Here is a 54,986-nt window from a genome sequence, read left to right on the forward strand (position 1 = left end):
CGACACGGTCACCATCGATCCGCGCGTCGTGCTGCTGGTCGAAGAGTGCTTCCGGCACGCGAAGGTCATCGGTGCCTGGGGCGCCGGTACGGCCGTGCTCGACGCCGCCGGCTACGTCGGCGGACCGGGCATCGTCCGGGGTGAGAGCGGCGCCGAGGTGCTCGGCCAGGTCCAGGAGGACATGGCTATGCACCGGGTGTGGGAGCGGTTCGCCGTCTCCGTCTGACCTGTCTGAACCGACGTCGGCCCCCGGCCGTGACGCTGAGCCGTGCTGCTCAGCAACTCACGGACGGGGGCCGACGTGTCGGTGCCGGAGGGTGCGGCTCGGTGGCGAAGACATCCCCAGCGCGGTCGACACGCGACACTCGGCGTGTCGGTAGTCGCATCGAACACGTGTTCGGACTAGAGTCGTCCCCAGGTCGACGAGCAGGCCCGGATTCCACAGCACACGTGCGAGACGCACGAAGTGTCGGTGCCGGCCCCTAACGTCGTAGATGACCGGCGGATACGAGAGACAAGGGACCACGCTGATGGCTGCTGACCCGGGCAAGGGAGCACCGAAGGACCGCGACAAGGCACTCGACACGGCAATGGCCCAGATCGAGCGTTCGCACGGCAAGGGATCGGTGATGCGCCTCGGCGAGCGTGGCAAGATCCCGATCGAGGTCATCCCCACCGGGGCGACCTCGTTGGACATCGCCCTCGGCATCGGCGGGCTCCCGCGCGGCCGGATCGTCGAGATCTACGGCCCAGAGTCCTCCGGCAAGACGACCGTCGCCCTCCACGCGGTGGCCAACGCACAACGCGCCGGTGGCATCGCGGCGTTCATCGACGCGGAGCACGCGCTCGATCCCGACTACGCCAAGGCCCTCGGTGTCGACACCGACGCCCTCCTCGTGTCCCAGCCGGACTCCGGAGAGCAGGCGCTCGAGATCGCCGACATGCTGATCCGTTCCGGTGCGCTCGACATCATCGTCATCGACTCCGTCGCCGCTCTGGTGCCACGCGCCGAGATCGAGGGCGAGATGGGTGACAGCCACGTCGGTCTGCAGGCTCGACTGATGAGCCAGGCGCTGCGCAAGCTGACCGGCGCGCTCCATGGTGCCGGCACGACCGCGATCTTCATCAACCAGCTCCGCGAGAAGATCGGCGTCATGTTCGGCTCGCCCGAGACCACGACGGGCGGCAAGGCGCTCAAGTTCTACGCCTCGGTCCGTCTCGACGTGCGACGGATCGAGACGCTCAAGGACGGCACCGACATGGTCGGCAACCGCACCCGCTGCAAGGTCGTCAAGAACAAGATGGCCCCGCCGTTCAAGCAGGCCGAGTTCGACATCATGTACGGCCAGGGCATCAGCCGAGAGGGCAGCCTCCTCGACGTCGGCGTCGATGCAGGCTTCGTCCGCAAGGCCGGCGCTTGGTACACGTACGAGGGCGACCAGCTCGGCCAGGGCAAGGAAAACGCGCGCAGCTTCTTGCGTGACAACCCCGACCTCGCCAACGAGCTCGAGAAGCGGATCATGGAGCACCTCGGCATCGGAGCCACGGTGGACGAGCCGACCGACGCCGTGGCCGCTGACGCCGTGGTCGCCGGTGCGGCCGCGGGGACGCGTGCAGGTGCTGCGGGCAAGTCAGCCAAGGCCGGCAAGGCTGCGGTCGACTTCTGAGCATGGCGCGCACGCAGCGCTCGGGATCCTGGGGCCGCCGGGATCCCGAGCCGGACGCCGACCGGGACCTCGGTCCGGAGCCCGACCACGAGGCCGTGGCACGCAAGATCCTCCTGGACCGGTTGGCTGAACGTCCGCGATCCCGAGCGGAGCTGGCCGCGCAGCTCGTGCGGCGCAACGTTCCTGACGAGATCGCCGAGAGGATGCTCGACCGGTTCGAGCAGGTCGGGCTCGTCGACGACGAGGAGTTCGCCCAGCTGTGGGTGCGCTCCCGGCAGCAGTCGCGTGGCCTCGCGGGACGGGCGTTGGCGCTCGAGCTCCGGCGCAAGGGGATCGACGACGAGATCGTGCGCGACACGATCGACACCCTCGACCCGGAGTCGGAGGAGGACGCCGCCCGTGCCGTCGTCCGCAAAAAACTCCGCTCCATGCGCAATCTCGACGAGCAGGTCAAGGTGCGACGACTTGTCGGTGCGCTCGGCCGCAAAGGCTATGGCCCCGGCATCGCCTACCGGATCGTCCGTGAGGAGGTCGGCGCGGCCGACGACTCGATGGAGGCCGAGGGCTGGCAGGACGGCCCCTGACACGTCGGACGGCCACCCGCCGACGTGTCAGCATGGAGCGGTGCGCACTGCCGTCGTCGGTGTATCGCTGGTCCTGCTCCTCGCCGCGTGCAGTGCGAGGGAGGCCGACGACGAACCGTCCTCGCCAGGCCCCGCGCCTGCGACCTCGAGCGGTCCGTCAGCGGGGAGCTCGTCGCCGGCGAAGCCTCCGGGAGTAGCCCCGAGGGATACCGGCTCGCCCGGTGGCCCGGGTGAGCCGGGCACGGACGCCCCGTCCCCGGGAGAGCCGCCGAAGCCGGACGCGCCGACGGCCGACGGATCGGCGATGCGGGCGGCCATCCGGCATCTCGCCGTCCGGGTCGGCCCGCGCGAAGCCACCACTGCGGCCTTCCGCCAGGCAGCAGGCTGGTTCGGCGGGGAGATGCGGCGGCTTGGCTACACCGTGACGGAGGAATCGTTCGCCGTACCCGCTGGAGACTCGTGGGGGACGCCGGTGAGTGCGGGCGACTCCGTCAACGTGATCGCCGATCCGCCGGGCTTCGACGCCTCGCAGCCGCACCTGGTCGTCGGCGCCCATCTCGACACCATCGCGGTGTCGCCGGGGGCCGAGGACAACGCGACCGGCGTGGCCGTCGTGCGTGAGCTCGCCCGCTTGGCGAGTGCGTACGGTACGAGGCTCCCCGTGCGGCTCGTCGCCTTCGGGGCCGAGGAGCCACGCGGTCCGGGTGACAGCCTGCACCACTTCGGGTCTCGGCACCGCGTCGCCGCGATGAGCGGCCCCGAACGCGCTGCAGTGCGGGCCATGGTCTCGCTCGACCGCGTGGGAGTCCGGGGTCGGACGGTGCCGGTCTGCGACGGCGGGACGAGCAACGGTCGCGTCGTCCGCTCGCTGGTCGCCGCGGCCGGCGGGATCCCGACGAGCACGTGCGAGGACCGCGCCAGCGACCACTGGTCGTACGAGAAGGCCGATGTCCCGGCCGCCCGGCTCGGAAGCATCCCGTATGCCGGATACCACTCCGCCGACGACCGCTCGGGCGTGGTGGACGATCGGCAGCTCCGCCGAGTCGCGACGATCGTCTGGCGCTGGATGCGATGAGGAGAGGTCAGGGCAGGGCGTAGGGACCGGTGCTGGTCTCCCACGCGGTCCTGAGGACGGTCTGCCCCCTCGCGCCCTGGACCGGGCGCGGCGTGAAGTCGTCGTCGATCACGTACGGCACCAGCTCGATGCCCTTGAGCTCGCCGTCCCACAGCACGAGCTCGAGGACCGCGCCCTCGCGGGTCCGCCGCTGGACGTCCATGTCGAACACGAAGTTGCCGAGCGAGTGCACCACCAGCGTGTCACCGACCTGCTCGAGTCCTTGGAGCCAGTGCGGATGACCGCCCACCACGACGTCGGCGCCCGCCTGAGCGACCACGCGCGCGACGCGGCGCTGGGACGGCTCCGGCAGGTTGGTGTATTGAGTGCCCCAGTGGGTCAGCACGACCACCGTGTCGACCCGCGCGGTCAGCGAGCGGGTCTGAGCCTCGAGTCGTGCCAGTCGTCGCTCGTCCATCGGTCCGGTGCGGGGAGGCATGTCCAGTCGGCTCGTGCCCGGGCTGGTTGCGGTGGCAGCGGGCGTCTCGCCGATCGAGTCGACGGCGAGGAACCCGACTGACGTGTCGCCCCGCTCGATGATCACTGGGCGCTCCGCCTCCGTGCGGTCACGACCGGCGCCGACGTACGGGAGACCACTGGAGCGCAGTCGGGCGAAGGTGTCGAGCATGGCGCGCTCGCCGAAGTCGCCGAGGTGGTTGTTGGCGAGGCTGACGAGGTCGAACCCCGCCGCCCGTAGGCCTCGTCGCACCGACGGATCGCCGCCGAAGGAGTCACCGCCCTGGGTGGGCGAGCCACGCCGTGACAACGTCGACTCCAGGTTCCCCACCGTGATGTCGGCACCCGCGAGGCGGCTTGCAAGCCGTCGGAACACGGCCGTGGGGTCGTCGGCCCGCCGGAGGAAGGACCCCACTCGTCGTCCGAGCATGATGTCACCCGTGATCGCGACGGTGACGACCTCGGGCTCGGGTGCGGGGGAGGCCTGCGGGGTCGTCAACGGATACGCCGCGGGGTGCCGGATCGGGTCCTTGCTCTCGACACGCACCGTGCGCACCGTCTCGTCGACGACGGACGCGGAGACGTAGCCGACGGCATCCGGGTCGAGGCGGACCGCAGCGACGACGGCGGCAGCATCGGCGAGACGGTCGGCCGCCGGGACGTCGGAGCGGTCGGTGACCAGTCGGAGCTCGGAGGGCGGGCCGATGCTGAGGAGCCGTAGTGCGCCCTCGTGAGTGAGGACGCGCAGGGGAGAGTGGTGATGGGTGACGAAGACCGGCGCGGCACCGGTCTCGGCCCGGGGCGAGGGCGCGGCGGACGTCGGTCGGTCCCGAGTCGGCGACTGCGCCGGCTCCGGAGCAGGTTCGGTCGTGCACCCGACGGCGAGCAGGAGCACTGAGAGGGTCGACGCGGTGCGTCCCATGTCCTGAGGGTACGGCGGCGTCGTACCCTCAGGGCCATGTCCGACGCCGGATCACGCGGGATCGCCTTCCGCGCCATGCGCGAGCCGGATCTGGCGATGCTGGTCGGCTGGAGGAGTGCCCCTCACGTGCTCGCGTGGTTCCGTGATCCGCCGAAGGACGTCGATGAGGCGCGCGCACGGTACGCCGAGCGGCTCGCCGGAGAGCACCCGACATGCATGTGGGTGGTCGAGGTCGAGGGTGAGCCGGTCGGCTATGTCCAGGACTTCCCGGTCGCCTCCGACGACGACCTGGCCGTTCGGGTGCAGCTGCCGGGGGCCGTCGGGTTCGACTACCTGATCGGGCGCCCGGACCTGATCGGCGCCGGGCTGGGCACGCGGATGGTCGCGGCATACCTGACGGACGTCCTGCTGGCGGCCTACCCCGATGCGCCGTGGTTCGTCGCGTGCCCGGATGCGCGCAACGCCGCGTCTCTCAGGGTGCTCGGCAAGCTCGGATTCGAGCAGCGTCAGTGGATCCAGATGCCGGGGGAGGACTACGCCGACATCGTCTGCCGCCTCGCTCGCGACGGTGTCCACCGATTGTTACCGACGAGTAACCAATCCTGCTAGGGTGCCACTCGTGAACTCGACCCTCGCGATGTACGAGCGCCTGACGACCCTGCCTCTCGGTGGCCGCCTGTTCGACCTGGCGTTCAGTCTGAAGGCCCCGTACTTCCGGACCGTCCGCCCACGGATCCGCCAGATGAGGCCGCACCGAGCGGAGCTCGTGCTCCCGAAGCGGTGGGCCGTCAAGAACCACATCGGCACGGTCCACGCGATCGCCGTCTGCAACGGCCTCGAGGCCGCGATGGGCCTGCTGGCCGAGGCCACGGTCCCCGACGGCTATCGGTGGCTGCCCAAGGGCATGGACGTCTCCTATCTGGCGAAGTCGACGTCCGACCTGGTCTGCGTCGCCGAGACGACCGCGGAGGACTGGGCGAAGGCCCCTGAGGTCGACGTGACCGTCCATGCCACGCGTGACGACGGCACGCGCGTCGTCGAGGGCACCATCCACCTCTGGGTCACCCCGACGCGATGACGAGCCAGATCAACGCCTTCAGCACGCTGTCCGTACGCCGGGTCGACGGCAGCCGTGAGCTGCACGAGTACGCCCGGATCCTCGGGCTGCGCGGTGGCTACCTGTTCCTGGAGGAGGGCGTGCTGACCGACCGGTCGGGCAACGGGATCCGTACGGCTGCGGTCCACGGGATCCCGCTCGCGGAGGTCGCCGCCGTCGACGTGGAGACCCACGCCGGCGACGACGAGAACAGCGAGACCACGATCGGGTTGGAGTCCGCGGGGATGCTCAACTTCGACGGCAGCGTCTACGTCCGCTGACGGCTCAGTGGCCGCCGTGGGACGAGCCGGTGTTGGCATGGGTCGCGCGGACACGCCCCGCGGCGATCTCGTCCTCGGTCTCGCCGAGGACACCGACTGCCGTGACGTCGAGCTTGCGGCCCCCGCTGAACTTCTTCTGGGCCCAGCGCGCCAGCACCTCGAGGCAAAGGTTGACGACCAGATAGAGCATCAGCAGCACGAGCGTGGCCGGCAGCTGGTTCTGGAAGGTCAGCCAGAAAGACTTCATCTCCGTGGTCAGGCCGGGGGCCAGGATCGTGTAACCCAGCGACGTGTCCTTGAGCGCGACGATGCACTGGCTGATGATCGACGGCAACATGATCTTGACCGCCTGGGGGAGGAGCACCGAGGTCATGACCTGGTACTTCCGCATCCCGAGCGCGTACGCGGCTTCCGACTGGCCCTTGGGCAGCGCGTTGATGCCCGCACGGAAGACCTCGGCGAGGACCGAGCCGTTGTAGAGGATCAGTCCGATCACCAACGACTGGAACGACTTGTCGAGCTGCAGCCCGTAGAGCGTCCAGATGAAGATGATGAGCATGAGCAACGGCACGGCGCGGAAGAACTCGACCACCAGCCACGCCGGCCAGCGGATCCATCGGTGCTCGGAGAGCTTGCCCACACCGAAGATCACGCCGAACACGACGGCGCCGGCGATGGCGAAGACGGCAGCCTTCAATGTCTCGAGGAGCGCGACCCACAGCAGCTCGATGTAGCGCGGGGTGACGAATGGCTCCCAGAGGTCGCCCTCGAGCTGACCGTTCTGGCTGAGGAGCCGGATCGTCCAGAAGAGGCCGACGACCAGCAGGAGAGTCGTGACGAGACCGACGATCCGGTTGATTCGACGGGAACGAGGCCCGGGGTTGTCATACAGGACGGTGCTCATCGCTCTGCCCTCCAGCGGCGCTCGAGCATCGCGGCGCCAAAGGAGATGGCCTCGACGATGACGATGTAGCAGACCGCGATCGCGATGAAGATGATGATGCGGTCGGTGGCGTACTCGTTGAGCAGCTGCTTCGACCGGAAGGTCAGCTCGAGACTGCCGAAGGCCATCGCGATCGACGTGTTCTTGGTGAGGGCGATCAGCACGCTCGCCAGCGGCGGCACGACGTTACGGAACGCCTGCGGGAGCACGACCTGCGTCATCGTCTGGCCGAAGCCGAACCCGAGGGAGCGGGCGGCCTCCGCCTGCCCGAGCGGGATGCCGTTGATGCCTGAGCGCAGGCTCTCGGCCACGAACGCCGCGGTGTAGAGACCCATCGTCACGACGGTCTTGATGAAGATGTCGTTGTTGAAGGTGATCCCGATCTGCGGCAGGCCGAAGAACGTGATCAGCATGAGCACGAGCAGCGGGGAGTTCCGGAAGAGCGTCACGTAGACGGCTGCGAGGCTGCGCAGGACCGGGACGGGACTCACGCGGAAGACCGCGATGATCGTGCCGACGAGGAGAGCGATCACCGCACTCGCTCCTAGCAGCCGGAGCGTCCATCCGAAGCCGGAGAGGATCAGGTCCCAGTTCTCGGTCAGTGCGTCCACGTGCACCTCCTCACGAGGTCATAGGTCGGGCAGCGAGCGCGACGGGGCCGGCCGGAGCCAGCCCCGTCGCTTCAGATCAGGAGCAGGGATCGAGCTCGGGCTTGTCGGGCGTGTCGATGCCCGACTTGCCCAGCGAGTCGTCGAACGCCGCCTCCCAGTCGCCGTCGTCGAACGACTCCTCGAGCGTCTCGTTGATGAACTCGCACATGCCGGCCTGGTCCTTGTTGTACCCGATGCCGTAGCGCTCCTCGGAGAACGGCTCGCCGACAACCTTCATCGTGCCCGGATCCTGCGCGGCGTAGCCGGCGAGGATCGCTCCGTCGGTCGTGACGGCGTCGACGGAGCCGGTCTTGAGCTGGTCGACGCACTGCGAGTAGGTGTCGAATCCGGCCGGCGTCGCGCCGTACTTCTCCTCGACCGTGGCGATCGACGTCGAACCCGTCACCGAGCAGACCTTCTTGCCCTTGAGGTCCTCAGGACCCTTGATGTCGTCGTTGGACTCCTGCACGAGGAGCTGCTGGCCGGTCACGTAGTACGGGCCGGCCTGGCCGACGACCTGGCGACGCTCGTCGGTGATCGAGTACGAGGCGATCACGAAGTCGACGGTGCTGTTCTGGAGGAACGGCTCGCGGTTGTCGGAGATCGTCTCGACCCACTCGATCTTGTCGGCGGGGATGCCGAGCTTCGCCGCGAGGATGGTGCCCATGTTGGGGTCGAAGCCCTCCGGCGCGTCCGCACCGGCAGCCTTGAAGCCGATGCCCGGCTGATCGAACTTCACGCCGATCTTGACCGTGCCGGCCTCGGCGAGCTCCGCCATGCGGGTGCCGTCGTCGAACGACGCGTCCTTGACGACCTCGGGGCTGAAGCCGCCGTTGTCGCCGTCGCTGCTGTCGCTGTCGTCGTTGCCGGCGTCGCCACAGCCGGCGAGCGCGAGGGCTGCTGCCGCCGCGATGACGGCGAACTTGGTCCTACGGATCTTCATTGAATCTCCCTTTGACTTCACGAGCGCCGCGGATGCGGCTCCGCCTTCGGTTCTGATGGAGCGTGCCGTTCGGTTCTGACGATGGAGTACGAGAGGGTCAGTGCTTGAGGATCTTGGCGAGGAAATCCTTGGCACGGTCCGTCTGCGGGTTGTCGAAGAACTCCTGGGGAGTCTCCTCCTCGAGGATCTGCCCGTCAGCCATGAAGACGACGCGGTCGGCGGCCGTCCGGGCGAAGCCCATCTCGTGCGTGACGACGATCATCGTCATGCCGCCCTTGGCGAGCGTGACCATGGTGTCGAGGACTTCCTTGATCATCTCGGGGTCCAGCGCGGAGGTCGGCTCGTCGAAGAGCATGACCTTGGGGTCCATGGCCAGGGCGCGGGCGATCGCGACGCGCTGCTGCTGGCCGCCGGATAGCTGGGCGGGGTACTTGTTGGCCTGCGACTCCACGCCCACACGCGTGAGGAGCTCCATGGCGCGCTTCTCGGCGTCGCCCTTGGACTTCTTGCGAACCTTCACCGGTCCGAGCATCACGTTCTCGAGGACGGTCTTGTGCGCGAACAGGTTGAACGACTGGAAGACCATGCCGACATCGGCGCGCAGCTGGGCGAGCTTGCGCCCCTCCGCGGGCAGCACCTCGCCGTCGATGGCGATCGTGCCCTCGTCGATGGGCTCGAGGCGGTTGATCGCGCGGCAGAGCGTGGACTTGCCCGAGCCGGACGGCCCGATGACGACGACGACCTCGCCCGGCTTCACGCGGAGATTGATGTCCTTGAGGACGTGGAGGTCCCCGAACCACTTCTGAACGTCGTCCATGGCGACCATGTGGGCGGCCGTCGCGGTCGAGCTGGTCGAGCCCGTCGGCGCAGGCGTGACCGAGTCGTACGAGTCATCGGACATGTGGGACAACGTAGGTGCCCGTACGGGTATGCACCAAACCGGCGTGACTCGGGACGGCAGGTTGTTGTGAGAACGTGACCGCGCTGCCGGCGCCTCAGCTGGACGATTCCGCGCTACTCAACACGGACAGTGAAGCCCAGAGGAGTCCGGGACTCCTGCTCCTCGAACGGCATGATGACGAACCGGCCCGGGCCGACCTCCGTCACGACACCGTGGCGGGTGCCGTCCTCGTTCAGCAGTACATCCCCGACGGCCAGGTCCTGGATCGGTTTTCGCATGGCTCAATCTAGAGTGCCGTGAGGGTCGACGCCCGGCGAGGTGATGGTCATCGTTGTTCTCCCTGATGATCCACACGGGTGAACCTGGAGGGATGCCAGGGCCGCGCCCCCGTACTCTGGGAGGGCTATGACGAAGACGTACGAAGTGCGCACCTACGGGTGCCAGATGAACGTGCACGACTCCGAGCGCCTGTCGGGGCTGCTCGAGGACGCCGGATATGCCGCGGCACCCGAGGGTGCGGCCAAGCCCGCAGACGTGGTCGTGTTCAACACCTGCGCCGTCCGGGAGAACGCCGACAACCGCCTGTACGGCTCGCTCGGTCACATCGCCAGCATCAAACGTGAGAACCCTGGCATGCAGATCGCGGTGGGCGGCTGCCTGGCCCAGAAGGACCGCGACACGATCACCCGGCGCGCGCCGTACGTAGACGTCGTCTTCGGCACCCACAACATCGGCTCCCTGCCGGCGCTGCTCGACCGCGCCCGAGTGCGGGAGGAGAGCCAGGTGGAGATCCTCGAGTCGCTCGAGGTCTTCCCGTCGACGCTCCCGACCAAGCGCGAGTCGGCGTTCGCCGCCTGGGTCTCGATCAGCGTCGGTTGCAACAACACCTGCACGTTCTGCATCGTCCCCAGCCTGCGCGGCAAGGAGAAGGACCGCCGCCCCGGCGAGATCCTCGCCGAGATCGAGGCGCTCGTCGCCGACGGCGTGGTCGAGGTGACCCTCCTGGGTCAGAACGTGAACTCGTACGGCGTCGAGTTCGGTGACAAGCTCGCGTTCGGCAAGCTGCTGCGGGCCTGCGGGGAGATCGAGGGCCTGGAGCGAGTGCGGTTCACCTCGCCGCACCCGGCCGCCTTCTCGGACGACGTCATCGCAGCCATGGCCGAGACGCACAACGTGATGCCGCAGCTCCACATGCCGTTGCAGTCCGGGTCGGACCGTGTCCTCAAGGCGATGCGCCGCTCCTACCGCAAGGACCGCTACCTCGGCATCATCGACCGCGTGCGCGCCGCGATGCCGGACGCCGCGATCACGACCGACATCATCATCGGCTTCCCCGGTGAGACCGAGGAGGACTTTCTCGAGACCATGGACGTCGCGCGCCAGGCGCGGTTCACGTCGGCGTACACCTTCCAGTACTCCCCGCGGCCCGGCACGCCGGCCGCGACCATGGACGAGCAGCTGCCGAAGGCGGTCGTCCAGGACCGGTACGACCGCCTGGTGGCGCTCGTCAACGACATCTCGTGGCAGGAGAACACCGCGCTCGTCGGGTCGACCGTCGAGCTGCTCGTCGCCGACACGAGTGCCGGCAAGGGCGGCAAGAAGGACGAGGCGACTCGCCGGCTCACGGGTCGGGCTCGGGACAACCGGCTGGTGCACTTCGCGCGGCCGGACGGTGTCGACGTGCGGCCGGGCGACATGGTCACGACGGTGATCACCACCGCGGCTCCCCACCACCTGATGGCCGACGGTGCTCCGCTCGCGGTGCGGCGCACGCCCGCCGGCGACGCCTGGGCGGCCCGCAACACGCCGACACCGGTCGGCGTCGGGCTCGGGATGCCCTCGATCGGCGCACCCGCCCCCCTGCCGGTCGCCGACGGCCCCGCCTGCGCCTCCTGACGCCGCGCTACCGACGGCGCCGTCAGGGCCGTGGATCGCCCGGCCGCCTCCGGTTGGTCGGGTCGCCGTCGAGCTTGTCGAGGCCGTCCTTGAGCGCGTCAGCGCCCTTGTCGATCTTGTCGCCGTGCTTGCTCCCGGCCTTGCCGCGGGCGAGGTCGGCGGCCTTGTCGATCCCCTTGTCGATCTTGTCGCCGTGCTCGTTGAGCAGGTTCTTGGCCTTGCCCCTCAGGCGGGCGTTCTTCGTGAACTTGTCGAGCAGTCCCATGGGTCCTCCCGGACGACGGTGTGGTGGGTGATCTCAGGTATCCAGGATCTCAGCAAGGGCGGAGGTCAGCGCGTCACATGGGAGGTCAGCGTCATGATCGGAGGGACGTCGCCGCGCAGGTAGGCCTCGATCACGACCTCCTCGTGCACGACACCCGGCTGGGGCAGGTCGCGCAGGCTGAACCATCGCTGGTCGACGGCCTTGTCGGTCTCGGCGATGCGCGGGTCGCCGTCCCAGCGGCGGGCGATCCAGAAGAAGTCGACCCGCTGCTCCACCGGCGGGCCACCTGGCATCCAGCGGTGGATCGTGGTGAGCGGCTGGAGCGTCTCGGGATCGACCGTGGCGCCGGTCTCCTCGTTGACCTCGCGGGCGGCAGCCGTCCGTGCGGACTCGTCCGCATCGACGTGGCCCGCGATCAGAGCCCAGTGCCCGTCGCGGTAGCCGGTGTTCTGCCGCAGCTGGAGCAGGATCTCCTCGTCACCGATCGGGCCGCGCAGCATCAGGACGTAGGAGGCAGGGACCAGGGCATGGCTCATGCCGAGCACTCTAGGCCGCGCCGCTGACGAGGAGGTTAGCCTCGGGAGCGTGCCCGTCTCCGTCGCCGTGGTCCCGCAGACCCCACTTCTCGTGCCCGAGATCGCCGCGGGTGCGGCGGGGGAGCTGGAGACCCTGCGGTCGTACGCGATCGACGCGGTCCGAGAGGTCACCTCCGACGCCGACCGTGTCCTCGTGCTCGCGCCGGGACCGGCCGACGCCCGCTTCGACGACGTGGCGGCGGACTTCACGCCGTATGGGTACGGGGAGCGCTCGAGCGACGCCACCGGCACAGGCGCCGGCGTGCGGCCCGGGTCGGCGCTCCCGCTGGGCGCATGGCTCCTCGACGCCGTCGGCACGACCGTCCCGCGTGTCTTCGCCGAGACCAGCGGCGAGGCGGTCGATCTCCCCGGCAACGGACGTACGGCCCTGGTGGTCCTCGCCGACGGAAGCGCGAAGCGCGACAAGACCGCGCCGGGATACGTCGACGTCCGTGCTCTGGCGTTCGACGCGGTGATCGGTACGGCGCTGGCCAGCGCCGACCTCGACGCCCTCGCCGCGCTCGATCCCGCCCTCGCGGCCGACCTGTGGGCGAGCGGTGTCCCGGCTTTTCGGGCTCTGGCTGCGACGGTGCGGGTGGATGGTGGTGACGAGATCGCGGCGCAGCTGACCTACGACGGTTCGCCCTACGGTGTCGCCTACTGGGTCGCCGTCTGGCGCGGGTAGCCAGGGCTGCGGGTGCCGGCCCGGCACGCACGGAGCCCCCGGCGCCGCAGCGCCAGGGGCTCCGTCCTGCTGTCGTCCGGCCCTCCTACCTCCTCCTGTAGACCCGGATCGTCTTCGACTTGCTGGCGCGCTTGGCGGTCGACGAGCCCCGGTAGGTCACCGTGATCCGCTTCCTACCGGCCGCGAGCCGCTTGATCCGCTTGTTGGCCCGGCCTCGGGCGTTGAGAGTGCCGCGTCCGACGACCCGCTTGCCTCGCTTGATCACGTACTTGCCGCGCGCGGCCTTTCCGCCTGACACGACCCGGAACGAGACCCTCGCCCGAGTGGCGGTCGTCACTCGCTTCGGCTTGACCTTCAGGGCGGTGATCCTCGAGGCGGTCTTCGGTGCCGGTGTCACCGTCACGAAGACTTGTGCTGAGGCCTCGCCGCCGTGACCGTCGTTGACCGTGTAGCGGAAGGACGTCTTACCTGTGAACCCGCGCTTGGGTGTGAACCGGACCGCCGAGCCGTTGCCGATCGGTGTCACGGTGTTCCCCTTCAGGTCCGAGTAGGTGTAGGACAGTGCGTCCCCGTCCGGATCGCTCGCCCTCAGGTTGATGATGACCGAGCGTCCCTGCCTCACCTTCACGCCCGTGACGTTCTGGGCCGTCGGACGGCGGTTGCTGAAGTTGACGTTGAGCGTCTTCTGCAGCGGTGTGTCGGCCGACGAGCGGCCCACGTGGACGGTGTAGTTACCGTCTGCCGTCGCCCACTCTCCGTCCGCCCACTTCCTCAGATCGTCCGCGTCGTCCGGGACGAAGTAGGAGAACGGGTGGTTGGAGGCGTTGGAGTCGATCAGCACCGACACCTTTTTGCTCTGGCCGGCAGCGAGGTCGATCTTGTCGAACCCCACGAGCCGCTTCGACGGCTCGCCCGACTGCCGCGGAAGCGTGAGGTAGACCTGCGGGACCTCCTTGCCGGCACGCTTGCCGGTGTTGGTGACCGTGAAGTCGGCCCTCAGCGCGGTGTGTCCGTTGCCGCCTCCCACCTCGGTGACCTTCAGGTCCTTGTAGTCGAAGGTCGTGTAGGAGAGTCCGTATCCGAACGGGAAGTACGGCTCGGTCCCGGTCGCCTGGTACCACCGGTAGCCCATCTTGAGGCCTTCGGTGTAGCGGACGACGCGTTGCGGTTTCGGTCCCGAGACGGTGCACGGCGGCTGCTCCGCCGGATCGATGCACTGCGGGTCGCGCCCGTAGCCGCCGGGTGTGCCCGTGTTCTCCTCGAAGCCGTTGTACTGCTCCGTGGTCTCGTAGGCGGCCTCGTGGTCGGTCTTCCCGATCGTGAGCGGCAGCTTGCCGGAGAAGTTCGTGTCGCCGAACAGGGCGTCGGCGACGACCTGGCCGTCCCACTCGCCCGGATACCACGCCTGCACCATCGTGTCGACGTCGTCGATCCACGGCATGTTGACCTGGCCCTGCGTCTTCATGACGACGATCGTGTTCGGGTTGGCAGCCAGGACCCGCGGGATGAGCTCCTGCTGGTTGGTGCCGGTGATCGTCGGCAGATCGAGGTTCGGAGTCTCGTTCGGCGCGCCCGCGGCGGTGCTGTTCGGGTTCTCCTCGGGCCAGTAGGCGTTCTTGTCCCAGGTCTCTCGCGCCACGTCACCGACCATGAGGATGGTGACGTCGGCGTTGCGGGCCGCCCTCTCCGCGCTGGCGATGTTGGTCCCCGTGTTGAGGGTCACCGTGGCGTCGGAGTTCTTGCTGTCGAGCACGTTCTGCAGACCCTGGACGGGTGTCACCTGGAACGGCTCGTTGACCGTGATGTTCTGGGACCGGTTGCCGCTGCGCGGCGGCAGCGAGGCCTCGCGGGCGAACCACTGCGGACCGATCACGGCGATCGACTCCACCGCACCGGCGTTGAGAGGCAGGATGTTCTTCTGGTTGCGGAGAAGGACGAGTCCCTCGGCGCCTGCCTGCTTGGCGACCTTGGCGTGGGCACCGGTCGGCGCCATGAGCGGATCGATCTTGTCCCACTGGAACGACGTCAACGGGTTGTCGAAGTTGCCGAACTCGAACATCTTGATGTAGCGAGGACGCAGCAGGCCGTCGATGTCTGCCTCGGTGATCACACCCGAGTTGATGTACTGCTTGAGGATCTCCGGCTTGTACCACTCGGGCGACTCGTCGAGCTCGACGTCCACGCCGGCCCTGAGCGCGCCCAGAGTGCTCTGCTGAGCGCGCCGGTCGGAGAAGACGTAGCCGTCGAAGCCCCAGCGCTGACGCAGCGTCTGCTGAAGGAGCGGTGAGCTGCTGCAGTTGTAGGTGTAGTTCAGGTCCGGATAGGCGCACATCACGGACGACACGTCGGCGTCCTTGACGGCCATCTCGAACGGCAGCAGATAGATCTCGTGCAGGGCACGAGAGGGCACCCGGTTGGCCGACGTCCAGCGCTCGAACTGGTACTCCGAGTCGTTGGCGACGAAGTGCTTCGCCGTGGCCTGGCTGACGCCGCGGGCCTGGATCCCCTTGATGATCTCACTCGACATCACGCCGGTGAGGTACGGATCCTCGCTGAAGTACTCGTTGTTCCGCCCGCCGTACGGGGTGCGGATCATGTTCATGCCAGGTCCCCACAGGACCTGGTCGGCCCACGCCTCGAGCTCGACGTCGAGCACGTTGCCCCAGTCGCCCATGAGGTCGCGGTTGAACGTCGCCGCAGACGAGACCTGGGCGGGGAGTGCCGTTGCAGTCGGCTCGGGGAGGCAGTCGCCGCCTCGGATGCCCGTGCCGCCGTTGGCCTGCCGGAAGGTCGGGATGTCGAGCGACGGGATGCCCTCGATGTGACGGCCGATGATGGTGAAGTTGCAGTCGTTCCGGTCCGCGGGGCTGTCTTCGGGATCCCCGTCCGGATCCAGGTCCTCGTTGTAGAACGGCTGGTTGTAGATCTGCTGAAGCTTCTGGTCCAGGGTCATCGCGCCGATCAGCAGGTCGGCCCGCCGCTCCGGTGTGAGACTCGTGTTCATCCACGGCAGGTCTTCTTGTGCCTGCGTGATGGAAGGTATGAAGACTACCGAGGCGGCGACGAGGCCGGCCGCGGCAGCGTACGTGATCATTCGTCGAAACATGCGAGTGAACCCCCGACTTCGATGCCTGCCCCGAGATCCCATCCAGTCAAAGACCGGATCAAGCAGGAACAAACTGGGACATTTACCCCATCAGAACACCCGGTTGTCGAACGTGCATCTCTCGCTCGTCGTGAGGAGGCCGCGAGGCCGCAGGTCACCCCACGGCAGAGGGGCCGTCGGGGTCCTGGCCCTTGTCCAGCTTGTGGATCTGCTCCTTCGCGGCGGCGTGGGCCTTGTCGATCTTGTCGTCGTACGTGCCCTTGGTCAGGTCCTTGGCCATGTCCCGCACCTTCTCGAGCGCGCTGTCGATCGTGTCGCCGTTCTCGGTGACGAGGATGCTCGCCCGCTCCTTCATCTCGCGGGCCAGGTCCGCGCTGGAGTCCTTGAACCTCTCGAAGGCCTCGTCGAACGTGCTCATGCCGATCTCTCCCTGTCATGGGTCGGTGCGTACTGGGTGCTGGACACTCTCGAATCTACGTCAGAATGGTCGCCGTGAGCTCTCCAGTGGTCGCCGTCGTGGGGCCGACCGCCGCCGGGAAGTCCGATCTCGCCGTCGCGCTGGCGCAGCGCATCGGCGGCGAGATCGTCAACGTCGACGCCTACCAGGTCTATCGCGGCATGGACGTCGGTACGGCGAAGCTCCCCGCCGCCGAGCGCGGCGGCGTCCCGCACCACCTTCTCGACGTCCTCGACGTGACGGCACCGGCGACGGTCGCGGAGTTCCAGACCTGGGCGCGCGAGGCGATCGAGGACGTCCGGGCACGCGGCGGCGTGGCGGTGCTCGTCGGCGGCTCGGCGCTGTACGTGCGCGCCGTCGTCGATGCGTTCGAGTTCCCCGGGACCGACGAGGGCGTCCGGGCACGTCTCGAGGAGGAGCTGCAGACCCAGGGGCCGGAGGCGATGCACCGGCGTCTCGCGGGGGTCGACCCTGAGGCGGCGCGATCGATCCTCGCGTCCAACGGACGCCGGATCGTCCGAGCGCTCGAGGTCGTGGAGATCACCGGACGGCCGTTCGCCGCATCGCTGCCCGCCCACACGGCGTTCTACGACGACCTCCGACTCATCGGGATCGACGTGCCGCGCGACGTGCTCGACGACCGGATCGCCCGACGGGTCGACCGCATGTGGGAGGACGGCCTCGTCGAGGAGGTGCGGTCGCTCACCGAGCGCGGACTGCGCGAGGGACGGACGGCGAGCCGTGCGCTCGGCTACTCGCAGGTGCTGGCCTACCTCGACGGCACGATGACCGAGGACGAGGCACGTGAGGCGACCGTCCGTGGGACCCGCAAGTTCGCGCGGAAGCAGGACTCGTGGTTCCGCAAGGACCCGCGCATCGTGTGGCTCCCGTACGACGCCCCCGACCTGCTGGAACGAGCCGTACGGGTGGCGGAGGGCTCAGCCGGCGTGGCGTGACTCGAGCCTGCGGCGCAGCCGGCCGAGCGCGATCCCGTATGAGATGCGAAGGACCGGGGAGGCCAGTCGCCAGACCACTCCGGCGACCGCGCCGCCGGGCACCCTGACGCGCTCCTCCCACGAGAACAGCGTGCCGCCGTCGTCGGTGGGCTCGCAGCTGAACAGCCCGGTGCCGGAGATGAGGCGACCGGTGTGCGCCACCTCGCAGACCCGCGGCGGGTCGGATCGTACGACGTGCATCGTGTCTGTGACCCGCACCGGGCCGACCCCGGTCACCGCGACGATCTGCTCACCCACGACCCTGACCGTCGTCGCGGGTATCCACTCGCCCTGGAGCTCCCAGTCGGTGACGTAGTCCCAGGTAGTCTGCTGCGACACGCCGACCCGTACCGCGCCGGTCACCACCCCGACCTGCGGGGTCGCGACCACGGGGCGAGCTCGGCGGGTGGTCATCGCGCCACGGCCTCCGAGCGCCAGCCGGCGTAGCCGAGGACGATGAGTCGCATCTGGCGCCGAGCCTCGGACTCGATCTCCTCCATGAGGTCCGGCTCGTCGGGCGACTCGATGACCTGCTCCGCGGTCGACACCATGATGTTGACGAACAGCCGGGACGCCGTCCGGACGTCACCCTCGGCCCAGGTGTCGAGCTGAGGGAAGGTCCGGAGCACCCCCGCCAGGTCGCGGACGTAGCTGTGGAGCTCGGTGCGGATGCGACTGCGGACCGCAGGGACCCCGCCGAAGCGCTCCCGCGCGACGAAGGCGAAGTGCGGACGGTGGGCGCGGACCTGCGACACGATGATCGCGGCCGACGCAGCGATCACGTCGGAGTAGGTCTCCGGATCCTGGCGGGCCTGGCGCATCATGCCGCGCAGCGTCCCGAACGACTGGTCGACGAGCGCCAGCCCGAGCTCCTCCATGCTGGCGAAGTGGCGGTAGAAGGCGGTCGGGACCACGCCGGCGCGCCGGGCGACCTGGCGCAGGCTCACGCCGGCGAACCCGTGCTCGTCGGTCAGATCGAGCGCCGCGTCCAGAAGTGCCTGCCGCGTGCGTTCCTTCTGCTCGTGGCGCGGCACTGCATCCTCGGAGTCTTGCACCGGGGAACCCTACCGCGGCGGCCGCATCGCGACCGCGCAGAGGAGGAGCTCCTCGTCCGCGAGGACGAGGCGATGGGTCCTGGAGGACGATGCGCGTCCGCATACCCAGGGCAGAGGCTGGCGGGTATGAGCGGGGCCGAACGTGCCCTGCGGGTGGAGGGTGAGCTGATGCCGCGTCGGTTGTGGGTGCTCGGACTCGGGCTGGGCTTGGTGATGACGATGCTGGGAGCCGGTTCAGCGTCGGCCGCGCCGAAGAAGCGTCCGGATCTGGTGGTGGCGGCGGTGTCGGTGACGCCGGGGAAGGTGGTCGCCGGTGGTGTGCTGAAGGTCGGTGACACGACGCGTAACAAGGGCCGTAAGAAGGCGAAGCGGTCGGTGACGCGGTACGCGCTGTCGGCGAACAAGAAGTGGGACAAGAAGGACGTCGTCCTCGGGAGTCGTGCGGTCAAGGTGCTGAAGCCGGGCAAGAAGCACGCGGTGAAGGCGCGCTCGGTGCGGGTGGCGGCGGCGACCAGGCCGGGTACGTACTGGCTGCTGGCGTGCGCGGATGCGAAGAAGAAGGTGCGTGAGTCCAACGAGCGCAACAACTGCCGGGTGGCCAAGCGACGCGTCACCGTCACCAAGAAGGCGTTCTCCTGGCCGAAGGTCGGCATGGTGAAGGTGAATGTGTCAGCGGTGGTCGACGTGAGGCTTCGTTCTCATTCTCACTCCACGGACGGACTTTGGGATACCAAGAGAAACTCCGATGTTCGCCTGAACGGCAAGGGTTCGGGATGGCTCCTCCTGGAAGGCGGGAAGCCCGAGTCTCTGACCTGGCAATGGTCAGGTGCGACGGCAGCCGGGACGGCGACCTTGCATGCTGTGGGTGAAGCCTTCCCGGGGTGCCCGTGGACGGCCTCCGGCAAACTGACCCGGAGCGCGACGGTCCCGACGACGATGAATGGCGTACCGGAAGGCGGAAGCGTGACCTTCCCAGCGAGCAAGAAGAAGATAGGGGTGGAGTTCCATCTCCAGCACACGCTCGGCACCCAGGCCGTGCCGCGCGAGACGAACTGTGCTGATCCGATGGGCCCGATGTCGCCCCCGTTGACCCTGGAGCTCCGCCCGTACTGGTGGTTCAAGGACCCGACCTACACGATCGGCTGGACGAACGACTTTTCCAAGATCACGTGGCGTGAGCATGGTGAGCAGCACGACGTCGCGCCGGGCGGAGACGGCCAGGACCAGAGCTACACCGCCGACGGCGTGCTGACAGTCACGCCGGTCACGTAGGGGAGCGTTGACACACCCTGGTCCTCTCGATGCCCGAGCGCGCGGCTGCAAGGTCGTCACCCCTCTAGACTCGGGGGGTGACGACCTTCGCGTGGCTCAAGGGCCACGGCACCGAGAACGACTTCGTGATCCTTCCCGACCCCGACGGGACGGTGCACGGGGATCTCGACGCGACCTTCGTGGCGGCGCTGTGCGACCGTCGGCGGGGGATCGGCGCCGATGGCGTCCTGCGCGCTGTGCGGGCCGCCCCGGGCGAGGGTGCCGAGTGGTTCATGGACTACCGCAACGCGGACGGGTCGATCGCCGAGATGTGCGGCAACGGCGTACGGGTCTTCGCGCGCTACCTGGCCCTGGAAGGGCTCGTCGACTCGTCCGTCCCTGTGCCGGTGGCAACCCGGGACGGCATCAAGGTCGTGACCTACGACGGCGTCGCCATCGCCGTCGACATGGGTGTCCCGCGTCTGCTGGGGGAGTCCAAGGTCGTCGCTGAGGGGACCGCCCGTGCCGCCCGTCAGGTCGACGTCGGCAACCCGCACGCCGTCGCCTTCGTCGACGACCTCGGTCAGGCGGGCACGCTTCTGGTCGAGCCGGAGTACGACGCGGCGGTCTTCCCCGAGGGTGTCAACATCGAGTTCGTCGCGCGGCGAGGCCCGCGTCATGTGGCGATGCGGGTGCACGAGCGGGGTGCGGGCGAGACCCGCTCGTGCGGCACGGGGGCGGTGGCGGTGGCTCTGGCGACGGCAGCGACGGACGGGGCCGATCCCGCCGACGGCGGCGACGTCACCTACCGGGTCGACGTGCCGGGCGGCACGCTCCACGTGACCTGGAAGGCCGACGGGCACGCCGTACTCGCCGGACCGGCCGTCATAATTGCTCGCGGGGATCTCACCTGGCTGGGATGATCGAGGCCACCGCCGACGTTGCAAGGATCAGATGACTGCACAGAACGAAAACCCCACTGACCAGTTCGCCGACACCGCTACCGACGTGCCGTCGGTGGACTCTGTCGATCCGGTGGAGCGCTTCGAGCCCATCGACCTCGACACCCACGACGGTGACCAGCTCGACCTGGCCGACCGCAACTCGCTGAGGCGCGTCGCCGGCCTGTCGACCGAGCTCGAGGACATCTCCGAGGTCGAGTACCGCCAGCTGCGGCTCGAGAGGGTCGTTCTCGTCGGCGTGTGGACAGACGGCTCGGCCACCGATGCCGAGAACTCTCTCGCCGAGCTCAAGCTGCTGGCCGAGACCGCCGGCTCCGAGGTGCTCGACGCCATGGTCCAGCGCCGTCAGCGGCCTGATCCGGCGACGTACGTCGGCCGAGGCAAGGTCGAGGAGCTCGCCGAGATCGTCCAGGCGACCGGCGCTGACACCGTGATCTGCGACGGAGAGCTCGCACCCAGCCAGCTGCGCAACCTCGAGGACCGGACCAAGGTCAAGGTCGTCGACCGTACGGCGCTGATCCTCGACATCTTCGCCCAGCACGCCAAGTCCCGCGAGGGTCGCGCACAGGTGGAGCTCGCGCAGCTCCAGTACATGAAGCAGCGCCTCCGCGGCTGGGGCGGCAACCTGTCTCGTCAGGCCGGCGGCCGCGTCGGTGGCGACGGTGGCGGCATCGGGTCGCGCGGTCCCGGTGAGACCAAGATCGAGACCGATCGCCGTCGCATCAACGACCGGATCGCCAAGCTGCGGCGCGAGCTGACCGAGATGCGCAAGACCCGTGACACCAAGCGCGCGACGCGCCAGCGCAACAAGGTGCCCGGTGTCGTGATCGCGGGATACACCAACGCCGGCAAGTCGAGCCTGCTCAACCGGCTCACGCGCGCCGGGGTCCTGGTCGAGGACGCGCTGTTCGCGACCCTGGACCCGACCACCCGGCGTACGGAGACCTCCGACGGACGCGAGTACACGCTCTCCGACACCGTCGGCTTCGTCCGGCACCTTCCTCACCAGCTCGTCGAGGCCTTCCGTTCGACGCTGGAGGAGGTCGCCGACGCCGACCTGGTCCTGCACGTGGTCGACGGCTCGCACCCCGACCCGGAGGGCCAGATCACGGCGGTGCGCGAGGTGTTCGCCGAGATCGGCGCGCTGGACGTGCCGGAGATCATCGTGATCAACAAGGCCGACGCGGCCGACCCGATGGTCGTGTCGCGCCTGCTGGCCCGCGAGCCGCACGCCGTCGTGGTGTCGGCCCGCACCGGCGAGGGCATCGGCGAGCTGCTGTCCGCGGTCGAGGCCGACCTCCCTCAGCCGGCGGTCAAGATCGACGTGGTCCTCCCGTACGACCGGGGCGACCTGCTCAACCAGATCCACCTCCACGGTGAGATCGACACGCTCGAGCACACCGCCCACGGCACTCACGTCGTCGCCCGGGTGCACGACGAGCTCGCGGGCGCCGTCGCCGAGTACGCCTGAGGGGCCCTTCGCCTGACGGGTCGTTCGCCTGACGCCTGACGCGACTGTGCGCTGAGCACCTCGGTCCCCTCCAGGATCGGTGCCCAGCGCACAGCCAGTCTTGCGGGAGGTCAGCTCCCCGGGATGCCCGACTCCGGCGGCGTGCCGACGTCTCCGGTGAACTCCTCGATCTCCGCGTCACCGACGTCGGTCTGGAGGACCGGCGTCTTGTCGGCGGTCGTACCGTCGGCCTGGATCTGGACCAGCTTCAGGCCACCGATGCCCGCGTGACGGTCCTCGGAGTAGCGGAACGGCACGTAGTTGGGGCCACTCAGCTTGGAGCCGTCCTGCTCGAACGTCTCGACGATCGACTCACGGCTCAGGTCGTCACCCGCGCGGTTCAGCGCGTCGACGAGCGTGAACGCCTGCGACATGCCGTACACCTTGTAGTTGGTCAGCGGCGAGCCGTCTCCGTACTCGTCCCAGACCTTCTGCCAGAGCTTGGTCCACTCGTTGTCCGGCTCGGAGGCCTGCGGCATGTACGTCGTCGTGTAGACGCCGGCGAGCGGGCTGCTGCCCTTGATCGCGCCCTTGGAGAACTCCTCCAGGAGCGACCCGACGAGACCCGAGTCCGAGCCGACGTTGGTGTAGAACCAGGTCGGCTTGTAGTTGAGCTTCATCGAGACGAGCTGCGAGAGAGCGGTGTACGAGGGCACGTTGAAGCCCACGACCACGTCGGCGCCGGACTTCTGGAGCTCGGCGATCTGCGGACCGACGTCGGTGTTGCCGGGGACGTACGTGACCTTGGAGACGATCTGGTCGGCGATGTACTGCTCGAGACCGCGGGTGCCGTCCTCGCCGAGCTCGTCGTCCTGACCGAAGACACCGACCTTGGCGTCGGGCAGGTTCTCGGCGATGTACTGGCCGATCACCTTGCCCTCCGACTCGTAGTCGGGCTGCCAGCCGAAGGTCATCGGCTTCTCCTTCGGGTCGTCCCACAGGAGGGAGCCGGAGGAGACGGTCAGGTCGGGGACGCCCTCGGCGTTGAGGAAGTTGGTCACCGCCTGGTGGGTGGGGGTGCCAAGACCGGCGACGATCGCGAACACCTCGTCCTTGAGCACGAGCTCGTTGACGACCTCGGACGTCTTGGCAGGGTTGTAGCCGTCGTCCTTCGCGATGAACTCGATGTCGCGGCCGCTGACACCTCCGTTGGCGTTGACGAAGTCGTAGTACGCCTTGTGGCCGAGCGGGATCTCGCTGTAGCCGGGTGCTGCGACACCCGTGAGCGGGAAGTGGCCGCCGATCTTGATCGAGTCCTCGGTCAGACCGGGATCATTCGAGTCGCCGCCGTCTCCGCCGCCGCCGCACGCAGCGACGACCAGTGCGGAGGCAGCCAGCGCGGCTCCGAGTACGAGCCGGCGACTCCGGCGCGCCGATGTGGGCTGATGAGCCATGGATCTCATCCCTTCTGGGTGGGTGTTGCAGGGTTGGGACGGCGCAGTCGTGCACGCCGCCATGCCGTCGAGAGAGTCCCCATCACTCCTCCAGGTGCGAGGAGCATCACGAGGATGAGGACGATGCCGTAGATCAGGGGTGACATCTGTGCGGCCTGGGTGTCCGACAGGCCCGAGCCGGTCGACAGCGAGGTCACCCACGGAGGAAGGAACACCAGCACCGCGGCGCCGATGAACGCGCCGGTGATGCTGCCGAGACCGCCGATCACCGCGGCAGTGAGCACCGAGAGCGAGAGGACGATCGTGAACGCGCTCGGCGCGGCGAGCCGGACGACGATCGCCATCACGGCGCCGGCCAGGCCGGCGTACGCGGCGCTGATGACGAACGCCTGCACCCGGGTACGGCCGAGGTTGATGCCGGCGATCTCTGCGGCGACCTCCTGGTCACGAACGGCACGCCAGTGGCGTCCGATCTTGGACCGGCGGAGGTTGAGTGCGAAGAAGAGGGCCACGACCAGGCACATCAGGCCGAGGTAGGCCACGTACTTGGACGACGTCGCGAACTCGCCGGACACCGCGTCGATGAACGACACGAACCACTCCGGCGGTCGCGGAGACGCGACGGTCAGGCCGACCTCGCCGTTGAAGGTGCCCTTGAAGTAGAGGGCGACGCTCGGGAGAGCCACCGCCAGCGCCAGCGTGGCGCCGGCGAGGTACGGCCCGTGCAGCCGTGCCGCGCCGATGCCGACGACGAACCCGACGACCGACGTGACCACGACGGCGACCAGGGCCACCACCGGGAACGGCAACGGCGTCTCCGTGTCGAGCATCAGCGCGGTCGTGTAGGCGCCGACGGCCATCAGCGCCCCGTGGCCCAGCGAGATCTGGCCGTTGAGGCCGGTGAGGGCGGTCAGGCCGATCGCCGCGATGGCGTAGTAGGTGAGCGAGGAGAGCTGCGTGTTGGTGTAGCGGTCGGTGGACTCCAGCAGGAGCATGCCCGCGACCAGGACCGCGAGGCTGATGAGGAGGTTGCGGGTGAGGTTGAGGTCGAGCAGGCGCTTGGTGGTGCTGTCGGTCGACATCAGACCCTCCTGGTCTTGGTGCTGGAGAAGAGACCGCCCGGCTTGAGGAGCAGGACGACCATCAGGAGGACGAACGCGGCCAGGGTGACGAGACCCGAGGCGACGTACCCGGAGACCAGGGAGTTCACCAGGCCGAGGAGGAGGCCACCGACGACCGCGCCGACCGGGCTGTCGAGGCCGCCGATGACCGCGGCGATGAAGCCGAAGACGATGAGCGTCTCCATGTAGCTCGGATAGATGAACTGTCCGCTGGCGACCAGGATGCCCGCCACGGCGCCGACCAGGCCGGCGAGCGCCCACCCGAAGGTGAGCAGGTGGGAGACCTTGACGCCGAGGATGCGCGACACCTCTCCGTCGAAGGCCGCCGCACGCATCGTGAGGCCGAGCTGCGTCTTCTGGAAGAGGAGCGTGAGGCCGACGACCACCACACCGACCGTGCAGAGGATGAAGATGCTCGTCGGGGTGAGCGCGAGGTTCGTGTCACCGACCTGGAAGCCGTTGACTCCGACGGGCGACGGGAAGGACTGGTAGTCCGACCCGAAGAGGATCGCCGCCAGCGCCTGGATCGCGACGTACAGGCCCAGCGTGGCGATCACGATGTTGAGCTCCATGCCGCCCTCGAGCGGGCGGATGACGACACGCTCGAGCACGGCCCCGATGAGGAAGCCGGCGGCGAGAGCGATGGCGAACGCGGCCCAGTAGGGGAAGTCGCGGTTGAGCAGCGTCAGCGCGACGTACGTGGTGAACATCGCCTGCGAGCCCTGGGCGAAGTTGATGATCCGGGTCGACCGGAAGATCAGCACGAGAGCGAGCGCGAAGGCAGCGATCACGATGCCCTGGGTGAGTCCGTTGAGCAGGATGTTGAGGAGCTTCTGGATGTCGCCGTTCATGGTGTCCTCCTCAGAACCCGAGGTATGAGTGGCGCAGGGTGGCGTCGTTGCGCAGGACCTCGGCGGACTCGGTCACGACGACCTTGCCGAGGTTGAGCACGACACCGGTGTGCGCGATGGACAGGGCACTGCGGGCGTTCTGCTCGACGAGGAGCACGGTGAGGCCCGAGTCGGCGACCAGCGTGCGGAGCAGGTCGAAGATCTGCGCCACGATCCGGGGCGCGAGTCCCAGGGACGGCTCGTCGAGCAGCAGGAGGGTCGGCCGGGAGAGCAGCGCGCGGGCGATGACCAGCATCTGGCGCTCGCCGCCCGAGAGCGTGTGCGCCTGTGCACTCCGCCGGTCCCCGAGCACCGGGAACAGCTGGTAGGCGTCGTCGAGCGTACGGACCGGAGCCGGGGTGTCGCTCGGTCGCTTGGCGGCCCCGCGGGCGCCGAGGCGGAGGTTCTCCTCGACGGTCAGCTCGGCGATGACGCCGCGACCCTCGGGGACGTGCGCCATGCCACGGTGGACCATCGACTCCACGGGAGCCCCGGTGATGTCCGTGCCGTTCAGCGTGACGGTGCCCGCCGCGGGGCGTACGAGGCCGGACACCGTGCGCAGGAGCGACGTCTTGCCGGCGCCGTTGGCGCCGAGGACTGCGGTGATCCGACCGGCCTCGACCGTCATGTCGACGGAGTCGAGCGCACGAACCGGCCCGTAGGTGGTGGTGAGGTCGGTGAGGGTGAGCATGCCTCAGCCCTCCTTCGCGGCGGCGCCGGCAGGGGTGGTCGCGAGCGACGCCGTGTCGATCTCGCTGCCTCCGGTCACGTCCGCACCGAGGTAGGCGGCGACGACCTTAGGGTCGTCCTGGATCTCCGCGGGCGTCCCGCGGGCGATGACCTCGCCGAAGTCGAGGACCGTGATCGTGTTGCAGATGCGCATGACGAGGTCCATGTGGTGCTCGACGAGGAGCACCGACATGCGGCCGGTGAGGCGCCCGACGAGGTCGCCGAGCTCGTCCATCTCGCCCTCGGAGAGCCCAGCGGCAGGCTCGTCGAGGAGCAGGAGGCGCGGCTCGGCCACGAGGGCACGGGCGAGCGCGACCTTCTTCTGCTCCGGGTAGGGCAGCATCCCGGGATAACGGGGCGCGAGGTGTGCGGCGCCGAGGTCGGTGAGGGCCTGCATCGCCCGCTCGCGAAGCGCCTTCTCGTCACGGCGTCCCCGAGGCAGCCCCAGGGCGGCCGAGGCGAAGCTGCTCTCCGAACGGACCCCCGCGCCCGTCATCACGTTCTCGAGGGCACTCATGCCGGCAAAGAGTCCGACGCCCTGGAGCGTCCGGGCGATGCCGAGACCTGCCAGGTCGTGCGGCCGGAGGCGGGTGAGCTCCTGGCCCTCCCAGGTCAGCGTGCCGGAGTCGGGGCGGACGAACCCGCAGCAGACGTTGAAGAAGGTGGTCTTGCCGGCGCCGTTCGGGCCGATCACGCCGTGGACCTGTCCGGGCTCGACGGTGAGGCCGACGTCGCCCAGGGCAACGAGGCCACCGAACCGTACGGTCACGCCCTCGGCGGTGAATCGGCCGTCGTTCGTGGCGGAGCTGTCCGCGGCGGGCGAGGACTCCGCAGAGGCCGTGGTCGAGGAGTCCGCCGAGGCATCTGTCGAGGCATCCGTCGAGGCGGTGGGTGGTCCGGTTGGTGAGCCCCCTGGTGGGGGCTCGGGGGTGGGCTCGATGGGAGGGGTCATGCGAGTCCTTCCGAGGTGCAGTGTCGTGCGGCCGGGGACGGTGGTGTGACCCCGGACACATGGCGGTGTTGCCCGGCGAACGCTACCGATTCGGGGGAACTAAGCAAGCGCTTAGTCGCGGTGGGTGTCCAATTGTTACCGGATGGTGACGCGGGCCACACATCGGGGGTGTCGCGCTGCCGGGGGCCTGTGAGTCGCTCGGCCGTGAGCGGCCGTGCTCTCGGTAGGCTGCGTCGGTGACCTCGTCGATCTCGGACCCGCCCCTCGCGACCGCCGACCCCGGTCGCCACGCCAAGCTGCGTGCGGTGCTCCACGCCGCCGTCGCAGCGGTCGGTGGTGTCGAGCGGCCGGGCCAGGTGGAGATGGCGGAGGCGGTGTCCAACGCGTTCAGCGGAGGCGAGCACCTGCTCGTCCAGGCCGGCACCGGCACCGGCAAGTCGCTCGGCTATCTCGTTCCGAGCCTTCTCCACGATCGCCGCGTGGTGGTCGCGACCGCGACGCTCAACCTCCAGCACCAGCTCGTCGAGCGAGACATCCCCGCCCTCCTCGACGGGGCAGGCGCGGTGCTCGAGCGCACGCCGCGTGCCGCCGTGGTCAAAGGTCGCGGCAACTATGCGTGCCTCCACCGGATCCGCGAAGGAGCGCCCGACGACCAAGGTGTGCTCATCGAGGCACCGAGCGGGTCGCTCGGGGAGGAGGTCGTGACGCTCCGTGCCTGGGCAGAGGAGGAGTCCGACCGCGGAGGCGTCGGCGACCGGGACGCCGCGCCGTCGCACACCGAGCGGGCGTGGCGGCAGGTCAGCGTCCACGCGCGGGAGTGCCTCGGCGCGTCGCGCTGCCCGTACGCGATGGAGTGCTTCGCCGAGGCGGCCCGCGACCATGCGGCCGGCGCCGACCTCGTCGTGACCAACCACGCCCTGCTCGCGATCGACGCGATCGACGGGGTGCCCATGCTCCCTGAGTACGACACCGTGGTCATCGACGAGGCGCACGAGCTCGTCGCGCGGGTGACCCAGGCGTCGACCGCCGAGCTCGCCCCGCCATCGGTGGAGCGGGCGGCTCGCCGCGCCCGCTCGTACGTCCGTGGGCGCGAGGCCGATGACCTCGAGGACGCCTCGGACGCTCTCCGCGAGGCGCTGGAGGTGACGGCGCCCGGCCGGATCGCCTCGCCGTCGGACCAGCTGGCCGACGCGCTGAGCCTCGTGCGCGACGCCGCCCGGGACTGTCACTCGGCGATGCCGAAGGAGCCCAAGGACTCCGGCGACGGTGACGCCGCCCGGCAGCAGGCGAAGGCGATGGTCGACGACGTGCGCAAGGTCGCCGAGCGGATGGCCGCGGCCTCCGAGGCCGACGTGCTGTGGATGGCCGAGCGGGAGGGTGCCCGGGGTGGCAACGAGCTGCGGATCGCGCCTGTCGACGTCGCGCTCACGCTCCGCGACAAGCTGTTCGCCGAGAACACCGTCGTGCTGACGAGTGCGACGCTCAAGCTCGGCGGCGGATTCGACCCGGTGGCGCGCAGTGTCGGGCTGTGGGCGTCCGACCGTACGGAGGAGGGCGCGTCCGGCGGTCGCGGTGACAGCGGCGGGGACGATGACGGCGACGGGTCACCGGCGTCGTACGCCTGGCGTGCGATCGACGTCGGGTCGCCGTTCGACTACGCCAAGCAAGGCATGCTCTACGTCGCGCGGCATCTCCCTCCGCCGGGACGCGACGGGATGGGCACCGCGACCCTGGACGAGATCGTCGATCTGGTGCGAGCCGCCGGCGGGCGCACGCTCGGGCTGTTCTCGTCGCGGCGCGGCGCGGAGGCGGCTACCGAGGCCGTGCGCGAGCGGATGCCCGACGTCGAGGTTCTGTGTCAGGGTGACGCGCAGCTCCCCGAGCTGGCGAGGCGGTTCGTGGAGGACCCGCGCACGTGCCTGTTCGGCACGCTCAGCCTGTGGCAGGGGATCGACCTGCCGGGGGAGACGTGCCAGCTGGTGATCATCGACCGCATCCCGTTCCCCCGCCCGGACGACCCGTTGATGAGCGCGAGGCAGCGGCTCGTGGAGCGGCACGGCGGCAACGGCTTCATGCAGGTCGCCGCGACCCACGCCGCGCTCCTGCTGGCGCAGGGGTCGGGGCGTCTGATCCGACGCGCCGACGACAAGGGCGTCGTCGCCGTGCTCGACTCACGACTGGCCACCGCGCGGTACGGCAGCTTCTTGGCGTCCTCGATGCCGCCGATGTGGCGTACGGTCGACCGCGAGCTCGTGCTCGGCGCGCTGCGGCGCCTGGACACCGGAGCGTCCTGAGCGCCGCAGCCGCTGACGGTCTCGCCTGCGCGGGTCTCGACGAGGTTGGTCTCGCCTGCGCGGGTCAGACCCGCCGCATGACTGTCGTGACCTTGCCGAGGATGGTGGCGTCGGTGCCGTCGATCGGGTCGTACGCCGGGTTGTGCGGCAGGAGCCAGACCTTGCCGTCCTTGCGCTGGAGCGTCTTGACGGTGGCCTCTCCGTCGAGAAGGGCGGCGACGATCTCGCCGTTCTCCGCGGTCGGCTGCTGCCGGATCACGACGTAGTCTCCGTCGCAGATCGCCGCCTCGACCATCGAGTCGCCGCGCACCTCGAGCATGAAGAGCGTGCCCTCGCCGACCAGCGTGCGGGGGAGGGGCATGACCTCCTCGACGCGCTCCTCGGCGAGGATCGGGCCGCCGGCGGCGATCCGGCCGACCATGGGGACGAAGGCGGGCTCCGGGCGGGAGTCGCCCGCGCCCGTCTCGTCGAAGCCGAAGTCGACCGCGTCACCGATCGACCGGCGCGCCGCGAGGATGTCGGGCAGGAAGACCTCGATCGCGCGGGGGCGGTTGGGGTCGCGGCGGACGAAGCCGTTGCGCTCGAGCACCTTGAGCTGGTGAGCGACGGAGGAGACGCTGGCGAGACCGACGGCCGCGCCGATCTCGCGCATGCTCGGCGGATAGCCGCGTTGCTCGAGCGACTCGCGGATGATCTCGAGGACGCGGCGCTGACGCGGAGTCAGCCCGCTCGCGTCCGGCGGTCCGTCGGGGAGCTCGGAAACCTCGGCCTTCGTCATGGCCCTGACACTAGACCGCGGCGCCGGTGTGATCAAACATATGTTCGATCGTGTCGGCGTGTCGTGATGAAGTCGTCCTCAGGCGCCCATCTGGCGGACACGTCGAAAGCATGTTCGAACGGTCCTTCCAATTCTGTCGGTCGGTGTGATTAGGTTCGTACACATGTTCGATCGAACGCACGTTCGGCAACCCGCTCGGTTTCCGGTCCGGATGCACGAGCTGATCCGCCGCCTCGCTTCGGTCGGCAGACCGTACGAGTCCGAGAGATGGAGGACACGATGAGCACCGTCCGCAGCACCCTCGAGCGTCCCGTCGCCGACCGCACCGTCGTCGCGATCGACACGCCGCTGATGCGCTGCATCGAGCGGCACCCGGCGGGCCGGGGGATGCGCGGCGACCGTCGGTCCGCTCCGCGACCAGGCCCGCGGCCCGGGCCTCGGCCTCGTCGGCAGCAGCCGGCCGACCGCACCCGCGGTCGATCGGGCTACCGCCTGACCCGCCGTGGTCGGTTCGTCGTCTTCATCGCAGCCCTGATCGCGATCGCCGGCCTCACCGTGGCTCTGGGTGCGCGGGTCATCGCGACCTCCGAGCAGGCCGAGCCCGTCCCCAGTCGCGTGGTCACGCTCCAGCCAGGGCAGACCGTGTGGGACCTCGCCTCAGAGGCCAACCCCGAGGGTGACATCCGGTCGACCGTCAAGGACATCGCCGATCTCAACTCGTTGACGAGCGCGGGCGAGGTCACGGCAGGCGAGACGATCTACGTCCCGATCTACTGAGCCCAAGGCCTACTGGGTCGACACGCCGCGGTCGTCGGTGACCACCTCGCGCAGCCAGGTGCCCAGGGCGTTCATGGCGCGCAGGACGTGGTCGCGTACGGACGGCTCGGCGCCGTCGCTCCACTCGGCGATGGCCGCGTAGGCGACGGTTCGGGCGGGACCCGAGACCACTCCGGTGTCGGCTCGCACGTTGGAGGTCGTGCCGGTCTTGTTCCAGAGCACGATGCCGCGGTCCGGATCGGTGTGCGCGAGCGGATCGAGACCGAAGGCGTTCGCGACCATGGAGAGATCGGTGTTCGCCGCGAGCCATCCGCTGACCCGTTCGCTGACCCCGGGCGAGAGGATCTCGCGACGGTGCAGACCCGCACAGAAGCCGGCCAGGTCGGTGGCGCAGCCGACGGACAGGGCCGGCGGGTGCTTCGGCCCACGGTCGTCGCGCACCCGGTCGAGGAGGCGGCTGCGCTGCATCCCGATGCGTTCCGCCGTGGCAGTCACGGTGTCGAGACCGAGACGACGAAGCAGGACGTTGGTCGCCAGGTTGTCACTCATCGCGCCGATCAGTGCACACACGTCGGTGACGGGCAGCGTGTCGGTGGCGAGCAGATGCCAGAGGCCCGAGTCGGCGACCCAGTCGTCGGTGGTGCGGCTGAGCTGCTCGGCGGGATCGATCCGCTCGGTCGCGATCTGGTGTGCCGCCTCGACGAGCAGCACGAGCTTGCCGATGCTCGCGGTGGGCAGCACCAGCTCCGGCTGGACGGCCGCGAGCACTTCGTCGCTGTCGGCATCACGCACCTCGAGGGACCAGCGGACGGCGTCGTCCGGGCGGGGGAGAGGCGGCTCGCTCATCGATCGCGGTCCGCGTGCCCGAGAGGTCGGTCCGGATCGATGTGGTCCCGGACCCGGCGCTTCAGCTCCGCCGCGTCCGGGAAGCCGCCGTGGACGGCGCGGTCCCACACGACGTCGTCGTCGACGGTGATCCGGAAGACGCCTCCGGTCTCGGGCACCAGCGTCACCGAGCCGAGCTCGGTCCCGAACGTGCTCAGCAGCTCCTGGGCCATCCATCCCGCGCGAAGCAGCCACTGGCACAACGTGCAGTAGGTGATCTCGACGCGGGGCTGCGTCATCCGAACGCCTTGTGCAACGCCGTCAGGAATGCTGCGACGTCCTCTTCGCTCGTGTCCCACGAGCACATCCACCGGGACTCGATGAGGTCCGGATGAGATCCCGCGCGCCAGTCGTAGAACGGGTGCTCGACCCGTACCGCGTCGGCAACCGCCCGCGGAAGCGTGGCGAAGACGACGTTGGCCTGGGTCGGGTTCGCGACGTGCAGCAGCGGCGCCCCCGACTCGTGCACACGTCCGTCCCGTGCGAGCTCGTCGGCCAACGCGTCGACGCCGGCGCGCAGCTGCGTCGCCCGGGCGTTGGCTGCGGTCGCGTTCGCGAGCCAGAGATCGCGCTCCGGATCGAGGAGTGTGGCGAGCTGCGCGGAGACGTACCGCATCTTCGACGTCAGCTGCATCGACATCTTGCGGATGAACTCGATCCCGTGGACTGCGCCCGGGTTCAGGACGACCACCGCCTCGCCGAGGAGGATGCCGTTCTTCGTGCCGCCGAACGACAGCACGTCGACGCCGAGGTCGGTGGTGAGCGCGCGGAGCGAGAGGCCGAGGTGCGCGGCGGCGTTCGCGATCCGTGCCCCGTCGACGTGGACGCTCATCCCATAGGCGTGTGCGGTGTCCACCAGGCCACGGACCTCGTCGGCCGAGTAGACGGTGCCGAGCTCGGTGGACTGCGTCAGCGACACGGCCAGCGACTGTGCGCGGTGCGGGTCGCCGAGGTTGATCGTGTACTCGCCGAAGGACTGCGGGACCATCTTGCCGTCCGGCGCGGCGACCGGGAGCAGCTTGATGCCGGCGACACGCTCGGGGGCGCCGTTCTCGTCGGTGTGGAGGTGCGCGACGTCGGTGACGATCGCCGATCCCCAACGGGGGAGGAGAGCACCGAGGGAGACGACGTTGGCGCCGGTGCCGTTGAACACGGGATACGCCTGGGCCTGGTCGCCGAAGTGGTGCCGTACGAGCTCGGTGAGTCGTGCCGTCCACCGGTCCTCGCCGTAGGAGACCGCGTGCCCGTCGTTCGCCGCAGCGATCGCCTCGAGGATCGCGGGATGGGCGGGGGCGTAGTTGTCTGATGCGAACGCTGCCACGTCCGCCAGCCTAGTGCCGCCGCCCGCTTTCCCGATGTGACGGGTTGTGCACCGAATCTTCTGCGGAAAGGGTGCGGAACCCATCACATCGGGGGCGGAGTCTAGTCTCAGGAGTCGGCGAGGAGCTTCTCGAGGCGGACGAAGCCCTCCTCCATCCCGCCCTCCATGCCGGACTCGACCATCCCGTCGCGGTCCTCGACCGAGGCGAACGCGCTGATAGCGTCCATCCGGGTCCGGCCGTCGCCGAGGTCGGTGAAGCGGAGGGTCTCCAGCGACACGTGACCGGGCATCCCTTCGAACTCGAACGTGCGCGTGATGCCGTTCTCGACCGAGGGCTCACCGTGGTAGACGCCTCGGAACACGTACTCGTTGCCGTCGGGCTCCCTCTGGAGCCAGCGCCAGCGGCCGCCGTCGCGGACCTCGTTGACGATGATCTCGGTCTCGAGCCTGTCGGGGCCGAGCCACTTCTTCTGCCACTCGTCGTCGACGTTGGCGTGGAACAGACGCTGGGGCGTCGTGGTGAACGTCCGGCTGAACTCGATGGTCGAGGTGCCGGGCGTTGCCGTGACTGTGAGGTCGGACATGGTTCCCCCTGAGGGTCTCGGTGATCGGTCAGGACGTGGCAGACGGTGGCTCGGAGTCGATGGCGTCGGCCTCGGCGAGGAGTGCGTCCAGGCGGGCGAAGCTGTCCTCCCAGTACGCGCGGTAGTCGGCGATCCAGTCGGTCGCCTCCTTCAGCGGTGCCGCCTCGAGGTGGCTGAGCCGCATGGTCCCCTGCTGCGTACGAGACACCAGGCCAGCCCGCTCGAGGACCCTGAGGTGCCGCGACACCGCCGGCTGCGACATCGCGAACATCGAGGTGAGCTCGTTGACGCTGGCGTCACCGTGGGCGAGCCGCCCGAGGATCGCGCGGCGGGTCGGGTCCGCGAGGGCCCCGAACACGGCGTCCAGCTCGTCGTCCGTCATTCGCCATAACCAATCTGTTTTATAACTGATTGGTTTTAGAGTGCGGCCCAGTCGCGCCAGATGTCAACCCCATGACCTCAGAGGTCATCGACTCGTGCCCGTCCCGTCAAGCAGGCTCGGAGCCTCACCTACCGAGAGGATCACTGATGACTGCCTACGCAATCGCCCACATTCGCGAGATCACGATGGGACCCGACATCGTCGAGTACCTGGAGCGGATCGACGCGACGCTCGCCCCGTACGGCGGCCGGTTCCTCGTGCACGGAGCCGACGTGCGCACCCTGGAAGGCGAGTGGCCGGGCGACATCGTCATCATCGCCTTCCCCGACCGAGACCGAGCGACGCGCTGGTACGAGTCAGACCCGTACCAGGCGATCCTGCCGCTGCGTACAGAGAACTCCGACTCGGTCGCGATCCTTGTCGACGGGGTCGGCGACGACCATCGCGCAACGGACATCCTGGGCCGCGCTGGCGCGACCGGCACGCCTCTGCCCGCCGAACAAATCTGAGTGCCGTGACCCCCTGCGCGCGCACGGTGGAACGCGAAGGGGGAGATTCCAATGAACAGAACGATCCGCGTGGTCGGCCTCGGGGCCGCAGGCGCACTCATCGGCGGCACCCTTGTCGCCACTGCGCCGACGGCCTCGGCCGACGACGTCAACACCGCTCCGGTACGCAAGATCACCGGCGCCACCACCAGCCCGTTCGGCCTGGCCAAGGTCGGAGGGCGAACCTACGTAGCCAACTTCGGTCAGAACAACGTGGTCGTCTACGCCACCGGTGCTAACGGCGCGGCGATGCCGATCCGCACGATGAACAGTGGGCTGAACTCTCCGCGTGGCGTCGACGTCGACACCAACGGGTTCACGTACGTCGCCAACAACAACGGTCTCGTCTCGGTCTTCGCGCCGGACGCCGACACCGGCGACGCACCGGTCAAGACGTTCGGGACCGGCGCGGGCGCCGCCCTCGGCCTCGACATCGGCCCGACGGGCAGCATCTTCGTCCGCAAGGCGACGACCATCAACGTCTACTCGCCGGCCGCGGCAGGCAACCCGGCGTCAACCACGCGTCAGATCACCGGCCTGCCCGCGGGCAACGGTGTGCACGTCGCCGCGAGCGGGACGACCTGGGCCGACGCCGGCGCGGCGCTGCGTGCGTACGCGTCGAACGCCAACGGGGGCGCGACGCCGCTCCGGACGATCTCCGGGGCGAAGACGGAGCTCGCGGCACCCATCGTCGGCATCGGCACCGACTCCAAGGGACGTGTTTATGCGTCGAACTTCAACGCCGTCAGCACGGTGGTCGCCTTCTCGGCGTCCGCGGAGAACAACGTGGCTCCGCTGAAGGTCCTCGGCGGACCTGCGACACAGCTCAGCAGCCCGGGGCATCTCTCCGTGGCCGGTGATGGAGGACTGACCGTCGCCAACTTCGGCGGACCGTCCGTCCTCGAGTTCCGAACGCTCTTCCCGAAGCCGGCCCCGGTCGTCAAGGTCCCGGGCAAGCCGCGGGCGTTGAAGGTCGCCGGCAAGCAGAGGGCCAAGACGCGCAAGGTCTCGTGGAAGGCACCCGCCAACAACGGCGGCGCAAGGATCACCGGCTACCGGCTCGTCGTCAAGAAGGGCAACAGGGTTCTCCTGAGGAAGAACTTCGGGGCGAGCAAGCGGTCGTACAAGATCAAGCGCTCCAAGCTGCGCAACGGCAAGAACGTCGTGCTGATCAAGGCCAAGAACACGAAGGGCTTCGGCAAGAACGCCAGGAAGTCGTTCCGCGTGCGCAAGTAGGTCCGCACGGTCCGCAGTGGCGGGGCTGGCTCTCGGGAGCCGGCTCCGCCATTTCGATGTCACTCGAATTGCCTTGCGGAGGCCGAAGTCGGCAGCCAAGAATGCCGGGCACCCGTCGTACAAGCGGGATCATCGCGTCCAAACCGGTCCTCGGAGGAGATCCTCCAGGACGTGCGGACGTAGGAGGAACCATGAGAAGAGTTACTTTCGTCGGCATCGCCGCCAGTGCGGCGCTGGCCGGTGGTCTGTTGGTCAGCGCTCCTGCCGAGGCAGCACCGGGCGACCCGGTCAGCGTCCGACCTGAGCGGACGATCATCGGTACGAAGGCAGGGGCAAAGCCGCCCTGGGACGTGCACCTCAGCGCGTCCGGACGGACGTACGCGGCCGACTTCCACCGTGATCGTGTCGTGGTCTACCGGGCAGGAGCCCGCGGCAAAGCGCGTCCGCTGTACTCCCTTCGTGGCTCGCGGAGCGGCGTCTTCGAGCCTCGTGGCGTCGCGCGTGACTCTGCAGGGCGTCTCTACGTCGCCAACGGAAACAACCGTGTCCTCGTCTTCGGCAAGAATGCGCGCGGCAACGTGCGCCCGATCCGCGTCCTGCGCGCCGGGATGGCCGTCGGGTCGGTCTCGATGACACCCGACAACCGGCTGATGGTGTCGGGGTCGGGCGGCGTCAAGATCTACCGCCGCTCCGCCTCGGGCAACGCGAAGCCGGTGCGGGAGATCTCCGGTGACAAGACCCAGCTCCAGTACGCGTTCGACGTGAGGATGAACGTCGACGGTCGTATCTGGGCGACCTTCGACGAGGCTGAGATCCTCACGGTCTTCGCCCCGGGCGCGAAGGGAAACGTGGCACCTGAGCGGACGATTACACAGGAAGGGCCCGGGCTCTGGGAGCCAGAGCTGCTGGCCTTCGACCGCGCAGGTCGGGCCTACATCGGGACCCACGAGGGCCATGTCACCGTCCTTCGCCACGATGCGACGGGCCGACCGGCGCCGCTGTTCGTCCTCAGCGACCGGCGGCACGGCCACGTCAACGGACTCTCCGTCAGTCGTACGGGCAAGGTCGCCGTGTCCGGCCGGAACAAGATCGTGGTCTACCCGCGGCTGCGGGCGGTCACCGCACCGTGGGCGGTACGGGGAGTGTCGGTGTCGGGCTCGCCGACGGCGACCAACCGGGTCGTGCGCTGGGCGCAGCCGCTGGCAGATGGTGGTGCGTCGATCACGGGCTACCGCGTCACGGTCAAGCAGGGGAACCGGAAGGTCAAGGCGGTGACGCTCAAGGCGTCCCGCAGGTCGTACGCGCTCAAGCGGCGCAACCTGCCTGCGGGCACCAGCACGGTGCTCGTCCGGGCGAAGAACCGCAAGGGTTACGGCCCGGGCACGCCGCTGACCTTCACGGTCACGCGGTAGCACCGGCGGAGACATAGGGACTGCGGATGACGGCGGCGAGCCCTAGGCTCACGTGTCGTGGACGGGCATGGGCGGGGGACACGCCGGGACCGGTACGGCATCGTGCTCGCTCTGCTCGCCGTCGTCATCCTGCTGGTCCCCGTCGACAGCAGTGCGCTGCGTCCGGTGGTGACCGCGCTGCTCGGCGCGGTGCTGCTCTTCGCGCAGAGGACCTCGGGAGCGCGCCGCTCGGTGATGGTGACCTCGGCGGTGCTGGCTGCCGTCGCTGTCGTCGCCTCGGGCGGCGCGCAGGGCTTCAACAGCGAGACGGCCGTCTCCGTCTACTCGATCACCGTCATCCTGCTCTGCCTCGCGACCATCACGACGATCGGCGTGCACGTCCTCCGGGACCCGTCGTTGGACGTGCACATCGTCCTCGGTGTCATCGCGGTCTACGTCCTCCTGGGGATCGCCTTCGCCGGTGCGTACTCCGTCGTGGGGATCGTGCAAGGAGGCTTCTTCGCCCAAGGAGGGGCCGACGACGACGCGGTGAACTACTTCTACTTCAGCCTGATCACGATCACGACGACAGGCTTCGGCGATCTCTCGCCGGTGACGGACACGGGCAAGATCCTGGCGGCGCTCGAGGCGCTGATCGGGCAGGTCTATCTCGTGACCGTGGTGGCCCTCGCGGTGTCCGGTGTGACGCGCCGCCGTCAGGCCTAGGCGTCTGCTGCTCGACGCACGCGTAAACGGTCACACCTCACTCCAACGACGAAAGCAGGGCGCACCATGCGCATCTCACGATTAGCTGCCGCCGCTACCGCGGCGGTCATGACGGCCGGCGGCCTCGTGCTCGCCGGCGCGGGGGCGGCGTCAGCAGACACCGTCGACTACAGGCCGGCTCGAACGATCCCCGACTACTACGACTGGGACGAGATGGTGGTGGCGGTCGACATCGCGAACGATGGCACCACCTACACGCTCAACAAGCACGGCTTGGAACTGCGCGTCTTCGGTCCGAAGGCCAACGGCAAGAAGGCGAAGCCAATCCGGGTGTTGGGGGTGCCGCAGCAGCTGTCCGACGCCCGGGACGTGGCCGTCGACAGCCAGGGTCGGGTCTACGTCCTCGATCTCTTGGAGTCCACCAAGTCGCGAGTGCGGGTGTGGGCTCGCGGCGCCACGGGGCCGGTCCTACGGACCTTGAACGTCCCGGGCTACTCCACGGACGTGGCGGTGAGCGCAGCCGGACACGTCGTCGTCGCCGGGGAGCGCACCGTCCGCGTCTACGCCCCCGGCGCATCGGGCGACGCGACGCCGCTGCAGACGCTCAGCGGCGTCGCGAGCGGGCTCCCGCAGTGGACGACGGGAGTCGCCCTGGACAGCTGGGGTCGTGTCTGGGTCTCCTCCAGCAACACGCTGCTCGTCTATGCACGTGGAGCGACCGGACAGGACGCACCGGTAGCCACGATCGCCGGATCGCGTACGCGCTTGCGCGGCACCGCGGAGATCGACCTCGACGCCAAGAACCGCGTGTACGTCTCGGATGCCGACGCGGGGATCTCAGTCTTCTCGCCGTCACGGTACGGAAACGTCGCACCGCTCCGCGAGCTGCGTGGGCGCAAGTCCGGCCTCGACTGGGGACTCGTTGGTGTCAACGCGCGCGGTGACGTCATCACCAAGCGCAGCCGCACCTCGATCGGCATCTTCCGGACGTTGTTCCCGACGCGCCCGTCGGCGGTGCGGTCGGTGCGGGTCACGAGGAAGGCGTCGGCGAAGAAGCGGACGGTGCGGTGGAAGAAGCCGGCCGATGACGGTGGCCGTGATGTGCGGTCGTACAAGGTCGTGATCCGCAAGGGCTCGAAGGTGCTCAAGCGGGTGACGCTCAAGCCGGGCCGGCGGTCGTACACGGTGCGGAAGTCGGCGCTGCGTCGCGGGAAGCTCACGGTGACGGTGCGGGCGAAGACGGCGAAGGGCTGGAGCCCGAAGGCCGTCAAGCGTTTTCGGGTTCGGTAGAGGGGAGAAATGAGATGATGAGGACCACACGAGTGGTGACCGTGGCAGTGACCGCGGTCGCGATGACAGGGGCAGCACTTCTCGGCGCGACGTCAGCGTCCGCGGACACCGTCGACTACGGGCCTGACCGGGTGATCCGGCCGGTGCCTGGGTTCAACTCCGCGGCGGGTCTCGCCGCGCGGTCCGACGGGACGGTGTATCTCGCCGACTTCCGACCAGGCGCAGACGCCGTCTGGATCTTCGGGCCGTCAGCCGATGGGGTGCAGCGCCGTACGCGGACCATCGCCGGAGCGAAGGCGGCTCTCGGAGAGGTCGCCGACGTCGGCGTCGACGCGGCAGGACTCGTCTACGTCCTGTCCGAGGACGACCGCGTGTCGGTGTTCCGGAGAGGTGCGTACGGCGACGTCGCTCCGATCCGAACCTTCGACACCGGCGAGTTCTCGAGTCACCTTGCGGTGTCGCGAGACGGCAAGGTCGCCGTCGCCCACGATGCCCTGGGTGAGGTTGCCGTGTACGCGGCGGGCGCCTCGGCCGGTGCGACTCCCGCGCAACTCATCACCGGCCCGCGGACCGGGCTGGGCGAAGGTGTGACAGAGCTGGCGTTCACGTCGACCGGTGCACTGTGGGTCGATGCCGACGACGTCCTGCGCGCCTTCGCGGCCGGGGCGACAGGCGACACGCCGCCGCTGCGGAGCCTGACTCCCGTCACGGGCGCCACCGGCGGTGTCAGCGATGTCGCGGTCGATGCCAAGAACCGCCTCTACGTGGCACAGTCCTACGACGGCTTGGGCGGCAGCGGGACGGTCGTGAGCGTCTTCCCGGCCGACGCACGTGGTGAAATGCGCCCGATTCGGTCGTTGGAGGGGTCGCGATCCCGGTTGAGCACGATCCAGGCCGGGGCGCAGATCGCGGTCGACGGGCGGGGAGAGCTGGCCGTCACCGGGTATCCCCGCAAGGACGTGCTGGTGTTCCGGACGCTGTTTCCCGGGCGTCCGTCGGTGGTGCGGTCGGTGCGGGTGTCAGGAAAGGCGTCGGCGAAGAAGCGGACGGTGCGGTGGAAGAAGCCGGCCGACGACGGGGGCCGCGACGTCCGCTCGTACAAGGTGGTGTTCCGTAAGGGCTCGAAGGTGCTCAAGCGGGTGACGCTCAAGCCCGGCCGGAGGTCGTACACGGTGCGGAAGTCGGCGCTGCGTCGCGGGAAGCTCACGGTGACGGTACGGGCGAAGACGGCGAAGGGCTGGAGCCCGAAGGCCGTCAAGAAGTTCCGGGTTCGGTAGGGGAGGGAAGACGAATGAGGACAAGACGATCGATCGCCGCCGCGGGGAGCATCGTGCTCGTCGCGGGCGGTGTGACCATGGCAGGAGCGAGCGCCGCGGACGCAGACACCGTCGACTACGGCCCGGGCCGGGTCATCGGTGGCTCGCGCGCCCAGGTCGAGAACGCTCAGGCGGTGGGGATCGCTCCCGACGCGACGACGTTCGTCGCCCGGGCGCTCTCCGACCGCGTACGCGTCTTCGGTCCCCGTGCAGACGGCAACGTCAGTCCGTCTCACGTCGTGGCTCCGGGGCCCGCAGGAGACGAGGTGGACATCGACCTGGCGTCGGATGGCTCGGGCAACACCTACATGCTCAGGTCCATCATCGAGGGCGAGGCGAACGTCCTCACGTATGGCCCGCGCTTCTCGGGGACGAACCCTCTGAGGCGCCTTTGGGTTCCGACCTACTCCCGAGCGTTGGCCGTCTCGCCGAGGGGTGATCTGGTCGTGGCCACGGCGAACGAGCTGTGGTTGTACCCGCCGGGGGCCACGGACCAGGAGGACGTCGGTGTCATCCTCGTGGACCAGGTCCCCGGGCAGCCTGCGGGCGGCGTGCGGGACGTCGCTGTCGACCGTCGGGGCTGGATCTGGGCGGCGACTGCCAAGGGCGTGCTCGGGTTCGCGCCCGGCGCGACGGGCGACGTCGCTCCGGCCGCGCGTATCTGGGGGTCTCGTACGGGCCTCAGGGCGCCGCGCCACGTCGACGTCGACGCGGCGAACCGGGTGTACGTCACAGATGCGGCACGCCGGAGCATCAGCGCATTCGCTCCGACGGCGAACGGCAACGTCCGTCCATTGCGGGTGCTGCGCGGCACGAAGGCGAGCATCAACCCGCGTGAGGCGGCCGTCGCACTGAACGGTCGGATCGTCACGACCCGTGGGTCGCGGGCGATCCAGGTGTTCTCGACGATGTTCCCGAAGCGACCCTCGGCCGTGCGCTCGGTGCGGGTCACCGGGAAGACACGCGCGGCGAAGCGGAAGGTGCGCTGGGCCAAGCCCGCCGACAACGGCGGTGGAGCGGTGCAGAAGTACAAGCTGGTATTCCGCAAGGGCTCCAAGGTGGTCAAGCGAGTGACGCTGAAGCCGGGACGGCGGTCGTACACGGTGAAGAAGTCGGCCTTGCGCCGCGGGAAGCTCACCGTGACGGTCCGTGCGAAGAACATCAGCGGCTGGAGCCCGAAGGCCGTCAAGAAGTTCCGCGTGCGCTGAGCGAATCGCCGGCGTGCCTGCCGCGAGGACCCCGGCGGGGAGGTCTCGCGTGACGACCGAGCCGGCGGCGACGACGGTGTCGCGGCCGATGGTGACGCCGGGGCAGACGATGACGCCCCCGCCGAGCCACACGTTGTCGCCGATCACGATCGGCGCAGCCGACTCCCACTTGTCGCGCCGCGGGCCGGGCTCGAGCGGGTGCGTCGCCGCGAGGAGCTGGACGTACGGGCCGATCTGTGCGTCGTCACCGATCGTGACGGTCGCGACGTCGAGGATCACGAGCCCGAAGTTCGCGAAGGTCCGTGCTCCGATCGTCGTGTGGTGCCCGTAGTCGACGTGCAGCGGTGGCCGGATCACACTTTCCTCGCCGAACCCTCCGAACAGTTCCGACAGGAGCTCCCGTCGCCGCTCGCGGTCGGTGGGGTCAGCGGTGTTGATCGCGTGCGTGAGGCGTAGAGCGCGTTCGTGGTCGCGGATGAGCTGCGGGTCGTCGGCGAGGTAGAGGTCGCCGGCGAGCATCCGTTCGCGCATCGAGGGGTCGCGGTGCTCGGAAGGGTCGGTCGGGCCGGTCGGGTGGGACGGGTGGGACGGGTGGGAGGGGTCGGTCGGCGCGGTCATGCGGACCACCGTACGAGGCAGCGGTCGGCGCCGTCGTGGCATTCGTCCTCGGGCGGCGCTCGGGGTCAGTCGATGAGCACGGGTACGGCTTCGTGCGTCGTGAGCGCTGCGGGCACGCCATCGGTGGTGATGGTCTGCCCGAGCGTCTGGGTCGGTCCACCGCTGACGGCGTAGCTGATCGTGAAGGTGACGTCGACCCGGGGGCGGTGTGTGCGGTCGGCCTTCGCGTAGCGGTGTGTGACGTCCAGGGCCGGGTACGGGCGGCCCGGGCCTGTGGTGGCGGTCGTCGCGCCGTCGCCGAAGTGCCAGGTGTAGCGGCTGGCGGTCCCTGTCACGTGCACACGCTGACCGAGGATCGTCACCGTCCGGTCGAACGCCGGCGGCACGGTCGAGAACACGGTGTCCAGGTTGACGAGGGTACGGTCGGAGGGCTGGATGCTCAGCGACGCCTTCGGGAGCGGCAGGCGACGGACCTCGCGAAGCACATCACCGGGCGTGATGACCGGCGCGACGGAGCCGGCACCGCCCGGTTGGCCACCCCGGCAGATCGTCCCCGAAAGCTGCCACTGACCCCCCGGCTCTCGACGCCACACGTTGAATCGGATCTGTTCGGGAGGACAGGTGTAGGCGGCGCTGCATGTCGCGTCCGTGCCGGCGCCGGGGGTGCAGGTCGGCTCGTAGCGGTACTCGGTTGCTGGGGCAGCCTGACCAGGTGATCCTCCACCGGAGCTATCCGGGGTCTCGGCATCGACACCGCGTTGTTCACGGTCCTCAATAGCAACGTGATCGTGCGGATCGTTGGGCAGGACGTCAGGCGAGCCAGCAAGCGCGAGTGTGAGGAGCAGCGGGCCGAGATTCATCGTGGAGTGTCTTGCTCGCTGAGCAGGTCGACGGCCCATTGGCCGTTCACCCAGAGCAGGCGGTAGATATCGTGATAGGTAGCTGCCTTGACGCTCTGGTCTGGAGCGCCCGCTGAGACGCGATAGCGATGTGCCGCGGTAGCGACGTCTACCGTCACGTGGAAGTCACCGTTGATCAATTGACTGCTCGTGACGCGAGGCTTCCAGCCTGGGCTTTCAGACTTGCCGCCGTCCCGGTAGATGGTTTCGTATCGTTCAACAAGCCGCGCACATGCTCCGCAGCTTGTCGTCGCCGCTGCAGCGAGTGCTTCCGTATCCCCACTGACCGCGGCGTAGTTGATGAGCGAGACGTAGTACTCCACGAAGGCGGCGGCGCCTTGGGCGCTGTGTTCTTGCGCCTCGGGCGGGATCGTCGGTGGAGCGAGGGTCGGGGTGGGGGAGGGCGTCGCGCGCGGAGAGGCAGAGGACGGCGGATCGCTCGGGTCACCGCCGGCCGGGTCGCCTCCCGTGCACCCCGCAACCGCAAGCAGGACAAGGCCGGCGAGGGCCGCCCGGGCGTACGTCATGGCGAGAAACGTAGTGGCACCGTGGGTTCACACGGAAGGCGTCGTCCCACGGCCTGTGGAAGACCCCGTGCGGTGTCCCCGGCAGGTGGTTGACTTCGGTTCATGGCGCATCCGGTGATGTTCAGCGACGACGACCCCGGCCTGGCCGAGCTGCGTGAGATCTGCCTCGCCTACCCGGGTACGGAGGAGCGCGTCTCGCACGGCCGGCCGACGTTCCGGTGCGGCAAGATCTTCGCCGCGTTCGGAGGCTCCGAAAAGCTGCGCCCGGGTGAGCATCGCCAGGTGCCCAGTGCGCTCATCGTCAAGGTCGACGAGTCCGAGCTCCCTGCGCTCGACGACGACGAGCGGTTCTTCGTCCCGGCCTACTACGGCCCGTTCGGCTGGCGCGCGCTCGACCTCGCCGCCGAGGATGTCGACTGGAGCGAGGTCAGGGAGCTCGTCGACGCCTCGTTCCGGCTGATCGCACCCAAGCGCCGCGTCGCGGAGGCCGACGCCCGCTCTCAGGAGGCGTGAAGGCGCAACGCCTAGGGTTCGGAAGGTGACCTCCGACGACTTCTCGTCGCGCCTCGCGACCGTGGACCCCGCCGCCTACACCTCGGCGGACCTTCTGGTGTGGGTCCTCGCGCTCGCCCTGGCCGTCGCCGCAGTCGCCAACCCGCTGTGGCGCCGTACGAGCGTGGTCGTCACCGTCGCGCACGAGCTCGGGCACGCGTTGGGCGGAGTGTTCGCCGGCCGCAAGCTGACCGCGCTCCGCGTACGCCTCGACGCATCCGGCGTCACCCACACCCGCGGCAAGGCCAGCGGCTTCGGCATGGTCGTGTGCGCGTGGGCGGGCTACCCGGCGCCGGCGATCGCGGGACTGCTCGCCGTGCTCGTGGCGGTGAAGGGGTGGGCGGCGCCGGGCCTGTTCGTGATGGCCGTCGTGTTCGTCGGCTGCCTGCTGTGGGCGCGCAGCGCATTCACCGTGCTCGTGCTGCTTGCGTGCGCAGGCGCCTCCGCCGCCCTGTGGTGGTGGGCTCCTCCGGTCGTCCAGAGTGGTGCCGCCGTGGGCGTCGGTGCGTTCCTCATCCTCGGCGGACTCCGTACCCTCGCCGACACCTGGCGCAGCCGCGCCTGGCACCGCAGCCGCGGTGAGTCCGACGCGGTGGCGCTCGCGCTCCTCACGCGGATCCCGGCAACCATCTGGCTGGCGTCGTTCTGGCTCGCGACGGCAGCATGCGCCGGAGGAGCGGCGTGGATGCTGTGGACAGCCTCCGCCCGGGCCCTGGGATAGCGGTAGGAGGCGGGGTCACCGCGGCCTCATCACCTCGATGATGCTCGTCCAGCCGTCCGTGCCGTGCCCGGCGGCGATCGCGCGCTCGTAGTACGAGAGGACCGCTTGCGGCAGTGCGGTGTCGATGCCTGCGGACTCGCTCGCGCCGAGGATGTGCGCCGCCGTCGCGCCCATCATCGTCGCTGTGCTGAGGTCACCCGGATGGACGCCGTCGTCGAACGCGGCGGCGCCCGTCTCGCTCAAGCCGGTCATCGCGTTGGTGGTTGCCAGCGTGCCGAGGGCGTCAGGGAGGAACTCGACGGCGCTGACCCCGGCCGTGCCGACCAGCGCCACGGCGTGCGCGATCCCGGACAGCGCGGTGAGGAAGACGTCGAGGTGCGCCTGATAGAGCAGCTGCGCAGCGCCCGGGTCCTCGCCGACGTAGCGGGGCGTGCCCAGCAGCCCGAGCGTCTTCTCGTGCGAGGCGAACGCGTCGGCGGGTCCGCTGTAGTAGACGTACGCGTCCTCGCCGCCCAGCATCGGAGGCGGCACCATGACGCCGCCCGTGAGGAACGCCGCACCGTGCGCTTGCGCCCACCGGGCGGCCTCACGCGTGGCGTCAGGAGTGTCCGAGCTGAGGTTGACGAGGGTCCGCCCGGCGAGCGCGGCGGACTCGCCTCCGAGGATCGCGTCCATCGCCGCGTAGTCGGTCAGGCTCAGCACGACGAGGTCGCTCGCGGCCAGGGCGTCCGACGGCGTGTCCGCACGCCGCACGCCCTCGGCAACGAGGGCGTCGGCGCGCGACGGCGTACGGTTCCAGACCGTCACCTCGCGGCCGGCGGTGAGGAACAGCCGCGCCATCGCCTGCCCCATCGGACCGAGCCCGATGACGGTGACCTTCTCCTCCGCCGCGCTCATCGTGCCGCTCCCGTCGTGGCCGGGTGAGCGATGCTCTCGTACAGCCGGGCGAACCCGTCCTTGCCGTGACCCTCGTCGACCTGCCGTCGGATCAGGCCCTGGACCGCTGCCACGACGTCCGGCGCGACACCAGCGTCGACGCTCGCCCGGACCATGTCGGACAGGTCGGAGAACTCGAGACTCTGCTGTCCCGCGGCACCGTAGTCACGACCGTCGACCACCGCGGCGTACTCCCGGAACGACGGGACCATCGCCGAGACGAACGGCACCGCACTCTCGGCGAACGCCCTCGCCGAGATCCCCGCGGTCGCGACCATCGCCGCGCCGTGGAGGAAGCCCGCGAACATCGTGTACATGCCGGCGAGCAGCGCCAGGTCGTACAACGCCGCGACGCCGGGGTCCTCACCGAGATACGGGCCCGCGCCCCAGGTCTCGAGCACCGCGCGGTGTTCCTCGTACGCGGCGGTCGAGCCGCTGTAGAGGACCTGCGCGCCCTCCTGGCCGATCATCGGCGGCGTGGCCATGATGCCGCCGTCAAGGTACGCCGCGCCGTGGGCGTCGGCCCAGGCAGCGAGCGCCCGCGACTCCTCAGGCGTGGTCGTCGTGACGTTGACGAGGGCGCGGCCGGAGAGCGCGTCGGCGACCGGCTCAAGGACCTCGCGCACCGAGGCGGCGTCGAGCAGGCACACGACGACGAGCGACGAGGAGGTCACGGCGTCGCGTACGGACGTGGCTTCGATGGTGCGGTGGGGATCGAGGTCGTCGGTGCGGCCGGGCGTACGGTTCCACACCGTGACGGGGTGGCCCGCGGCGGCGAGTGCGGTCGCGAGAGCGCGACCCATGTCCCCGAGGCCCAGTACGGTCACGGGGGAGTGATTGGTGGAAGTCATGCCTTCCACGATCGCGGCCGAGGTGGTCTCGCGGAAGAACGCACTTCGATGTGAGGTTCTTACCTTGAAGTAAGCGATGCGCCGGCCGACGCACCGAACGACGGGGGACCCGATGACTGGCAGCACGGTGGAGACAGCGAAGCCCGACATGCGACGACGCGGACCGTACGTCTGCGGGCTCGACGCCGCGATGGACGTCGTCAGCGGCAAGTGGAAGGCCCTCATCCTCTGGGAGCTCCACGCCCACGGCGCCCGGCGCTACGCCGAGATCCGGCGCGGCCTGCCCGGGGTGAGCGACAAGGTCCTCGCCCAGCAGCTGCGCGAGATGGAGACCGACGGGCTGCTGCACCGGGAGGTGTTCCCGGAGGTGCCGCCGCGCGTGGAGTACTCGTTGACCGAGCACGGGGTCTCCCTCAACGCGGCCCTGTCGTCGCTCGGCGACTGGGGCAGGACGCGCATCGCGAGACTCGAGGCGGAGACGGTCTGAGCAGTCGTCCTGGTCCCTCGTTTGCGCAGGTCAGAGCGCTGTTTCTGGATGCGTACGAGGGATGGATCGGGGCACCCCTGGTGTTGTACAGGTAACACCGAAGGAGGGTCCCTCATGCACACCGGCTCGGAGCCCAAGAAGGCGCTCAGCGCGTACGGCATGCGGCTCGCCCTGTCCCTGGGCGGGTTCGTCGTCTTCGCCGCGCTCGCGCTGTGGGGACTGCTGCTCCCTGATCGCACCGACGTGATGGTCGTCCTCGGCCTGGTGTCGGCCGTGATCGCGGTCGTCGCCCTCGTGGACACGGCGGTCGTTGTCCGCAAGATGCGCCGCGATGGGTCGCAACGCCCTGTGTGACCCCGCGACACGCCGCGCGGTACCCCGCCAAACACCGTCTGACCTGCAACGACAGAAATGTCGGTCCGCGGAGTGAAGATAAGTTGCATGGGCTTGCGGCGGACGCGTACGGTAGCCACTACATCTAGTACTTACACGGATGTAGTTATCCACATCTAGTCCACAAGGACCAGTGGCGAACCCCACAGAAGACCGGTGGTTCTCCACATCCCGTCCACAGCGAGAGGAGCTCGGGATGCACTGCCCGTACTGCCGGCACACCGACACCCGAGTCCTCGACAGCCGTGTCGCGGACGACGGCGGAGCGATCCGTCGTCGCCGGAGCTGCACCGCGTGCAACAAGCGCTTCACGACCGTCGAGCAGATCCAGCTCACGGTGTGCAAGCGCTCGGGTGCCACGGAGCCGTTCTCGCGCGACAAGGCCGTGAGTGGAGTGCGCAAGGCGTGCAAGGGCCGCCCTGTGGACGAGGACGACCTGGCGCGACTCGGCCAGCAGGTCGAGCACGCGCTGCGTGCGGCCGGGGGAGCGGAGGTGAGCTCGCACGAGGTGGGGCTCGCCGTGCTCGAGCCCCTCAAGGCGCTCGACAAGGTCGCCTATCTGCGGTTCGCCAGCGTCTACAAGAACTTCACCGACGTGTCGGACTTCGCGGACGAGATCGCGACGCTGATGGTGGCCGACGCCAACCACGAGCTCGCCGCGGAGCAGCACTCCGCCGGCAGCTGAGACTCACCAACATATTCACGGGGACACGGGGAGAAGGGGCACACGATGACGGAGACGGTCAGTGGACCGAGCGGGGCTGCGCGCGGGCGCAAAGCCACCAAGCGTGCAGGCAAGGGCCTCACGATCAACCGGGTCTACACGACGGAGGGCGTGCACCCGTACGACGAGGTGACGTGGGAGCGTCGCGACGTCGTGCAGACCAACTGGAAGACCGGAGCCACGGTCTTCGAGCAGCGCGGGGTGGAGTTCCCCGACTTCTGGAGCGTCAACGCCTCCACGATCGTCACCACGAAATACTTCCGTGGCGCCGTCGGCAGCGACACCCGTGAGCAGAGCCTCAAGCAGCTCCTCGACCGTGTCGTCCTGACGTACGCGAAGGCCGGCAAGGACAACGGCTACTTCGCGACGGACGCCGACGCCGAGATCTTCGAGCACGAGCTCACCTACATGCTTCTTCACCAGGTCTTCAGCTTCAACAGCCCGGTGTGGTTCAACGTCGGCACGTCGAGCCCGCAGCAGGTCTCGGCCTGCTTCATCCTCGCCGTCGACGACTCGATGGACTCGATCCTCAACTGGTACAAGGAAGAGGGTCTGATCTTCAAGGGCGGCTCGGGCGCCGGCCTCAACCTCTCCCGCATCCGCTCCAGCAAGGAGCTGCTGCACTCCTCGGGCGGTACGGCGTCGGGGCCGGTGTCGTTCATGCGCGGCGCCGACGCGTCCGCGGGCACCATCAAGTCGGGCGGCGCGACGCGTCGTGCGGCGAAGATGGTCGTGCTCGACGTCGACCACCCCGACATCGAGGAGTTCGTGCGGACGAAGGCGCGCGAGGAGGACAAGATCCGTGTCCTCCGTGACGCCGGCTTCGACATGGACCTCGGCGGGCACGACATCTCGTCGGTGCAGTACCAGAACGCCAACAACTCGGTCCGCGTGACCGACGAGTTCATGCGTGCGGTCGAGGAGGGCTCGGAGTTCGGGCTGCGTGCTCGCACGACCGGCGAGGTCATCGAGACCATCGACGCCAAGAAGCTCTTCAAGGACATCGCGCAGGCGGCCTGGGAGTGTGCTGACCCGGGCATCCAGTACGACTCGACGATCAACGACTGGCACACCACCCCGGAGACGGGCCGGATCACCGCGTCCAACCCGTGCTCCGAATACATGCACCTCGACAACTCGTCGTGCAACCTGGCCTCGCTCAACCTGCTGAAGTTCCTGCAGGACGACGGCTCGTTCGACGTGGACACGTTCGTGAAGTCCGTTGAGCTGATCATCACCGCGATGGATATCTCGATCACGTTCGCCGACTTCCCGACCGAGGCGATCGGTGACACGACGCGCAAGTTCCGTCAGCTCGGCATCGGCTACGCCAACCTCGGCGCGCTGCTCATGGCGTCGGGCCTCGCGTACGACTCCGACGGCGGCCGCGCCTTCGCCTCGGCGATCACGTCGCTGATGACCGGCACCTCGTACCGTCGCTCGGCGGAGCTCGCCGGTGTCGTCGGCCCGTACGAGGGCTACGCCCAGAACGCCGAGCCGCACGCCCGCGTGATGCGCAAGCACCAGGCCGCCAACGACGCGGTCCGCACGATGCACGCGATGGACATCGCCGTGCACCGTGAGGCCACGAAGCAGTGGGCCAAGGGAATCGAGATCGGTACGAAGCAGGGCTGGCGCAACGCTCAGGCGTCGGTGCTCGCTCCGACCGGCACGATCGGCTTCATGATGGACTGCGACACGACCGGCATCGAGCCGGACTTCTCGCTGGTCAAGTTCAAGAAGCTCGTCGGTGGCGGCTCGATGCAGATCGTCAACCAGACGATCCCGGTCGCGCTCAAGAAGCTCGGCTACACCAACGAGACGATCGAGGCGATCGTCGAGTACATCGCCGAGCACGGTCACGTCATCGACGCGCCGGGCCTGAAGACCGAGCACTACGAGGTCTTCGACTGCGCGATGGGGGAGCGGTCCATCAAGCCGATGGGTCACGTCCGGATGATGGCGGCGGCGCAGCCGTTCCTGTCGGGCGCGATCTCGAAGACGGTCAACATGCCGGAGACGGCGACCGTCGAGGAGATCGGTGACATCTACTTCCAGGGCTGGAAGCTCGGCCTGAAGGCGCTCGCGGTCTATCGCGACAACTGCAAGGTCGGCCAGCCGCTCTCGTCCGGCAAGGGCGAGAACAAGGGCAAGGACTCCAACGCGGCCAAGCCGGCCGAGGTCGTCGAGACGGTCAAGACAGTCGTCGTCGAGAAGCCGATCCGCAAGCGTCTCCCCAAGACGCGCCCGTCGCTGACGACGTCGTTCACGGTGGGTGGTGCCGAGGGCTACATGACCTCCGGCTCGTACCCGGACGACGGTCTCGGTGAGGTGTTCCTCAAGCTCGGCAAGCAGGGCTCCACGCTCGCCGGCGTGATGGACGCGTTCTCGATCGCGGTGTCGATCGGTCTCCAGTACGGCGTGCCGCTCGAGACGTACGTCCAGAAGTTCACCAACCTGAAGTTCGAGCCGGCCGGTCTGACCGACGACCCGGACGTGCGGATGGCGCAGTCGATCATGGACTACATCTTCCGCAGGCTCGCGCTGGACTACCTGCCGTTCGAGGTCCGCTCGCAGATGGGCATCCACTCGGCTGACGAGCGTCAGCGTCAGCTCGACACGGGCTCGTACGCGCCGGTGGAGGATGAGGTCTCCGAGCCGGAGTCGCTGAAGACGAAGCCGTCCGAGTCGCCTTCTGCTCCTGTGGCGGCTGTCGATGCTGCTGCTGAGGCGGAGATCGAGCGCGAGGCACAGGTCGGTGCTGCCAATGCGGAGATCGTCGCGGAGTCGGCTCGCCCGGCACCGAAGCAGGCACACACCAGCGCCGAGCTGCTGCAGGTCATCTCCGGGACCGAGGTCGACGCACCGCTGTGCTTCACCTGCGGGACGAAGATGCGGCCGGCGGGCTCGTGCCACGTGTGTGAGGGCTGCGGCGCGACGAGCGGTTGCAGCTGAGGCATGACTGAGTGAGTGGGGCGGTCCCGTACGGGGCCGCCCCACTTACGTTTGCTAGGCAGTGCCCATCGGGGCCGCGCTCGTGCCGGTGCCGGTGCCGGTGCCGGTGTCGGTGCCGGGCCGTGTCAGTGCGTGAGGAGACGCTCGGCGAGGAGCGCGATGCCGACGACGATCGGGGCAACTCCCGACACGCGCGTGAGGGCGCGCGAGGCGGCCGGGCGCGCGCCGAGCACGGCGCGGGCGCCGAGGCCGAGGGCCGTGTAGAAGAGGCCGCAGGTGGCGACGAACAGGAGGCCCAGGGTGCCGAGCTGTACGGGTGCCGACCACGTCCCTCGGGGGTCGGTGAACTGCGGGAGCATCGCGAGGAAGAGCAGGAGGCCCTTGGGGTTGAGCCCGCTGACTCCCATGCCGCGCAGCATCCAGCCGCGCCAGCCGCCCCTCGGCACAGAAGCGGGGGAGGCCTGCGCGGTGCCGGGGTCGGAGAGCACTCGCCAGCCGAGGTAGATCAGATAGGCGGCTCCGACGAAGGTCAGGACGTCCAGGACGGCCGGGGTCTGCGTGACGAGTGTGCCGACGCCGGCAGCGACGATCCCGGTCAGGACGACGTAGCCGAGCATGAGGCCGCCGACGGCAGGGAGGACGACGCGGTCGCGGATCCCCGAGGCCAGCGTGAATGCCCAGTCGGGGCCGGGGACGGCGATCAGGGCGAGCGTCATCACCCAGAAGGCGAGGACCAGGCTCATGCTCATCAGTCGAAAGTACGCCGGAAATGTCCGAACGTGTTCCTGTCTCTTCCCTCAAAGCAGGGGGAGCGGTGGAATGATCTTGCCAATGGACTCCATAGACCGGAAGATTCTTGCGGCGATGCAGACGGACGGGCGTCAGAGCATCACCGAGCTGGCGGTCGAGATCGGCCTGACGGTGTCTCCGACCCACCGCCGGTTGCGTGACCTCGAGCGGACCGGCGCCATCCGCGGTTACCGCGCCGTCATCGACCCGGTCGCGCTCGGGTTGACGTTCGAGGCCCTCGTCTTCGTCACGATGAAGCAGGAGGACCGGGATACGCTCCTCGGCTTCGAGGCGGCCGTGCAGGAGATCCCGAACGTCGTCTTGGCGCAACGCCTGTTCGGGGACCCCGACTACATGCTTCGGGTGGTGACCACGGACCTCGCGGCATACGCGCAGCTGGAGGACGACGTCCTCTCCGCGATGCCCGGAGTGCTCCGCATCAACTCGACGCTGGTCATGAAGCACGTGGTCAGCGACAGGCCGCTCCCGGCGTAGGTAGTGTGCCTGGTCCAGCTCTACCTTCGTGCCTGGGAATGTGCCGATGTTCCTCGCTTGGAGGGCGAGTGCCTTGTTGGCCGCCGCGGCTCAGATTTCGGCTTCGCTCGCTGCGAAACCTCACGTCGCGCATCTGCGAAATCGCATTGGTTTTTAGCTCCTATGCATCCCTGACCTAGACCTTGGAGTCACGGCCTCCGCTAGCCGAAGGTGCGGACCAGCCGCCGGCCCGCGACGTCCTCGGCGCCCGCGGTGTCAGTGAAACGCTCACCTAGGATGCGCACGGCCACGTCGTGTGGCAGAGCGACTGAGAACTTCAGGTCCTGCGCCATTTGCTCGGGAATGGATGCGACTGCATCGGCCACTGTCGTACGACTGATCGCGGCCGTATCGTCGAGCCCGCGGATCACCATCACGTCGTTGTAAGACTTCCCATCGGGGTTGCCGAGCGCCGCGCGCAACGTTTCGTTGGCCTTCAGCCCGGCCCACGACCAGAGTTGGACGTCGGCGCCCGTGCGGTGGACGACTCCGCGAGGTCTTGCAAGCTCTCGCGGCGTAATGATGCTGTCGCCTCCCGCCACCGTGAAGTTTCCGGGCGTGGCGATGAACTACAAGGAGCGACACAAACTTGTCGGTGTCGCTCGGGACACTCCTGTCATGGGCACAGGGCGAGATGCAGACGCAGACCTATCGCTGACATACCGCGACTACAGCGAGCGAGTGCAGAACAAAACGCTCGCGATGCTGGTGATCGCTGCCGCACTCTACGGCGCGATTGCCCTCCTGAGCTTGATCGATCGCATCGGCGATGGTCCCGTGATGTTGTCACTCAGAATGTCGTTTGACAGCGCCGCGACCTTGCTAGGTTTCGTCGTCGCTGTCATCCTCTCCATCAACGTCGCCGCCGTTCTGCCGAACGTCGATTCCGATGTGCGGGTCCTGTCGCAAGTCGCAACGGTGGACAAAGTCATGGGGCTCTCGGCGCTCGTTTCGGCGGTCATTGCGATCTCTGCCTTAGGAGATTCATTCGCCCAACGTCGGATAGACCTCCCCGTCGTCATGCTCACGAGCATCGCGGTGGGTCTGACGGCCCTCGCCGTCGAGACCGGCGAGCGCCTACCGCCGCAGCTGATCGATCGGCTTTCGCGGACGGTGGCAGAGACGCGTCGGGGTGAGCTTCGCGTCGTGGAGGCGCTCTGGGCTCCACGGTTGCCCCTCGACGGACGATTAGAGTTATGCGCCCTCGCTGCGGGATGGGGCGCCACCATTGCCTACGCGGCCCTCGCGCCGTTCATGGCGGCGCTGTGGGTGCTCATCATCGTCAACCCTACGAGCCTGTGGGGACTCGGGTGGCGTGTTGGCGCCCTCTCGCTCGCCATGGCTGTCACGGTCGTGTACGCCGCGCAGATCCTCGCGAGTGCGTGGGCGTCGAGGCGCACAAGCGATCGGCTCGGTGCCGCCATCGTGGGTGCGTGCGCGTCGTTGCTTGTCACGATGGATCTGCTTACGGCGCTCCTACTCGCTCGCGGAGACGCCGCCCTGAGTGCGGCGTTCGTACTCTCGCAAGCCATCACCATCCTCGTCGCAGTCGCAGCGGTCGTTCGTGAGGTCCCCGTGGTGCAACGCCCAGCGCGCCCACGCTTCGGGGGCCTCCGTGCGGTCGTTGGCGACCTTCTACCTGCGGCCCCTGTCAGGGAGCACCTGTCCCGGAGCAGACGTCGCGAGCTTGACCGCATCGAGAAGCGTCTGCAAGAGACGCCGCACGGATCCAAGGACGTCCCGCTCGCGCCTGTCCGCGTCAGGAGACTGCTGATCGACGGTGGGATGGTTCGCGCCACGCCCACCGACGCGGAGCCCATAAGGTGACGCCGGCCCGCCGTTCTCATGGCGGGTCGGCACCCTG

60 protein-coding genes and 1 pseudogene (1 of these 61 cut by a window edge) are annotated in these 54,986 nt (G+C 68.8%); 31 read left to right on the plus strand and 30 right to left on the minus strand.

What is annotated here, in order from left to right; all coding sequences use genetic code 11:
- The 4 genes from KV100_RS02795 to KV100_RS02810 form a co-directional block, all read left to right on the plus strand.
- Window positions 1-226, plus strand: the final stretch of a protein-coding gene (locus KV100_RS02795; RefSeq protein ID WP_220341379.1) for a catalase. It extends 2,030 nt beyond the left edge of the window; 226 of the gene's 2,256 nt are visible here — the last part of the coding sequence; its start codon lies off the left edge, out of view; its stop codon occupies window positions 224-226.
- A 304-nt stretch (window positions 227-530) separates the two neighbouring features.
- On the plus strand, window positions 531-1,667 hold the full coding sequence (gene recA, locus KV100_RS02800; RefSeq protein ID WP_220341380.1) for a recombinase RecA: 1,137 nt from the start codon (window positions 531-533) through the stop codon (window positions 1,665-1,667).
- 2 nt (window positions 1,668-1,669) lie between these two features.
- A complete protein-coding gene (locus KV100_RS02805; protein ID WP_220341381.1) occupies window positions 1,670-2,251 on the plus strand; it encodes a regulatory protein RecX in 582 nt (193 codons plus the stop codon).
- A gap of 304 nt (window positions 2,252-2,555) precedes the next feature.
- Window positions 2,556-3,326 carry a M28 family metallopeptidase gene (locus KV100_RS02810; protein WP_220341382.1) on the plus strand — a complete coding sequence of 257 codons (771 nt, stop codon included), beginning with the start codon at window positions 2,556-2,558 and terminating at the stop codon, window positions 3,324-3,326.
- A gap of 7 nt (window positions 3,327-3,333) precedes the next feature.
- Here the strand turns inward: KV100_RS02810 and KV100_RS02815 are convergent, their stop codons facing one another.
- A complete protein-coding gene (locus KV100_RS02815; RefSeq protein WP_220341383.1) occupies window positions 3,334-4,743 on the minus strand; it encodes a CapA family protein in 1,410 nt (469 codons plus the stop codon).
- A 36-nt stretch (window positions 4,744-4,779) separates the two neighbouring features.
- Between KV100_RS02815 and KV100_RS02820 the strand changes: the two genes are divergently transcribed.
- From KV100_RS02820 to KV100_RS02830, 3 genes are read left to right on the plus strand one after another with little or no spacing between them, the layout of a single operon-like run.
- A complete protein-coding gene (locus KV100_RS02820) occupies window positions 4,780-5,352 on the plus strand; it encodes a GNAT family N-acetyltransferase (protein ID WP_220341384.1) in 573 nt (190 codons plus the stop codon).
- A gap of 10 nt (window positions 5,353-5,362) precedes the next feature.
- A complete protein-coding gene (locus tag KV100_RS02825) occupies window positions 5,363-5,821 on the plus strand; it encodes a hotdog fold domain-containing protein (protein ID WP_308289353.1) in 459 nt (152 codons plus the stop codon).
- The gene (locus KV100_RS02830; RefSeq protein WP_220341385.1) at window positions 5,818-6,120 is read left to right on the plus strand and encodes a hypothetical protein; all 303 of its coding nucleotides are present in this window, start codon (window positions 5,818-5,820) and stop codon (window positions 6,118-6,120) included. The genes KV100_RS02825 and KV100_RS02830 overlap by 4 nt, the downstream gene beginning before the upstream one ends.
- 4 nt (window positions 6,121-6,124) lie before the next feature.
- Here KV100_RS02830 and KV100_RS02835 read toward each other — a convergent pair whose 3' ends face one another.
- From KV100_RS02835 to KV100_RS02855, 5 genes are all read right to left on the minus strand, one after another.
- Window positions 6,125-7,024, minus strand: a complete 900-nt coding sequence (locus tag KV100_RS02835) for an amino acid ABC transporter permease (protein WP_220341386.1) — start codon at window positions 7,022-7,024, stop codon at window positions 6,125-6,127.
- Entirely contained in the window at window positions 7,021-7,674 is a 654-nt protein-coding gene (locus tag KV100_RS02840) for an amino acid ABC transporter permease (RefSeq protein ID WP_220341387.1), read from the minus strand. The genes KV100_RS02835 and KV100_RS02840 overlap by 4 nt, the downstream gene beginning before the upstream one ends.
- 76 nt (window positions 7,675-7,750) lie before the next feature.
- A complete protein-coding gene (locus KV100_RS02845) occupies window positions 7,751-8,656 on the minus strand; it encodes a glutamate ABC transporter substrate-binding protein (RefSeq protein WP_220341388.1) in 906 nt (301 codons plus the stop codon).
- A gap of 97 nt (window positions 8,657-8,753) precedes the next feature.
- On the minus strand, window positions 8,754-9,482 hold the full coding sequence (locus KV100_RS02850) for an amino acid ABC transporter ATP-binding protein (protein ID WP_220342474.1): 729 nt from the start codon (window positions 9,480-9,482) through the stop codon (window positions 8,754-8,756).
- A gap of 188 nt (window positions 9,483-9,670) precedes the next feature.
- The gene (locus tag KV100_RS02855; protein WP_220341389.1) at window positions 9,671-9,835 is read right to left on the minus strand and encodes a hypothetical protein; all 165 of its coding nucleotides are present in this window, start codon (window positions 9,833-9,835) and stop codon (window positions 9,671-9,673) included.
- A 127-nt stretch (window positions 9,836-9,962) separates the two neighbouring features.
- Between KV100_RS02855 and miaB the strand changes: the two genes are divergently transcribed.
- Window positions 9,963-11,453, plus strand: a complete 1,491-nt coding sequence (gene miaB / locus KV100_RS02860; protein ID WP_220341390.1) for a tRNA (N6-isopentenyl adenosine(37)-C2)-methylthiotransferase MiaB — start codon at window positions 9,963-9,965, stop codon at window positions 11,451-11,453.
- Between the two features lie 22 nt (window positions 11,454-11,475).
- On the opposite strand, the gene KV100_RS02865 is transcribed toward miaB, so the two are convergent.
- Both KV100_RS02865 and KV100_RS02870 read right to left on the minus strand, forming a co-directional pair.
- Window positions 11,476-11,718, minus strand: a complete 243-nt coding sequence (locus KV100_RS02865) for an antitoxin (RefSeq protein WP_220341391.1) — start codon at window positions 11,716-11,718, stop codon at window positions 11,476-11,478.
- Between the two features lie 65 nt (window positions 11,719-11,783).
- Window positions 11,784-12,254: an NUDIX domain-containing protein gene (locus KV100_RS02870; RefSeq protein ID WP_220341392.1), complete on the minus strand. Its 471-nt coding sequence runs from the start codon at window positions 12,252-12,254 to the stop codon at window positions 11,784-11,786.
- A gap of 49 nt (window positions 12,255-12,303) precedes the next feature.
- Here KV100_RS02870 and KV100_RS02875 point away from each other — a divergent pair, with 49 nt between their 5' ends.
- A complete protein-coding gene (locus KV100_RS02875) occupies window positions 12,304-12,978 on the plus strand; it encodes a hypothetical protein (RefSeq protein WP_220341393.1) in 675 nt (224 codons plus the stop codon).
- 85 nt (window positions 12,979-13,063) lie between these two features.
- On the opposite strand, the gene KV100_RS02880 is transcribed toward KV100_RS02875, so the two are convergent.
- The gene (locus KV100_RS02880) at window positions 13,064-16,072 is read right to left on the minus strand and encodes a beta-glucosidase (protein WP_220341394.1); all 3,009 of its coding nucleotides are present in this window, start codon (window positions 16,070-16,072) and stop codon (window positions 13,064-13,066) included.
- A gap of 166 nt (window positions 16,073-16,238) precedes the next feature.
- Window positions 16,239-16,502, minus strand: a complete 264-nt coding sequence (locus tag KV100_RS02885; protein WP_220341395.1) for an antitoxin — start codon at window positions 16,500-16,502, stop codon at window positions 16,239-16,241.
- A gap of 65 nt (window positions 16,503-16,567) precedes the next feature.
- Here KV100_RS02885 and miaA point away from each other — a divergent pair, with 65 nt between their 5' ends.
- Window positions 16,568-17,497 carry a tRNA (adenosine(37)-N6)-dimethylallyltransferase MiaA gene (gene miaA / locus KV100_RS02890; RefSeq protein WP_220341396.1) on the plus strand — a complete coding sequence of 310 codons (930 nt, stop codon included), beginning with the start codon at window positions 16,568-16,570 and terminating at the stop codon, window positions 17,495-17,497.
- Here the strand turns inward: miaA and KV100_RS02895 are convergent.
- On the minus strand, window positions 17,480-17,950 hold the full coding sequence (locus KV100_RS02895) for an SRPBCC family protein (protein ID WP_220341397.1): 471 nt from the start codon (window positions 17,948-17,950) through the stop codon (window positions 17,480-17,482). The genes miaA and KV100_RS02895 overlap by 18 nt on opposite strands.
- Window positions 17,947-18,591, minus strand: a complete 645-nt coding sequence (locus tag KV100_RS02900) for a TetR family transcriptional regulator (protein ID WP_220341398.1) — start codon at window positions 18,589-18,591, stop codon at window positions 17,947-17,949. Before KV100_RS02900 ends, KV100_RS02895 begins: the two co-directional genes overlap by 4 nt.
- A 126-nt stretch (window positions 18,592-18,717) precedes the next feature.
- Between KV100_RS02900 and KV100_RS02905 the strand changes: the two genes are divergently transcribed.
- The 3 genes from KV100_RS02905 (at window position 18,718) to hflX (ending at window position 22,275) form a co-directional block, all read left to right on the plus strand.
- A complete protein-coding gene (locus KV100_RS02905) occupies window positions 18,718-19,863 on the plus strand; it encodes a CARDB domain-containing protein (protein WP_220341399.1) in 1,146 nt (381 codons plus the stop codon).
- A gap of 77 nt (window positions 19,864-19,940) precedes the next feature.
- A complete protein-coding gene (gene dapF / locus KV100_RS02910) occupies window positions 19,941-20,765 on the plus strand; it encodes a diaminopimelate epimerase (protein WP_220341400.1) in 825 nt (274 codons plus the stop codon).
- A gap of 31 nt (window positions 20,766-20,796) precedes the next feature.
- Entirely contained in the window at window positions 20,797-22,275 is a 1,479-nt protein-coding gene (gene hflX / locus KV100_RS02915; protein WP_220341401.1) for a GTPase HflX, read from the plus strand.
- A gap of 110 nt (window positions 22,276-22,385) precedes the next feature.
- Here the strand turns inward: hflX and KV100_RS02920 are convergent, their stop codons facing one another.
- From KV100_RS02920 to KV100_RS02940, 5 genes are read right to left on the minus strand one after another with little or no spacing between them, the layout of a single operon-like run.
- Window positions 22,386-23,708, minus strand: coding sequence for an ABC transporter substrate-binding protein (locus KV100_RS02920; RefSeq protein WP_220341402.1), 1,323 nt, complete (start codon window positions 23,706-23,708; stop codon window positions 22,386-22,388).
- Between the two features lie 5 nt (window positions 23,709-23,713).
- Window positions 23,714-24,790 (minus strand): branched-chain amino acid ABC transporter permease, encoded by a 1,077-nt coding sequence (locus KV100_RS02925; RefSeq protein ID WP_220341403.1) that lies wholly within the window; start codon window positions 24,788-24,790, stop codon window positions 23,714-23,716.
- On the minus strand, window positions 24,790-25,680 hold the full coding sequence (locus tag KV100_RS02930) for a branched-chain amino acid ABC transporter permease (RefSeq protein ID WP_255559239.1): 891 nt from the start codon (window positions 25,678-25,680) through the stop codon (window positions 24,790-24,792). Before KV100_RS02930 ends, KV100_RS02925 begins: the two co-directional genes overlap by 1 nt.
- 10 nt (window positions 25,681-25,690) lie before the next feature.
- Window positions 25,691-26,410, minus strand: coding sequence for an ABC transporter ATP-binding protein (locus KV100_RS02935; protein WP_220341404.1), 720 nt, complete (start codon window positions 26,408-26,410; stop codon window positions 25,691-25,693).
- A 3-nt stretch (window positions 26,411-26,413) separates the two neighbouring features.
- Entirely contained in the window at window positions 26,414-27,400 is a 987-nt protein-coding gene (locus tag KV100_RS02940) for an ABC transporter ATP-binding protein (RefSeq protein WP_220341405.1), read from the minus strand.
- A 1,621-nt stretch (window positions 27,401-29,021) separates the two neighbouring features.
- Here KV100_RS02940 and KV100_RS20320 point away from each other — a divergent pair.
- Together KV100_RS20320 and KV100_RS20325 are read left to right on the plus strand one after the other, a co-directional pair.
- Window positions 29,022-29,267 (plus strand): hypothetical protein, encoded by a 246-nt coding sequence (locus tag KV100_RS20320; protein WP_374226657.1) that lies wholly within the window; start codon window positions 29,022-29,024, stop codon window positions 29,265-29,267.
- A complete protein-coding gene (locus tag KV100_RS20325) occupies window positions 29,152-29,694 on the plus strand; it encodes an ATP-dependent DNA helicase (protein ID WP_374226658.1) in 543 nt (180 codons plus the stop codon). Before KV100_RS20320 ends, KV100_RS20325 begins: the two co-directional genes overlap by 116 nt.
- 64 nt (window positions 29,695-29,758) lie before the next feature.
- Here the strand turns inward: KV100_RS20325 and lexA are convergent, their stop codons facing one another.
- The gene (gene lexA, locus KV100_RS02950) at window positions 29,759-30,472 is read right to left on the minus strand and encodes a transcriptional repressor LexA (RefSeq protein ID WP_220341406.1); all 714 of its coding nucleotides are present in this window, start codon (window positions 30,470-30,472) and stop codon (window positions 29,759-29,761) included.
- A gap of 279 nt (window positions 30,473-30,751) precedes the next feature.
- Here lexA and KV100_RS02955 point away from each other — a divergent pair, with 279 nt between their 5' ends.
- Window positions 30,752-31,249: a LysM peptidoglycan-binding domain-containing protein gene (locus KV100_RS02955; RefSeq protein ID WP_220341407.1), complete on the plus strand. Its 498-nt coding sequence runs from the start codon at window positions 30,752-30,754 to the stop codon at window positions 31,247-31,249.
- Between the two features lie 9 nt (window positions 31,250-31,258).
- Here KV100_RS02955 and KV100_RS02960 read toward each other — a convergent pair whose 3' ends face one another.
- From KV100_RS02960 to KV100_RS02980, 5 genes are all read right to left on the minus strand, one after another.
- A complete protein-coding gene (locus tag KV100_RS02960) occupies window positions 31,259-32,095 on the minus strand; it encodes a serine hydrolase (protein ID WP_220341408.1) in 837 nt (278 codons plus the stop codon).
- Window positions 32,092-32,373, minus strand: coding sequence for a SelT/SelW/SelH family protein (locus KV100_RS02965; RefSeq protein ID WP_220341409.1), 282 nt, complete (start codon window positions 32,371-32,373; stop codon window positions 32,092-32,094). The genes KV100_RS02960 and KV100_RS02965 overlap by 4 nt, the downstream gene beginning before the upstream one ends.
- Complete coding sequence (locus KV100_RS02970; protein WP_220341410.1) at window positions 32,370-33,455, minus strand: low specificity L-threonine aldolase; 1,086 nt, start codon at window positions 33,453-33,455, stop codon at window positions 32,370-32,372. Before KV100_RS02970 ends, KV100_RS02965 begins: the two co-directional genes overlap by 4 nt.
- Before the next feature lie 107 nt (window positions 33,456-33,562).
- A complete protein-coding gene (locus KV100_RS02975; protein ID WP_220341411.1) occupies window positions 33,563-34,039 on the minus strand; it encodes an SRPBCC domain-containing protein in 477 nt (158 codons plus the stop codon).
- A 28-nt stretch (window positions 34,040-34,067) separates the two neighbouring features.
- Complete coding sequence (locus KV100_RS02980) at window positions 34,068-34,421, minus strand: helix-turn-helix transcriptional regulator (RefSeq protein WP_220341412.1); 354 nt, start codon at window positions 34,419-34,421, stop codon at window positions 34,068-34,070.
- 146 nt (window positions 34,422-34,567) lie between these two features.
- On the opposite strand from KV100_RS02980, the gene KV100_RS02985 reads away from it, so the two are divergent.
- The 7 genes from KV100_RS02985 (at window position 34,568) to KV100_RS19290 (ending at window position 42,136) form a co-directional block, all read left to right on the plus strand.
- On the plus strand, window positions 34,568-34,930 hold the full coding sequence (locus tag KV100_RS02985) for a DUF1330 domain-containing protein (protein WP_220341413.1): 363 nt from the start codon (window positions 34,568-34,570) through the stop codon (window positions 34,928-34,930).
- A 51-nt stretch (window positions 34,931-34,981) separates the two neighbouring features.
- Window positions 34,982-36,205, plus strand: coding sequence for a hypothetical protein (locus KV100_RS02990; RefSeq protein WP_220341414.1), 1,224 nt, complete (start codon window positions 34,982-34,984; stop codon window positions 36,203-36,205).
- 191 nt (window positions 36,206-36,396) lie between these two features.
- Complete coding sequence (locus KV100_RS02995; RefSeq protein ID WP_220341415.1) at window positions 36,397-37,617, plus strand: fibronectin type III domain-containing protein; 1,221 nt, start codon at window positions 36,397-36,399, stop codon at window positions 37,615-37,617.
- A 57-nt stretch (window positions 37,618-37,674) separates the two neighbouring features.
- Window positions 37,675-38,322 carry a potassium channel family protein gene (locus KV100_RS03000; protein WP_220341416.1) on the plus strand — a complete coding sequence of 216 codons (648 nt, stop codon included), beginning with the start codon at window positions 37,675-37,677 and terminating at the stop codon, window positions 38,320-38,322.
- Between the two features lie 66 nt (window positions 38,323-38,388).
- Window positions 38,389-39,612, plus strand: coding sequence for a fibronectin type III domain-containing protein (locus KV100_RS03005; RefSeq protein ID WP_220341417.1), 1,224 nt, complete (start codon window positions 38,389-38,391; stop codon window positions 39,610-39,612).
- Between the two features lie 17 nt (window positions 39,613-39,629).
- Window positions 39,630-40,889 (plus strand): hypothetical protein, encoded by a 1,260-nt coding sequence (locus KV100_RS19285; protein WP_255565900.1) that lies wholly within the window; start codon window positions 39,630-39,632, stop codon window positions 40,887-40,889.
- A gap of 14 nt (window positions 40,890-40,903) precedes the next feature.
- The gene (locus tag KV100_RS19290) at window positions 40,904-42,136 is read left to right on the plus strand and encodes a hypothetical protein (RefSeq protein ID WP_255565901.1); all 1,233 of its coding nucleotides are present in this window, start codon (window positions 40,904-40,906) and stop codon (window positions 42,134-42,136) included.
- 93 nt (window positions 42,137-42,229) lie between these two features.
- On the opposite strand, the pseudogene KV100_RS19300 reads toward KV100_RS19290, so the two are convergent.
- The 3 genes and pseudogenes from KV100_RS19300 to KV100_RS03020 all read right to left on the minus strand — a co-directional run.
- Window positions 42,230-42,796, minus strand: a pseudogene (locus KV100_RS19300) (sugar O-acetyltransferase); the annotation flags it as partial.
- A gap of 23 nt (window positions 42,797-42,819) precedes the next feature.
- Complete coding sequence (locus KV100_RS03015; RefSeq protein ID WP_220341418.1) at window positions 42,820-43,239, minus strand: PKD domain-containing protein; 420 nt, start codon at window positions 43,237-43,239, stop codon at window positions 42,820-42,822.
- Between the two features lie 371 nt (window positions 43,240-43,610).
- On the minus strand, window positions 43,611-44,180 hold the full coding sequence (locus KV100_RS03020) for a DUF6318 family protein (RefSeq protein WP_220341419.1): 570 nt from the start codon (window positions 44,178-44,180) through the stop codon (window positions 43,611-43,613).
- Window positions 44,181-44,282: 102 nt separating this feature from the next.
- On the opposite strand from KV100_RS03020, the gene KV100_RS03025 reads away from it, so the two are divergent.
- Both KV100_RS03025 and KV100_RS03030 read left to right on the plus strand, forming a co-directional pair.
- A complete protein-coding gene (locus KV100_RS03025) occupies window positions 44,283-44,693 on the plus strand; it encodes an MmcQ/YjbR family DNA-binding protein (RefSeq protein ID WP_220341420.1) in 411 nt (136 codons plus the stop codon).
- Between the two features lie 25 nt (window positions 44,694-44,718).
- On the plus strand, window positions 44,719-45,453 hold the full coding sequence (locus KV100_RS03030) for a M50 family metallopeptidase (RefSeq protein WP_220341421.1): 735 nt from the start codon (window positions 44,719-44,721) through the stop codon (window positions 45,451-45,453).
- Between the two features lie 15 nt (window positions 45,454-45,468).
- Here KV100_RS03030 and KV100_RS03035 read toward each other — a convergent pair whose 3' ends face one another.
- On the minus strand, window positions 45,469-46,350 hold the full coding sequence (locus KV100_RS03035) for an NAD(P)-dependent oxidoreductase (RefSeq protein ID WP_220341422.1): 882 nt from the start codon (window positions 46,348-46,350) through the stop codon (window positions 45,469-45,471).
- Window positions 46,347-47,240: an NAD(P)-dependent oxidoreductase gene (locus tag KV100_RS03040; RefSeq protein WP_220341423.1), complete on the minus strand. Its 894-nt coding sequence runs from the start codon at window positions 47,238-47,240 to the stop codon at window positions 46,347-46,349. The genes KV100_RS03035 and KV100_RS03040 overlap by 4 nt, the downstream gene beginning before the upstream one ends.
- Window positions 47,241-47,352: 112 nt before the next feature.
- On the opposite strand from KV100_RS03040, the gene KV100_RS03045 reads away from it, so the two are divergent.
- From KV100_RS03045 to KV100_RS03060, 4 genes are all read left to right on the plus strand, one after another.
- On the plus strand, window positions 47,353-47,727 hold the full coding sequence (locus tag KV100_RS03045; RefSeq protein WP_255565902.1) for a helix-turn-helix domain-containing protein: 375 nt from the start codon (window positions 47,353-47,355) through the stop codon (window positions 47,725-47,727).
- 114 nt (window positions 47,728-47,841) lie between these two features.
- A complete protein-coding gene (locus KV100_RS03050) occupies window positions 47,842-48,081 on the plus strand; it encodes a DUF6343 family protein (protein WP_220341424.1) in 240 nt (79 codons plus the stop codon).
- A 235-nt stretch (window positions 48,082-48,316) separates the two neighbouring features.
- Window positions 48,317-48,805 (plus strand): transcriptional regulator NrdR, encoded by a 489-nt coding sequence (gene nrdR / locus KV100_RS03055; RefSeq protein ID WP_220341425.1) that lies wholly within the window; start codon window positions 48,317-48,319, stop codon window positions 48,803-48,805.
- A gap of 45 nt (window positions 48,806-48,850) precedes the next feature.
- On the plus strand, window positions 48,851-51,799 hold the full coding sequence (locus KV100_RS03060; protein ID WP_220341426.1) for a vitamin B12-dependent ribonucleotide reductase: 2,949 nt from the start codon (window positions 48,851-48,853) through the stop codon (window positions 51,797-51,799).
- Window positions 51,800-51,924: 125 nt separating this feature from the next.
- Here KV100_RS03060 and KV100_RS03065 read toward each other — a convergent pair whose 3' ends face one another.
- Window positions 51,925-52,548 (minus strand): LysE family translocator, encoded by a 624-nt coding sequence (locus KV100_RS03065; RefSeq protein WP_220341427.1) that lies wholly within the window; start codon window positions 52,546-52,548, stop codon window positions 51,925-51,927.
- Window positions 52,549-52,630: 82 nt separating this feature from the next.
- On the opposite strand from KV100_RS03065, the gene KV100_RS03070 reads away from it, so the two are divergent.
- On the plus strand, window positions 52,631-53,083 hold the full coding sequence (locus KV100_RS03070) for an Lrp/AsnC family transcriptional regulator (RefSeq protein WP_220341428.1): 453 nt from the start codon (window positions 52,631-52,633) through the stop codon (window positions 53,081-53,083).
- Between the two features lie 200 nt (window positions 53,084-53,283).
- Here the strand turns inward: KV100_RS03070 and KV100_RS03075 are convergent, their stop codons facing one another.
- Window positions 53,284-53,664, minus strand: coding sequence for a hypothetical protein (locus KV100_RS03075; RefSeq protein WP_220341429.1), 381 nt, complete (start codon window positions 53,662-53,664; stop codon window positions 53,284-53,286).
- A gap of 16 nt (window positions 53,665-53,680) precedes the next feature.
- Here KV100_RS03075 and KV100_RS03080 point away from each other — a divergent pair, with 16 nt between their 5' ends.
- Window positions 53,681-54,949, plus strand: coding sequence for a hypothetical protein (locus KV100_RS03080; RefSeq protein ID WP_220341430.1), 1,269 nt, complete (start codon window positions 53,681-53,683; stop codon window positions 54,947-54,949).
- The last annotated feature ends 37 nt before the right edge of the window (window positions 54,950-54,986 follow it).

The organism is Mumia sp. zg.B21 (assembly GCF_019550855.1).
Classification (GTDB): domain Bacteria; phylum Actinomycetota; class Actinomycetes; order Propionibacteriales; family Nocardioidaceae; genus Mumia.

Coding starts and splice junctions, on each gene's coding strand:
- KV100_RS03070 (WP_220341428.1), top strand. CDS start 52,631: ATGGACTCCATAGACCGGAAGATTCTTGCGGCGATGCAGACGGACGGG.
- KV100_RS02810 (WP_220341382.1), top strand. CDS start 2,556: ATGCGGGCGGCCATCCGGCATCTCGCCGTCCGGGTCGGCCCGCGCGAA.
- recA (WP_220341380.1), top strand. CDS start 531: ATGGCTGCTGACCCGGGCAAGGGAGCACCGAAGGACCGCGACAAGGCA.
- KV100_RS03060 (WP_220341426.1), top strand. CDS start 48,851: ATGACGGAGACGGTCAGTGGACCGAGCGGGGCTGCGCGCGGGCGCAAA.
- KV100_RS02880 (WP_220341394.1), bottom strand. CDS start 16,072: ATGATCACGTACGCTGCCGCGGCCGGCCTCGTCGCCGCCTCGGTAGTC.
- lexA (WP_220341406.1), bottom strand. CDS start 30,472: ATGACGAAGGCCGAGGTTTCCGAGCTCCCCGACGGACCGCCGGACGCG.
- KV100_RS02935 (WP_220341404.1), bottom strand. CDS start 26,410: ATGCTCACCCTCACCGACCTCACCACCACCTACGGGCCGGTTCGTGCG.
- KV100_RS02850 (WP_220342474.1), bottom strand. CDS start 9,482: ATGGTCGCCATGGACGACGTTCAGAAGTGGTTCGGGGACCTCCACGTC.
- KV100_RS02975 (WP_220341411.1), bottom strand. CDS start 34,039: ATGTCCGACCTCACAGTCACGGCAACGCCCGGCACCTCGACCATCGAG.
- KV100_RS02815 (WP_220341383.1), bottom strand. CDS start 4,743: ATGGGACGCACCGCGTCGACCCTCTCAGTGCTCCTGCTCGCCGTCGGG.
- KV100_RS02965 (WP_220341409.1), bottom strand. CDS start 32,373: ATGACGCAGCCCCGCGTCGAGATCACCTACTGCACGTTGTGCCAGTGG.
- KV100_RS19285 (WP_255565900.1), top strand. CDS start 39,630: ATGAGGACCACACGAGTGGTGACCGTGGCAGTGACCGCGGTCGCGATG.
- KV100_RS02925 (WP_220341403.1), bottom strand. CDS start 24,790: ATGTCGACCGACAGCACCACCAAGCGCCTGCTCGACCTCAACCTCACC.
- KV100_RS03035 (WP_220341422.1), bottom strand. CDS start 46,350: ATGAGCGCGGCGGAGGAGAAGGTCACCGTCATCGGGCTCGGTCCGATG.
- KV100_RS03040 (WP_220341423.1), bottom strand. CDS start 47,240: ATGACTTCCACCAATCACTCCCCCGTGACCGTACTGGGCCTCGGGGAC.
- KV100_RS03050 (WP_220341424.1), top strand. CDS start 47,842: ATGCACACCGGCTCGGAGCCCAAGAAGGCGCTCAGCGCGTACGGCATG.
- KV100_RS02930 (WP_255559239.1), bottom strand. CDS start 25,680: ATGAACGGCGACATCCAGAAGCTCCTCAACATCCTGCTCAACGGACTC.
- KV100_RS02985 (WP_220341413.1), top strand. CDS start 34,568: ATGACTGCCTACGCAATCGCCCACATTCGCGAGATCACGATGGGACCC.
- miaA (WP_220341396.1), top strand. CDS start 16,568: ATGGTCGCCGTGAGCTCTCCAGTGGTCGCCGTCGTGGGGCCGACCGCC.
- KV100_RS02805 (WP_220341381.1), top strand. CDS start 1,670: ATGGCGCGCACGCAGCGCTCGGGATCCTGGGGCCGCCGGGATCCCGAG.
- miaB (WP_220341390.1), top strand. CDS start 9,963: ATGACGAAGACGTACGAAGTGCGCACCTACGGGTGCCAGATGAACGTG.
- KV100_RS02940 (WP_220341405.1), bottom strand. CDS start 27,400: ATGACCCCTCCCATCGAGCCCACCCCCGAGCCCCCACCAGGGGGCTCA.
- KV100_RS03065 (WP_220341427.1), bottom strand. CDS start 52,548: ATGAGCATGAGCCTGGTCCTCGCCTTCTGGGTGATGACGCTCGCCCTG.
- KV100_RS02895 (WP_220341397.1), bottom strand. CDS start 17,950: ATGACCACCCGCCGAGCTCGCCCCGTGGTCGCGACCCCGCAGGTCGGG.
- KV100_RS03025 (WP_220341420.1), top strand. CDS start 44,283: ATGGCGCATCCGGTGATGTTCAGCGACGACGACCCCGGCCTGGCCGAG.
- KV100_RS19290 (WP_255565901.1), top strand. CDS start 40,904: ATGAGGACAAGACGATCGATCGCCGCCGCGGGGAGCATCGTGCTCGTC.
- KV100_RS02980 (WP_220341412.1), bottom strand. CDS start 34,421: ATGACGGACGACGAGCTGGACGCCGTGTTCGGGGCCCTCGCGGACCCG.
- hflX (WP_220341401.1), top strand. CDS start 20,797: ATGACTGCACAGAACGAAAACCCCACTGACCAGTTCGCCGACACCGCT.
- KV100_RS03020 (WP_220341419.1), bottom strand. CDS start 44,180: ATGACGTACGCCCGGGCGGCCCTCGCCGGCCTTGTCCTGCTTGCGGTT.
- KV100_RS02905 (WP_220341399.1), top strand. CDS start 18,718: ATGAGCGGGGCCGAACGTGCCCTGCGGGTGGAGGGTGAGCTGATGCCG.
- KV100_RS02865 (WP_220341391.1), bottom strand. CDS start 11,718: ATGGGACTGCTCGACAAGTTCACGAAGAACGCCCGCCTGAGGGGCAAG.
- KV100_RS02830 (WP_220341385.1), top strand. CDS start 5,818: ATGACGAGCCAGATCAACGCCTTCAGCACGCTGTCCGTACGCCGGGTC.
- KV100_RS02870 (WP_220341392.1), bottom strand. CDS start 12,254: ATGAGCCATGCCCTGGTCCCTGCCTCCTACGTCCTGATGCTGCGCGGC.
- KV100_RS02920 (WP_220341402.1), bottom strand. CDS start 23,708: ATGGCTCATCAGCCCACATCGGCGCGCCGGAGTCGCCGGCTCGTACTC.
- KV100_RS02820 (WP_220341384.1), top strand. CDS start 4,780: ATGTCCGACGCCGGATCACGCGGGATCGCCTTCCGCGCCATGCGCGAG.
- nrdR (WP_220341425.1), top strand. CDS start 48,317: ATGCACTGCCCGTACTGCCGGCACACCGACACCCGAGTCCTCGACAGC.
- KV100_RS02955 (WP_220341407.1), top strand. CDS start 30,752: ATGAGCACCGTCCGCAGCACCCTCGAGCGTCCCGTCGCCGACCGCACC.
- KV100_RS02845 (WP_220341388.1), bottom strand. CDS start 8,656: ATGAAGATCCGTAGGACCAAGTTCGCCGTCATCGCGGCGGCAGCAGCC.
- KV100_RS03045 (WP_255565902.1), top strand. CDS start 47,353: ATGACTGGCAGCACGGTGGAGACAGCGAAGCCCGACATGCGACGACGC.
- KV100_RS03005 (WP_220341417.1), top strand. CDS start 38,389: ATGCGCATCTCACGATTAGCTGCCGCCGCTACCGCGGCGGTCATGACG.
- KV100_RS02835 (WP_220341386.1), bottom strand. CDS start 7,024: ATGAGCACCGTCCTGTATGACAACCCCGGGCCTCGTTCCCGTCGAATC.
- KV100_RS02960 (WP_220341408.1), bottom strand. CDS start 32,095: ATGAGCGAGCCGCCTCTCCCCCGCCCGGACGACGCCGTCCGCTGGTCC.
- KV100_RS02990 (WP_220341414.1), top strand. CDS start 34,982: ATGAACAGAACGATCCGCGTGGTCGGCCTCGGGGCCGCAGGCGCACTC.
- KV100_RS02855 (WP_220341389.1), bottom strand. CDS start 9,835: ATGCGAAAACCGATCCAGGACCTGGCCGTCGGGGATGTACTGCTGAAC.
- KV100_RS02995 (WP_220341415.1), top strand. CDS start 36,397: ATGAGAAGAGTTACTTTCGTCGGCATCGCCGCCAGTGCGGCGCTGGCC.
- KV100_RS02885 (WP_220341395.1), bottom strand. CDS start 16,502: ATGAGCACGTTCGACGAGGCCTTCGAGAGGTTCAAGGACTCCAGCGCG.